At 70.0% G+C, this 56,260-nt stretch carries 53 protein-coding genes, 1 tRNA gene and 3 pseudogenes; 35 read left to right on the top strand and 22 right to left on the bottom strand.

Going from position 1 to position 56,260, the window contains the following annotated elements; translation table 11 throughout:
- Positions 1–119 precede the first annotated feature (119 nt).
- The 3 genes from LY13_RS15340 to LY13_RS15330 are packed head-to-tail and all read left to right on the top strand — an operon-like array spanning position 120 to position 3,235.
- Positions 120–1,151, top strand: a complete 1,032-nt coding sequence (locus LY13_RS15340) for a Bug family tripartite tricarboxylate transporter substrate binding protein (protein WP_253829120.1) — start codon at positions 120–122, stop codon at positions 1,149–1,151.
- Complete coding sequence (locus LY13_RS15335) at positions 1,148–1,741, top strand: tripartite tricarboxylate transporter TctB family protein (RefSeq protein ID WP_253829119.1); 594 nt, start codon at positions 1,148–1,150, stop codon at positions 1,739–1,741. Before LY13_RS15340 ends, LY13_RS15335 begins: the two co-directional genes overlap by 4 nt.
- On the top strand, positions 1,742–3,235 hold the full coding sequence (locus LY13_RS15330) for a tripartite tricarboxylate transporter permease (protein WP_253829118.1): 1,494 nt from the start codon (positions 1,742–1,744) through the stop codon (positions 3,233–3,235).
- Positions 3,236–3,284: 49 nt separating this feature from the next.
- On the opposite strand, the gene LY13_RS15325 is transcribed toward LY13_RS15330, so the two are convergent.
- From LY13_RS15325 to LY13_RS15305, 5 genes are read right to left on the bottom strand one after another with little or no spacing between them, the layout of a single operon-like run.
- The gene (locus LY13_RS15325; RefSeq protein ID WP_253829117.1) at positions 3,285–4,670 is read right to left on the bottom strand and encodes an MFS transporter; all 1,386 of its coding nucleotides are present in this window, start codon (positions 4,668–4,670) and stop codon (positions 3,285–3,287) included.
- A gap of 20 nt (positions 4,671–4,690) precedes the next feature.
- On the bottom strand, positions 4,691–5,722 hold the full coding sequence (locus LY13_RS15320; protein ID WP_253829116.1) for a 2Fe-2S iron-sulfur cluster-binding protein: 1,032 nt from the start codon (positions 5,720–5,722) through the stop codon (positions 4,691–4,693).
- Positions 5,719–6,699 carry a PdxA family dehydrogenase gene (locus tag LY13_RS15315; RefSeq protein WP_253829115.1) on the bottom strand — a complete coding sequence of 327 codons (981 nt, stop codon included), beginning with the start codon at positions 6,697–6,699 and terminating at the stop codon, positions 5,719–5,721. The genes LY13_RS15320 and LY13_RS15315 overlap by 4 nt, the downstream gene beginning before the upstream one ends.
- Positions 6,696–7,166 (bottom strand): aromatic-ring-hydroxylating dioxygenase subunit beta, encoded by a 471-nt coding sequence (locus LY13_RS15310; RefSeq protein WP_253829114.1) that lies wholly within the window; start codon positions 7,164–7,166, stop codon positions 6,696–6,698. The genes LY13_RS15315 and LY13_RS15310 overlap by 4 nt, the downstream gene beginning before the upstream one ends.
- Entirely contained in the window at positions 7,163–8,446 is a 1,284-nt protein-coding gene (locus tag LY13_RS15305) for an aromatic ring-hydroxylating dioxygenase subunit alpha (RefSeq protein WP_253829113.1), read from the bottom strand. Before LY13_RS15305 ends, LY13_RS15310 begins: the two co-directional genes overlap by 4 nt.
- Before the next feature lie 243 nt (positions 8,447–8,689).
- On the opposite strand from LY13_RS15305, the gene LY13_RS15300 reads away from it, so the two are divergent.
- Complete coding sequence (locus LY13_RS15300; RefSeq protein WP_253829112.1) at positions 8,690–9,439, top strand: IclR family transcriptional regulator domain-containing protein; 750 nt, start codon at positions 8,690–8,692, stop codon at positions 9,437–9,439.
- A gap of 167 nt (positions 9,440–9,606) precedes the next feature.
- Here the strand turns inward: LY13_RS15300 and LY13_RS15295 are convergent, their stop codons facing one another.
- Positions 9,607–10,146: a P-loop nucleotide/nucleoside kinase family protein gene (locus LY13_RS15295; RefSeq protein ID WP_253829111.1), complete on the bottom strand. Its 540-nt coding sequence runs from the start codon at positions 10,144–10,146 to the stop codon at positions 9,607–9,609.
- Positions 10,147–10,341: 195 nt separating this feature from the next.
- Positions 10,342–11,043, bottom strand: coding sequence for a hypothetical protein (locus LY13_RS15290; protein WP_253829109.1), 702 nt, complete (start codon positions 11,041–11,043; stop codon positions 10,342–10,344).
- Positions 11,044–11,250: 207 nt separating this feature from the next.
- On the opposite strand from LY13_RS15290, the gene LY13_RS15285 reads away from it, so the two are divergent.
- The gene (locus LY13_RS15285; RefSeq protein WP_253829108.1) at positions 11,251–11,826 is read left to right on the top strand and encodes a dihydrofolate reductase family protein; all 576 of its coding nucleotides are present in this window, start codon (positions 11,251–11,253) and stop codon (positions 11,824–11,826) included.
- A gap of 38 nt (positions 11,827–11,864) precedes the next feature.
- Here the strand turns inward: LY13_RS15285 and LY13_RS15280 are convergent, their stop codons facing one another.
- Positions 11,865–12,974 carry a MarR family winged helix-turn-helix transcriptional regulator gene (locus LY13_RS15280; protein ID WP_253829106.1) on the bottom strand — a complete coding sequence of 370 codons (1,110 nt, stop codon included), beginning with the start codon at positions 12,972–12,974 and terminating at the stop codon, positions 11,865–11,867.
- Between the two features lie 34 nt (positions 12,975–13,008).
- Between LY13_RS15280 and LY13_RS15275 the strand changes: the two genes are divergently transcribed.
- Both LY13_RS15275 and LY13_RS15270 read left to right on the top strand, forming a co-directional pair.
- A complete protein-coding gene (locus LY13_RS15275) occupies positions 13,009–13,398 on the top strand; it encodes a hypothetical protein (protein WP_253829104.1) in 390 nt (129 codons plus the stop codon).
- A gap of 61 nt (positions 13,399–13,459) precedes the next feature.
- Entirely contained in the window at positions 13,460–14,230 is a 771-nt protein-coding gene (locus LY13_RS15270; RefSeq protein WP_253829103.1) for a PIN domain-containing protein, read from the top strand.
- 157 nt (positions 14,231–14,387) lie between these two features.
- On the opposite strand, the gene LY13_RS26200 is transcribed toward LY13_RS15270, so the two are convergent.
- Positions 14,388–14,609 carry a Txe/YoeB family addiction module toxin gene (locus tag LY13_RS26200; RefSeq protein WP_301299022.1) on the bottom strand — a complete coding sequence of 74 codons (222 nt, stop codon included), beginning with the start codon at positions 14,607–14,609 and terminating at the stop codon, positions 14,388–14,390.
- On the opposite strand from LY13_RS26200, the gene LY13_RS15260 reads away from it, so the two are divergent.
- Positions 14,608–15,162, top strand: coding sequence for an HD domain-containing protein (locus LY13_RS15260; protein WP_253829101.1), 555 nt, complete (start codon positions 14,608–14,610; stop codon positions 15,160–15,162). The two genes, LY13_RS26200 and LY13_RS15260, sit on opposite strands and share 2 nt — an antisense overlap.
- Before the next feature lie 398 nt (positions 15,163–15,560).
- Here the strand turns inward: LY13_RS15260 and LY13_RS15255 are convergent.
- Positions 15,561–15,633: transfer RNA gene (locus tag LY13_RS15255), tRNA-Gly, on the bottom strand.
- A gap of 222 nt (positions 15,634–15,855) precedes the next feature.
- Here LY13_RS15255 and LY13_RS26270 point away from each other — a divergent pair.
- From LY13_RS26270 to LY13_RS15200, 11 genes and pseudogenes are all read left to right on the top strand, one after another.
- Positions 15,856–17,070: pseudogene (locus LY13_RS26270) on the top strand (sigma-70 family RNA polymerase sigma factor); the annotation flags it as partial.
- Between the two features lie 851 nt (positions 17,071–17,921).
- Positions 17,922–18,362 (top strand): DUF983 domain-containing protein, encoded by a 441-nt coding sequence (locus tag LY13_RS15245; RefSeq protein WP_253829098.1) that lies wholly within the window; start codon positions 17,922–17,924, stop codon positions 18,360–18,362.
- A 5-nt stretch (positions 18,363–18,367) separates the two neighbouring features.
- On the top strand, positions 18,368–19,261 hold the full coding sequence (locus LY13_RS15240; protein ID WP_253829096.1) for an Fpg/Nei family DNA glycosylase: 894 nt from the start codon (positions 18,368–18,370) through the stop codon (positions 19,259–19,261).
- A gap of 140 nt (positions 19,262–19,401) precedes the next feature.
- The gene (locus LY13_RS15235; protein ID WP_253829095.1) at positions 19,402–19,935 is read left to right on the top strand and encodes a DUF3558 domain-containing protein; all 534 of its coding nucleotides are present in this window, start codon (positions 19,402–19,404) and stop codon (positions 19,933–19,935) included.
- Positions 19,936–20,110: 175 nt separating this feature from the next.
- Positions 20,111–21,361: pseudogene (locus LY13_RS15230) on the top strand (sensor histidine kinase); the annotation flags it as partial.
- 761 nt (positions 21,362–22,122) lie between these two features.
- A complete protein-coding gene (locus LY13_RS15225; RefSeq protein WP_253829093.1) occupies positions 22,123–22,965 on the top strand; it encodes a S49 family peptidase in 843 nt (280 codons plus the stop codon).
- Between the two features lie 52 nt (positions 22,966–23,017).
- The gene (locus LY13_RS15220) at positions 23,018–23,869 is read left to right on the top strand and encodes a LytR/AlgR family response regulator transcription factor (protein ID WP_253829190.1); all 852 of its coding nucleotides are present in this window, start codon (positions 23,018–23,020) and stop codon (positions 23,867–23,869) included.
- 6 nt (positions 23,870–23,875) lie between these two features.
- Complete coding sequence (locus tag LY13_RS25990) at positions 23,876–24,496, top strand: hypothetical protein (RefSeq protein ID WP_253829092.1); 621 nt, start codon at positions 23,876–23,878, stop codon at positions 24,494–24,496.
- Positions 24,497–24,533: 37 nt separating this feature from the next.
- On the top strand, positions 24,534–26,315 hold the full coding sequence (locus LY13_RS15210) for a sodium/solute symporter (RefSeq protein WP_253829091.1): 1,782 nt from the start codon (positions 24,534–24,536) through the stop codon (positions 26,313–26,315).
- A 121-nt stretch (positions 26,316–26,436) separates the two neighbouring features.
- A complete protein-coding gene (locus tag LY13_RS15205; RefSeq protein WP_253829090.1) occupies positions 26,437–26,790 on the top strand; it encodes a rhodanese-like domain-containing protein in 354 nt (117 codons plus the stop codon).
- Positions 26,791–27,017: 227 nt separating this feature from the next.
- A complete protein-coding gene (locus tag LY13_RS15200) occupies positions 27,018–27,731 on the top strand; it encodes a DUF4328 domain-containing protein (RefSeq protein ID WP_253829089.1) in 714 nt (237 codons plus the stop codon).
- 19 nt (positions 27,732–27,750) lie between these two features.
- Here the strand turns inward: LY13_RS15200 and LY13_RS15195 are convergent, their stop codons facing one another.
- Genes LY13_RS15195 through LY13_RS15185 form a run of 3 tightly spaced genes read right to left on the bottom strand, consistent with a single transcriptional unit; the run spans position 27,751 to position 29,344 of the window.
- Positions 27,751–28,590, bottom strand: coding sequence for a helix-turn-helix domain-containing protein (locus LY13_RS15195; RefSeq protein WP_253829088.1), 840 nt, complete (start codon positions 28,588–28,590; stop codon positions 27,751–27,753).
- Complete coding sequence (locus tag LY13_RS15190) at positions 28,587–29,090, bottom strand: DUF6879 family protein (RefSeq protein ID WP_253829087.1); 504 nt, start codon at positions 29,088–29,090, stop codon at positions 28,587–28,589. Before LY13_RS15190 ends, LY13_RS15195 begins: the two co-directional genes overlap by 4 nt.
- Before the next feature lie 5 nt (positions 29,091–29,095).
- On the bottom strand, positions 29,096–29,344 hold the full coding sequence (locus LY13_RS15185; protein WP_253829086.1) for a hypothetical protein: 249 nt from the start codon (positions 29,342–29,344) through the stop codon (positions 29,096–29,098).
- Positions 29,345–29,545: 201 nt separating this feature from the next.
- Here LY13_RS15185 and LY13_RS25685 point away from each other — a divergent pair, with 201 nt between their 5' ends.
- From LY13_RS25685 to LY13_RS15175, 3 genes are read left to right on the top strand one after another with little or no spacing between them, the layout of a single operon-like run.
- Positions 29,546–29,677 carry a hypothetical protein gene (locus LY13_RS25685; RefSeq protein WP_301299017.1) on the top strand — a complete coding sequence of 44 codons (132 nt, stop codon included), beginning with the start codon at positions 29,546–29,548 and terminating at the stop codon, positions 29,675–29,677.
- Entirely contained in the window at positions 29,674–29,922 is a 249-nt protein-coding gene (locus tag LY13_RS15180) for a hypothetical protein (RefSeq protein WP_253829085.1), read from the top strand. Before LY13_RS25685 ends, LY13_RS15180 begins: the two co-directional genes overlap by 4 nt.
- Positions 29,919–30,176 carry a hypothetical protein gene (locus tag LY13_RS15175; protein ID WP_253829084.1) on the top strand — a complete coding sequence of 86 codons (258 nt, stop codon included), beginning with the start codon at positions 29,919–29,921 and terminating at the stop codon, positions 30,174–30,176. Before LY13_RS15180 ends, LY13_RS15175 begins: the two co-directional genes overlap by 4 nt.
- Positions 30,177–30,291: 115 nt before the next feature.
- Here LY13_RS15175 and LY13_RS15170 read toward each other — a convergent pair whose 3' ends face one another.
- Positions 30,292–31,461 (bottom strand): cytochrome P450, encoded by a 1,170-nt coding sequence (locus LY13_RS15170; protein ID WP_253829083.1) that lies wholly within the window; start codon positions 31,459–31,461, stop codon positions 30,292–30,294.
- 73 nt (positions 31,462–31,534) lie between these two features.
- Here LY13_RS15170 and LY13_RS15165 point away from each other — a divergent pair, with 73 nt between their 5' ends.
- The 4 genes from LY13_RS15165 (at position 31,535) to LY13_RS15150 (ending at position 34,267) form a co-directional block, all read left to right on the top strand.
- A complete protein-coding gene (locus tag LY13_RS15165) occupies positions 31,535–32,401 on the top strand; it encodes a DUF5926 family protein (RefSeq protein WP_253829081.1) in 867 nt (288 codons plus the stop codon).
- A 12-nt stretch (positions 32,402–32,413) separates the two neighbouring features.
- Complete coding sequence (locus LY13_RS15160; RefSeq protein ID WP_253829080.1) at positions 32,414–32,773, top strand: DUF952 domain-containing protein; 360 nt, start codon at positions 32,414–32,416, stop codon at positions 32,771–32,773.
- A 97-nt stretch (positions 32,774–32,870) separates the two neighbouring features.
- Positions 32,871–33,383 carry a SigE family RNA polymerase sigma factor gene (locus tag LY13_RS15155; protein ID WP_253829079.1) on the top strand — a complete coding sequence of 171 codons (513 nt, stop codon included), beginning with the start codon at positions 32,871–32,873 and terminating at the stop codon, positions 33,381–33,383.
- The gene (locus tag LY13_RS15150; RefSeq protein WP_253829077.1) at positions 33,380–34,267 is read left to right on the top strand and encodes a hypothetical protein; all 888 of its coding nucleotides are present in this window, start codon (positions 33,380–33,382) and stop codon (positions 34,265–34,267) included. Before LY13_RS15155 ends, LY13_RS15150 begins: the two co-directional genes overlap by 4 nt.
- Positions 34,268–34,328: 61 nt before the next feature.
- Here the strand turns inward: LY13_RS15150 and LY13_RS15145 are convergent, their stop codons facing one another.
- The 4 genes from LY13_RS15145 to LY13_RS15130 all read right to left on the bottom strand — a co-directional run bounded on the left by LY13_RS15145 (position 34,329) and on the right by LY13_RS15130 (position 39,714).
- Positions 34,329–36,350: a BCCT family transporter gene (locus tag LY13_RS15145; protein ID WP_301299015.1), complete on the bottom strand. Its 2,022-nt coding sequence runs from the start codon at positions 36,348–36,350 to the stop codon at positions 34,329–34,331.
- Positions 36,351–36,730: 380 nt separating this feature from the next.
- The gene (locus LY13_RS15140; RefSeq protein WP_253829076.1) at positions 36,731–37,288 is read right to left on the bottom strand and encodes a ferritin; all 558 of its coding nucleotides are present in this window, start codon (positions 37,286–37,288) and stop codon (positions 36,731–36,733) included.
- 269 nt (positions 37,289–37,557) lie between these two features.
- A complete protein-coding gene (locus tag LY13_RS15135) occupies positions 37,558–38,814 on the bottom strand; it encodes an arginine deiminase (protein WP_372493837.1) in 1,257 nt (418 codons plus the stop codon).
- A gap of 48 nt (positions 38,815–38,862) precedes the next feature.
- Positions 38,863–39,714 carry a helix-turn-helix transcriptional regulator gene (locus LY13_RS15130; protein WP_253829075.1) on the bottom strand — a complete coding sequence of 284 codons (852 nt, stop codon included), beginning with the start codon at positions 39,712–39,714 and terminating at the stop codon, positions 38,863–38,865.
- Between the two features lie 74 nt (positions 39,715–39,788).
- Here LY13_RS15130 and LY13_RS15125 point away from each other — a divergent pair, with 74 nt between their 5' ends.
- Complete coding sequence (locus tag LY13_RS15125) at positions 39,789–40,505, top strand: SDR family NAD(P)-dependent oxidoreductase (RefSeq protein ID WP_253829074.1); 717 nt, start codon at positions 39,789–39,791, stop codon at positions 40,503–40,505.
- Positions 40,506–40,528: 23 nt separating this feature from the next.
- Here the strand turns inward: LY13_RS15125 and LY13_RS15120 are convergent, their stop codons facing one another.
- Both LY13_RS15120 and LY13_RS15115 read right to left on the bottom strand, forming a co-directional pair.
- Positions 40,529–40,735, bottom strand: coding sequence for a hypothetical protein (locus LY13_RS15120; protein ID WP_253829073.1), 207 nt, complete (start codon positions 40,733–40,735; stop codon positions 40,529–40,531).
- Between the two features lie 271 nt (positions 40,736–41,006).
- A complete protein-coding gene (locus tag LY13_RS15115) occupies positions 41,007–41,738 on the bottom strand; it encodes a CPBP family intramembrane glutamic endopeptidase (RefSeq protein WP_253829072.1) in 732 nt (243 codons plus the stop codon).
- A gap of 251 nt (positions 41,739–41,989) precedes the next feature.
- Here LY13_RS15115 and LY13_RS15110 point away from each other — a divergent pair, with 251 nt between their 5' ends.
- A complete protein-coding gene (locus LY13_RS15110; RefSeq protein WP_372493836.1) occupies positions 41,990–43,720 on the top strand; it encodes a BCCT family transporter in 1,731 nt (576 codons plus the stop codon).
- Positions 43,721–43,886: 166 nt separating this feature from the next.
- Here LY13_RS15110 and LY13_RS15105 read toward each other — a convergent pair whose 3' ends face one another.
- A complete protein-coding gene (locus LY13_RS15105; RefSeq protein ID WP_253829070.1) occupies positions 43,887–44,720 on the bottom strand; it encodes a DUF2470 domain-containing protein in 834 nt (277 codons plus the stop codon).
- Positions 44,721–44,883: 163 nt separating this feature from the next.
- On the opposite strand from LY13_RS15105, the gene LY13_RS15100 reads away from it, so the two are divergent.
- A complete protein-coding gene (locus LY13_RS15100) occupies positions 44,884–45,744 on the top strand; it encodes a hypothetical protein (protein WP_308216345.1) in 861 nt (286 codons plus the stop codon).
- 145 nt (positions 45,745–45,889) lie between these two features.
- Here LY13_RS15100 and LY13_RS15095 read toward each other — a convergent pair whose 3' ends face one another.
- The gene (locus LY13_RS15095) at positions 45,890–46,492 is read right to left on the bottom strand and encodes a TMEM165/GDT1 family protein (RefSeq protein ID WP_253829069.1); all 603 of its coding nucleotides are present in this window, start codon (positions 46,490–46,492) and stop codon (positions 45,890–45,892) included.
- A gap of 271 nt (positions 46,493–46,763) precedes the next feature.
- Here LY13_RS15095 and LY13_RS15090 point away from each other — a divergent pair, with 271 nt between their 5' ends.
- The 6 genes and pseudogenes from LY13_RS15090 to LY13_RS15065 form a co-directional block, all read left to right on the top strand.
- Positions 46,764–48,371, top strand: a complete 1,608-nt coding sequence (locus tag LY13_RS15090; RefSeq protein ID WP_253829068.1) for a cytochrome ubiquinol oxidase subunit I — start codon at positions 46,764–46,766, stop codon at positions 48,369–48,371.
- 268 nt (positions 48,372–48,639) lie between these two features.
- Complete coding sequence (gene cydB, locus LY13_RS15085) at positions 48,640–49,662, top strand: cytochrome d ubiquinol oxidase subunit II (protein ID WP_253829067.1); 1,023 nt, start codon at positions 48,640–48,642, stop codon at positions 49,660–49,662.
- Positions 49,659–53,099 carry a thiol reductant ABC exporter subunit CydD gene (cydD, locus tag LY13_RS15080; RefSeq protein WP_253829065.1) on the top strand — a complete coding sequence of 1,147 codons (3,441 nt, stop codon included), beginning with the start codon at positions 49,659–49,661 and terminating at the stop codon, positions 53,097–53,099. Before cydB ends, cydD begins: the two co-directional genes overlap by 4 nt.
- Positions 53,100–53,122: 23 nt before the next feature.
- On the top strand, positions 53,123–54,256 hold the full coding sequence (locus LY13_RS15075; protein WP_253829187.1) for a GAF domain-containing sensor histidine kinase: 1,134 nt from the start codon (positions 53,123–53,125) through the stop codon (positions 54,254–54,256).
- Positions 54,257–54,329: 73 nt separating this feature from the next.
- A complete protein-coding gene (locus LY13_RS15070; protein WP_253829064.1) occupies positions 54,330–55,340 on the top strand; it encodes an NAD-dependent epimerase/dehydratase family protein in 1,011 nt (336 codons plus the stop codon).
- A gap of 518 nt (positions 55,341–55,858) precedes the next feature.
- Positions 55,859–56,260, top strand: a pseudogene (locus LY13_RS15065) (hypothetical protein); the annotation flags it as partial.

The raw sequence follows: 56,260 nt of genomic DNA, 5'->3' as shown, positions 1-56,260 counted from the left end.
GGCGGCCTTGTCGTGGACGTGGTCGGTCTCTATCGTAGCGCACCATCCGCTGTGCGGTCCTATTCGACCGTCTGGTGGACTGCAGGTAGCGCGCCCGACGACGTACGCGAAGGAGCACCATGACCGCGAGTCCCTCGCCGAGCAGTACGAGCTCCGGGCGACGAGCGATGAGACCGCTGGTGCGGGCGGGGGCGATCGCCGCCACGGTCGCGCTCGTCGGTGTCGCCGTGGTCGACGTCGTGACCGGCGCGGAGGGCGGCGCCGGCCCGCGGGACCGACTGAACATCACGGTTCCCGCCGCGCCGGGAGGCGGCTGGGACAGCGTCGGCAGGGAGATCCAGTCCGTTGTGGACGACAAGGGATACGTCAACACGACCGAGGTGCTGAACGTGCCCGGTGCGGGCGGTTCCATCGGGCTCGCGAGGGTCGTCAACCAGGTCGGGCGGGGTGACACGCTCATGATGACCGGCACGGTCATGATGGGCTCGATCGTCGCCACCGGAGCTCCGAACGACCTCACCGACGTGACCCCGATCGCGAGGCTGGCCAACGACTACGGGGTCGTCGTCGTGCCCGCCGACTCGCCGATCAAGAACCTGGCCGATCTGCTCGACCGGTGGCGGGCCGATCCTCGTTCCGTCGCGGTCGGTGGTGGCTCGGTCGGCGGGACCGACCACCTGCTCGCGGGCATGCTCATGGACGAGGCGGGCGCCGACCCGGGCGGGCTGAACTACATCCCGTACGCGGGCGGCGGTGAGGCGGTGGCCGGACTGCTCAACGGCAGCCTCGACGTCGGCGTCTCCGGATACGACGAGTTCTCGGCACAGATCGAGAGCGGCGAGGTGCGGGCGCTCGGCCTGTCGGCCGCCGAACCGGTCGACGGCATCGACGTCCCGACGTTCCGGCAGCAGAACGTCGACGTCGAACTGGCCAACTGGCGCGGCGTCGTCGCACCGCCCGGACTGTCCGAGAAGCAACGCACCGAGTTGGAGAACCTGCTCGAGCAGGTCCACGGGACCGAGCAGTGGCAGAACACGCTCGAGACCCAGGAGTGGGAGGACACGTTCCTCACGGGCGAGCCGTTCGAGCGGTTCGTCGAACGGGAGACCGCCCGCATCACCGAGATCAGCGAGGAGCTGGGGTTGGCATGACGACCACAACGACTCCACGGAGCGCCGCGAGCCGCCGTAAAGCGCGGGGCGAGCTGCTCGTCGCAGGCACGGTCGCCGCAATCGGCCTCGTCGTGCTCGTCCGCACCGCGACGATGGACGTGCCCGACAACGGCGCCTTCCTTGGCCCGCAGTTCTTCCCGTACCTCGTCTCCGCACTGCTGCTCGCGCTGAGCGCACTGCTCGTCGTGCAGCACCTGCGCGCAGCTCCCGCCGATGCGACCGGCAGCGACACGACCGACGTCGATGCCGCCGGCAGCGACGGCGCCGACGCCGAGGGCGACGCCGGCCCGGGCGGTACCGGGTCCGGATCGGACGGTCCGCCCGCGATCGACTGGAAGCCGTTCGGCCTGGTGGCCGCGACGTTGGTGCTGCACGTGGTGTTGCTCGAACCGCTGGGCTGGCTGATCGCCGGTGCAGGGCTGTTCTTCGGCGTGTCCTACGCGCTCGGCGGCCGCAACGTGTTGCGCGATCTCGGAGTGGCGTTCGTGATGTCGTCGGTGGCGCAGTTGGCGTTCTCCGCGGGGCTGGGCATGTCGCTGCCCGCCGGGATTCTCGGGGCGGTGGTCTGAGTGGAAGCCCTGTCGCTGCTCGGCAGCGGGTTCGCCGAGGCGCTCACGCCGGAGAACCTGCTGTGGTGCCTGATCGGCGTCGTGCTTGGCACCGCCGTCGGCGTGCTGCCCGGTCTCGGCACGGCCATGGCGGTCGCACTGCTGGTGCCGCTGACGTTCACGTTGGAACCCACCGGCGCGTTCATCATGTTCGCCGGTGTCTACTTCGGCGGCCAGTTCGGCGGCGCGACGACCGCGATCCTGCTGAACACGCCCGGCCAGAGCTCGTCGATGGTCACCGCCTTCGAAGGCTTCCCGATGGCCAAGAACGGCCGCGCGCCGCAGGGACTCGCGGCCGCGGTGATCGGCTCGTTCGTCGCCAGCATCATCGCCGTGACGCTCGTGGTGTTCTTCTCGCCGGTGATGGTGGACCTCGCCGTCAGCTTCGGCCCCGCCGACTTCTTCGCGCTGGCGATCTTCGCCTTCGTCGCGACGGCGGCGATCGTGTCCGGCAACAAACTGCGCGGTCTCACGTCGCTGGGGCTGGGATTGACGATCGCGCTGGTCGGGATCGACGAACAGTCCGGCGCGGTGCGGTTCACGTTCGGTTCGCCGCAGCTGCTCGACGGCATCAGCATCGTCGTCGTCACCGTCGGCCTGCTCGCCATCGGCGAGGTGCTGTACGTCGCGTCGACCGCGAACAAGCAGCCTGCCACGCAGACGGTCACGCCGGGACGGCCGTGGATGTCGCGTCGTGACTGGGGACGCTCGTGGCGGCCGTGGCTGCGCGGGACCGCACTCGGCGTCCCGTTCGGGATCATCCCCGCGGGCGGTTCCGAGATCCCGACGTTCCTGTCCTACGGCGCGGAGCGCAACCTGGCGCAACGCCGGGGTGGCAGCGAGTTCGGCAAGGGTGCGATCGAGGGTGTCGCGGGGCCGGAGGCGGCCAACAACGCCACCACGGCCACGTCGCTGGTGCCGCTGCTCGGCTTGGGACTGCCGACGTCGGCGACCGCCGCGATCATGCTCGGCGCGTTCCAGCAGTACGGCATGCAGCCCGGCCCGCTGCTGTTCACCGAGGAGTCGGAGCTGATCTGGGCGCTGCTCGCGAGCCTGTTCATCGGCAGCGTGATCCTGTTGCTCATCAATCTGCCGTTCGCGCCGATCTGGGCGAAACTGCTCCGGATTCCGCGTAGCTACCTCTACGCTGGCATCGTCGTGTTCGCCACGCTCGGCGTGTACACGGCGAAGAGCTCGGTCGTCGACATCGTGCTGCTGTACGCCGTCGGCGCGCTCGGTTTCCTGTTGCGGCGGCACGGCTTCCCGATCGCACCAGTGCTGATCGGCGTCATCCTCGGACCGCTGGCGGAGACGGAACTGCGCCGTGCCATGGCGATCAGCCAGGGCGACGTCGGGGTGTTGTTCGCCAGCCCGATCGCGTTGGTGCTGTACGGACTGCTCGTCGTCGCGCTGATCGCGCGGCCGACGGTCAAGGTCGTGCGCCGGCGACGGTGATCTTCGGGTACTTCCCCGAAGATCACCGTCTTTGCGACCGCCGTCACGCTTATGCGTTTACACGCTCCTCGGTCTCGACGTGGGCGTCCCTCCTTGCGAGCACGCGCGCGCGGGCACCGAGATACAGCACGATCAGGCCGCACAGGATCGACGGAACGGCGAGAGCGATGAACACCTGACTGTGCCCCCACCCAGCCGCGAGCATCGCACCGACGATGATGGGGCCGAGGATCCCGCCGAAGCGGCCGATGCCAAGAGCCCAGCTGACGCCGGCTGCACGCACCTCCTCGCGGTAGAAGACAGAGGCGAGGGCGATCACACTCTTCTGGCCTCCCGAGACCGAGCATCCGATCAGGAAGATCACCGTCAGCAGAATGCCGATAGGAGCCCCGATCGCGAAGCTCATCACCGCGAGGAAGACACCGCCGAGCAGGTACAGAACGCAGAGGGAGCCGAACGCGCCGAGACGGTCCATCGCCGGCCCCATGACGGCCACGATGACGATACCGCCGATCGTGGTCATCGATGCCGCCGTCGCGAGGGTTCCGGCTTCGTAGCCCTGTTCGCTCAGGATCGTGGGCATCCAGCTCTGGATCCCGTAGAACATCGCGAGGTTGGTGGCGAAGACGAGCCACAGAAGGACCGTTCCGCGTAGTTGACCACCCGTGAACAGCGCCCGCAGCTTGACCTTCTTGACCGACTCGGGCCGTTCGACCTCGATCTTCGGCCCGCCAGATGCCGGCAGTGTGCTGTCGATCTTGCGGAGGATTGCGTACATCTTATCTTCCCGCCCGCGCTGCAGCAGGTAGAACGGAGACTCCGGCAGCCAACGCAACAGGATGACCAACAGGATCAGCGGTGCCACACCGCCCGCGACGAACACGGAGCGCCAGCCGAACTCCGGGATCAACCAGCTCGCGGTGTAGTTCGCCACGATGAAGCCCAGTGAGAAGCCGCAGTAGATCGCCAGCACGAACGACGCGCGCCAGCGCTTCGGGCTGTACTCAGCGGTGATCGCGATGGCACTAGCAGTCTCCATACCGAGGCCGAGGCCCGTGATGAAACGCATGATGAGGAGCTGGGTTTCGTTCTGCACCCCCACCGAAAGCAGTGTGGATATCGCGAACACGGCCACGCCGATCAGGATCACGTTGCGATGACCGAGTTTCACGGAAAGCGGTGAGAGCACGAGATAGCCGACCATCAGGCCGACGAGCGCCGCCGAGAAGATCCCGCCGAGAGCGCCCTTGTCGATGCCCCAGTCGTCGGCGATCGCGGGGGCCATGTAGTTGATCGCCTGCGTGTCGAAGCCGTCGAGCAGCATCATGAAGAAGCACATGACGACGGTGAGGAACTGGAAACGTCCCAGCTTTCTGCCGTCGAGGAAGGCGGGCAGCCGGATGGCTGCCGGCGAATCAGTGGGTGAGTACGACATTGGACTCCATCGTTGGATGACTAACCGGCCTTCGTCTCCGCCGGTACGGCGGAGACGAAGGCGTCGGAGTGGAACCGTTCGAGGTCGAGCCCGCATTCACGCGCGAGATCATCGACGGCGGTATGGACCATCGCCTCACTGCCACACGCGTACACGCTGTGGCCTGAGAGGTCGGGGTAGTCGGCCATGGCGACCTGCTGGACCCATCCCGTCGCACCGCTCCAACCCCGTCCGGGCCGAGAGACGACGGGCGTGAACGAGAACCAGTCGAACCGCCTGGCGACGGTACGGGTGAGGTTCATCTGGTAGAGGTCCTCGACGTCCCGCGTGCCCCAGTACAGGTGGATGGGGCGGGACTTTCGGCGCGCAATGTGGTCGAGGATGATCGACCGCATTGGCGCGAAGCCGGTACCTGTGGCGAGAAGCAGGATCGGCTCGTCGCATTGTGGTTCTTCGCCGGACGCATGCGCGTCGTTGACGGAGAACTCGCCGAACGGCGCCTCGATCTCCACGGTGTCGTGGAACTCGAGCTGCTGCAGGATGCGGGCCGAGAACGCGCCGTTCTCCTTGTGGCGCACGTGAAGCTGCGCGAGGTCGTTGCTCTGCGGCGGGTTCGCCAGCGAATATGAGCGCGTGTCGCCGTCGTCGAGGATCACGTTGAGGAACTGGCCAGCCTGGAACGGCGTTCGACGGCCGATCGGGTAGCGCAGATCGAGAATCGTCACCGTGGGCGCGACCTGACGGCGGCGGTACACCGTCGTGGTGAGGCGCTTTCGCTTTGGCGGCGTACGCGCCTCGATCCGCTTTGGTGCGATCTCCACATCACCCAGCGGTTGCGCGCGGCACATGCGCACTTCGGCAGGGCCGCACACGTTGCCGACGCCGGGAACGGTGAGCTCCCCCGACGTCAGCTTTCCGACGCACGTGTCGCAGACGTTTTTGCGGCACGAGTACGGGATGCCCCACCCGGCACTCTCCGCGGCTTCAAGGATGCTCTGCTCAGGCCCGCAGTCGAAGGCGATATCGGAACCCGTGATGTTGATCGTGGTCATGTCACTCCTTCCGCCCCTCGGGGGGTGAGCAAGCGCAGGGCGGCCAATACTGCGCTCGGGTCGGCGGTGCCGCGCCCGGCTTTGCCGTACGCCGGTCCGTGCCCGACGCTCGAGAACGAGACACCGGCGCCGATCGTGACGGCGGCCGAGCCCCGGCCGGCAAGCGTCTTGATCGGGATGTGCCCCTGGTCGTGGTACATCGCGAGGTAGCCGTCGGCATCGCGGCTTCCGCCGAGCACGACGTCGGCTCCTGTCGGCCCCTGCACGTCGACGCCCCGCCCCTGCAACGCCGCGACCGCGGGCAGCGTGACCCTCGCGTCGTCGTCACCGAACAGGCCGCCTTCACTTGCGTGCGGGTTGATGCCGAAGGCGCGCAGGCGCGGCGAGGCGATTCCCATTCGGCGAAGGGCTGCGTCCATTGCCGTGCCCGCCGCCACCACGAGCTCGGGCGTGAGGTTCGTGATCGCTTCCGACAGCTGCTGGTGCAGGGTTACGTGCCCGATGTGCAGGCCCGCCCCCACGAGCATGAGGAAGACCTCGTTCTCTGGCGTACCCGTGAGCTTCGCGATGAGTGGCGGATACCCGGAGAACTCGATGCCGGCCATCTGCACCGCGGTCTCGGAGTGCGGACAGGCCACGACCCCGACGTAGCCGTCGGTCTGCGCGAGCCGTACGGCCTCGGTGACGTAGGCGATCGTCGCAGATCCGGCCGCTGCCGTTACTTCACCGGGCTTCAGGTCGGCGGGGTCCAGGGCGCCGACATCGACGAAGTCGCAGGCCCCCGGTTCCGCGGTCGCCCCCGGCACGGCATTGCGGACCGCCAGCCCGAGCCGCTCGGCCGAGGGTGCGAAGACGTGCCGGTCGCCCACGACGATCGGGGCTGCCGCGCCGAGCTCTTTGACCGCCGCGGCGCAGATGTCGGCACCGCTGCCGTTGGGATCTCCAGTCGTCAGGAGTAGCCGGTCGGTGTTCGTCATAGCGGGAGTACGAGGAGGGTGTCAGTTCGCGAGCTGTCGCACACGACGACGCGTTGTTTCAACAGTGCCGTGCCGTGGCCTAGCACGTACTCGTCCAGGTAGCGCCCGCTCGCGAAGATGTCGGTCGGGCCGTTTCCAGTGATCCGGATAACGAGGAAGGATGTCTCGCATGCGACCGTGTCGCCCTCCTCGCTGAGGATTGCAGGCTGCCCGAGCAGGTGCCGGTAGGCGTGCGGCTCGTAGATGTTGGCTTCCTTGAGTGCCGAGATCCGGTCGCGCAGCATCGCCTTGTTGTTGGCCCAGATCACGCCGGCGGGCAGACCTCTGCGGTGGTTGTCGGCCGTGGTGACCGTGTAGAACGCGTCATCGGTGAAGTGCTCGGGCCAGTCCTCGATCGGGCCGTCGTCGATCGCGCGAACATAGCTGCCCTGCGCACGGCTGATCAGTGTGAAGGCGTCCACGCTCATTTGTCCTCCTCGATGGCGAAACCCATCGCGTCGCGATAGAACTTCCAGAACCCGCGGATGGACGCCTCGGTGACGCGGCTCTCGCTTGAGACCGCGTCCTTGCCTCCCATCTGGACGGTGGCGAACTCGCTGCTCGCGCCGGCGATGCCGCGCTGTACGAAGCCGCCGATCGCGCCGTCTTCCATCGAGACGTAGCCTGCGGAGCCCACGAGATTGGACTGCTTCAGCCGGATGAGCTGCTGGTCCTCGGTGTCGTCCTCGAAGCCGAGCAGGGTCCAGTGCAGATCCGTGGAGTCGACTCCGGTCGGCAGCACCTGGCGGACGGCGATCGAGTTCTGAATCTGCTGCAGCACGAAGCCTGGGGCGACGGAGAGGATCTGCAGGGTGACGTCGTCGCCGACCTCGCTGAAACTGTCGACGAGCGAGGGGTCTTCCAGTTGATACTCCGCGTCGGAGCGAATGCCCTGGTCCTTGTAGTACTCGCGGTTCTCGGCATCGCGGTTGATCGCCGACCAGCTCACGTGGTGGGCGCCGTTGGGCGAGACGATGATGCCGCCCTTCTGATTCAGCTTGTTGAGGCCGAAGGTCGTGAAGAACAGGTGCAGGATGCTCGCGTGGTAGGAGTCCTTGACGTTCTCCACGTAGAGCTTCCAGTTGTTCGGAAGGCCCTGCGTGTACCGGCCGAGCACGACGGGCTTGCGGCCGCCGAGGAGACGCTCGATGCAGTCGAGGATCTCCTGGCCGAGGTACTCCTCAATCTCTGGGACGTCGTTGTTCAGGCTGCCGAAGATCAATCCGTGCACGTTCGCGAGGCGAAGGCGGCGCGGGCTGTGCGCGGCTTTGCAGAAGTCCGTTCCCATTCCGCCCTTGCCGCCGATGCCGTCTTCGAAGGCGACTCCGGTCAGATCGCCCTGAAGGTTGTACGTCCACGCGTGGTAGACGCAGGTGAAGTTCTGGGCGTGCCCGTAGTGCTCCATGGCGAGGAGCGAACCGCGATGGGCGCAACGGTTCTCGAACGCGTAGATCTCGCCGTCGTGGTCGCGGGTGACGAGCACGGGCTGCTCGCCGATGAACGTGGCGCAGAAGTCTCCCGGCTCCGCCAGTTCCGCCTCGAGGCAGAGGTAGTTCCACATCTGGCCGTGGAAGACGTTCTTCTGCTCGGCACGGTAGACGTCCTCATCCTGGAACACCCAGTAGGGCACCTCGCTGAGGTCGGCGGGCCAGCGGCGCGCCGCCATGTCTGCATTCCGAGCCTTCGCGCCGACGTTCAACGCGCTCATGCGCCTCTCCTTTGATCGTGGTGTGTTCGTTAATCGAACAAAAGCAATCTTTACGAACACCTGCGTCAGTCAAGGGGGTCCATCGATCCTGTGTCAAGGAAGGTGCCCCTAACCCGTGCTCCCGCCGTGACGCCGTTTTCCCGCGAGCGCCGCAGTTCTCCCCCGGCTGCGCTGGAGTTCCTCCGCTACTAGCGTGTCGTGCGCCGCTCGGGACGTGGTGAGCGACGAAGTACGCTTGCGCGTATGGCTGGGGAGACCATGACCGGGCTCGCGAAAGGGCTCGCCGTGCTGGAGGCGTTCAACGGTGAGGCGCGGAAGCTCACCGTGAGCGAGGCCGCGCGCGCGGCCGGGTTGAGCCGCGCCACCGCCCTGCGCTGCCTGAACACGCTCACCGAAGTGGGTTACACGACGTTCGACGGCAAGTTCTATGCCCCCACGCCGCGTGTGCTCCGAATCGGCGCGACGTATATCGACACCGCCGATCTGCCCCGGTTGGCTCAGCCGCACCTAGAGGCCGTCCGGGACATCGTCGACGAGTCCACGTCGCTTGCGGTGCGCGACGGCGACAGTTCGCTCTTCGTCGCGCGCAGCGAGGGCCGACATCTCCTGCACACAGGAGTTCGGATCGGTGCGCGCTTGCCGCTGTATGCGTCGTCGACGGGTCAGGTCTTCCTCGGCTCCCTCGACGAGGACGAGCTGAACGCCTACCTGAACGCAGCCCCGTACCCGAAGCGCGCACCGCGTACCCCAGTCACCGCAGACGAAATCCGGCAGCGCATGGAGACTGCGAAGGACGACGGCTATGCGCTGGGAGACGAGGAACTGGAGCCTGGGCTGCTGTCGGTCGCCGTTCCGGTGCGCGACGCGTCTGGACTGATTGTCGCGACCATGTCGGTGAGTGCGTCGAGGTCACGAACCACAGCGAACGACCTCCGCGACCGAGTCCGTCCCGTCGTCCAGCAGCACGCGAGGGATCTGGGTCGAATCCTGTAGCCCCTGCTGAATGGGCGGAAGTCGATCCTCATGCGGATCAGCGGCTGTCGCGCTGCGGGGGAGCGCGACAGACCGGTCGGCTGGTCTCGGGAGTGGGTCGGTGGTGTAGCCCAGTCGGGGTCGCACCCGACGGCTTCGAGAACGCGACGGGAGCGGGCGGGCGTGAGCTAGGACGTTCCGCGGTGTGAACGCAGCTGCAGGCCCTCGGCCACGGCGTCGCGGTCGACGACGGTGGTGGTGTGCCAGCCGCGCGGGCCGGTGCGCAGTGCGGCGTGGACCCTCGGCAGGCGCCGCAGGTGCCGGGCGAACGAGCCCTTCCGCAGCACGCGGCCCCGCGCACGCTGGCCCTCGGCCGCTACGTCGGGCGGGCATTCGACCCACAGGAAGTGCCGCGGCCGCCTGCTCAGCACGCCGAGCAGGACCAGCCACGCGCGCGTCGGCACGCCCGTCGCCGGGTCGTGCACCACGACCGTGCCCCGGTCACGCAGGACGACGATGCTGACGAGCAGTCGATGCACCAGGTGCACCACGGGCCGGTAGCAGACGTAGGGCAGGGCCGCGGGCAGCCCGGCCGCGAACCGGTCGCGAGTCGTGTCCGAATCGAGCACGACGAACGGTGTGTCCGATTCGACGCTGCGCAACAACGTGCTCTTGCCCGACCCCGGCAGTCCCGCGATCACCACCAGGGCCGTCGGCTCGACCGTCATCCGCAGCATGTGCGGTCAACGACCCGCGCGGTCGAATGTTCCGCGGTACCCGGCATTCACGGGTTCCGCACAGTACAGGCCCTCACGCCGGAGTCGACCGCCGGAACGGTCGGCCGCGGAGGTTGTGACGCCCGGTGCCGGCAGGGTGACGGAGTGCGCGCGGACGGGGACGTGCCGGGAGCGCGAATCGGTTGCTCAGCGGAGCGGGTGCTGCGGTCCGCCGGGCTGCTGCATGCCGTTCGTGGTGCGGCCGTCGTCCGGCGGGTACCGGCCCGCGAACCCCTGAGGTGACTGCGAAGGTCCGGACCGGTGCGGCGGAGTCTGCTGCGGTGCCTGCGGGTGCGGTGCGTTCGGGTGCACTGCGTTCGGGTGCGCTGCGTGCCGGGGTGCGTGCGGTCCCGGCCCCTGCATCGGTGGCCCTTGCGGCGGTGGCAGGTGGGGTGGTGGCAGGTGGGGTGGTGCCGGCGCGGGTGTGGATTGCGCCAGGGCGGTGTGCGGTCCGGCCGAGCGGCGAGCCGCCACCACGGTCGCAGGTGTGAGACCGGCGGCGGCCTCGTCGGCGGTGATGCGCTTCTTCCTGGTGAACGCTGCCGCCGTCCAGAATCCGCCGCCGACGACCATCGCCGCGCCGCCGCCGGCGAGCAGCCAGCCGGTGAGGGTGTTCTCCTCGGCCTGGGCCCCGTAGCCGCGTTCGGCGGTCGTCTCGCCGTTCCTGGTCGACTCGCAGACCTCGCCCTGCTCCATGGTCTGCCCGCCGCACGTGACGTCGTCGTCGCCCAGTGCGATGATCCCGAGGACGATCATGCCGACCCCGACGACCGACACCCCCACGGCCTGCGCACGTTCCTTGATGAGCCGTGCGTTGACGAATCGCGTGTAGCGCGCGTGAGCGTTCAACGGGCATCCTTCCTCGCCGGACACGACAGGCGGCGGGACCAGGATGAGACCGGCCGGTGGTTCCGTGGTGGTCGTCCGGTGGTGCGCTCGCGTGTCGCAGTCCGGACTGCGGGTGCACCCGGATTGTCGGGGAGCGGTGCTAGCTTCCGAGATCGTGTGAACCACTGTCATGGGCTTCGGGAGCTGATGTGGGCTTCGGGAGCTGATGTGGGCAAGGTCGCCTGGGGATTCACGTGTTCGATCGACGGGTTCATCGCGGGCCCCGGACACGACATGAGCTGGATGTCGGCCGCGGAACCGCTCGCCGACGGCACGATCGAACGCATGGCCGGCGAGGTCGGTGTGATCATCTCCGGCCGCGACGGCTACGACGCCGCACAGGCCCAGCGCGGCGAACGGGACGAGCTCACATCCGAGCCCTACGGCGGCGCGTGGTCCGGCACCGAGTTCGTCCTGACGCACCGTCCGGAGGAACTCGCCGACGACCCGAACGTCACCGCCATGAACTGCGACGTGGTCGAAGCGGTCCGCCGGGCGCGGGAGATCGCGGGGGAGGACGACATCCAGATCATCAGCGCCGACATCGCCAGGCAGGCGCTGGAGCACGACCTCATCGACGAGATGCAGGTCTTCGTGGCACCCGTGTTCCTCGGTGACGGTGTGCGGATCTTCGACGTCGCCGGTGGTCGCAGGGTCGACTGGGAACTCGTCGACAGCTACGACGACAGCCCGCGCAGCTTCGGCCGCGTCTACCGCCCGAAACGACCGTCGACCGGAACGTGACGCGGGTCAGCCGTGCCGCGGGTCGGACGTGCCGCGGGTCAGGCGTCGTTTCCGAGGAACGGCACCAGGTCCGGGTGTGTCTCGCGGGCTTCCGGAAGCACGTTGCGGTGCAGGTGGTTCATCTGCCCGACCAGGATCGGCGCCGTGAAGTCAACGCCGTAGCGCTCGCCGCGGGTGGTCGTGAACCGCAGCCCGTCCGGATTGGCGCCCGTGCCCACCACGGCGAGATACGCGTCCGGGAGCTCGTCGGTGATCGCCAGCCACGCTCCGCCGAAGTGCAGCACCGCCGCGGTGACCGGCGTGTCCGACACCGTCCACGACAGGCGTGGCCAGTTCGCGCGGTCGGCGAACCGTTCCGTCAGGTGGGCGGCGACCCGGCGGCCCGCAACGTCACGGTCGTCGGCCAGCTCCGGCGATTCGATCAGGTCCATCAGCGGGGCGACGACCTCCCAGTCCAACGACCGGTCGGTCGTGGTCAGCAGTGTCCGCGGCAGGGTGCTGACCTGCAGTCCGCCGTCGTGCGTGAGGTGGCCGAACCGGACCTCCCCGGTGGGGCCTTCGACCCCGGCCACCCAGCGGTCCCGCTCGTCGGGCAGCACCACGTCGTAGGGGTCGAAGGTGAGCGCAGGCGCTGCCTCATCGGTGAGCTGGGCTTTGCGGGCCTTCACGTGGCCGCCCGTCGTGTCGTCGGGTGTCACGTCGAGGAGCCGTTCCGTGTGGCGGAGGTTGACGTCCGTCAACGCCGTCGCGATGCGGACCACCGCTGCGGCTTCGTCGGGGGAGAGCTCGGCGAGTACCGCCGTCGACTCCTCGCGCACAGCGTCCCAGGTGGAGGTGCGCAGCCGTGCGTGGCCGGGCGAGGCGCCCAGTACGTAGCCGCGACGGTCCGCCTCGTCGGTTCGCCGGGCCGCGAACCCCGAGCGGACGAGCCGGTCGGCGACCTTGGTGATGGCCGCCGGACTGAGCCTGCTCCGCTCGGCCAGCTGCTGCGGACGCATCGGCCCTTCGCGTTCGAGGATCTCCAGGCAGCGCAGATCGTTGCGGCCGATTCCGTACCGCTCGGCGACCCGTTCGAGCAGCGCGTCGTGTGAGGCGTGGAGGACGCGAAGCGCATCCAGGATCGCCGACGTGGCGGTGTCGTGGAACATGGGAAAATACTACACGCCGTGTAATATTCATGGCGTGAAGGAAGTTCGCTGGTCGCTCGTCGCCGCAGGGCTCTATGTGCTGTGGGGTGTGCTCCACGTCGGCCTCGGGGTGGCGATGCTGGCGGGTGCCGATCTCCTCGCTCCTGCCGATGAGGCCGTCGCCGAGAGCGCGATGTTCTTCGCGTGTGCCGTCGTGCTCGGCTGTCAGGCCGTCGCGGTCGCGGTCACGATGAACCGGACGAACAGCAGGCGCGGTTACTGGCTGAACCTGCTGGTGCTCGGGGTCGTCGACGCGATCTTCATCCCGGTCATGGTCGTCCCGGGACACGTCGACCCGATGGGAGGTCTGTCGGGGCCGCTCGTGTGGCTGGCCGCTGCCGCCGCGTCGACCGTCGCGTTGCTGCGCGAACCGGTCACCCGCTGAGTGATCGTCCCGCGGGGCCTGTGTCGGGTGATGTGTCGGGCGTGGTCGTTAAGGTTCCACGATGAGCGATTCGGCTGGCGAGTCGATGCGGATCGGTGTCTATGTGGACGCGTTCAACGTCTATTACGGAGCCCGCTCGCGGTGTGGCCGCGGTGCGGTGGGGTGGCGGTGGCTTGACCTGGCCGCGATGCCGATGTCACTGATCAAGCCGCATGCGTGGCCGGGGGCTTGTTTGGAGCGGCTCGTGTACTGCACGGCGTTGCGGGATCGGGAAGGCGATTCCACTTCCCAGGCTGATCAGCAGGCGTATATCGCCGCGCTCGCCGGCCACACTCCGCAGTTGGAGGTGCTGTACGGCAAGTACGCTCCGCGGACGAAGACCGGTGTCGTGACAGAAAGGCCCAGTCGTGGACGCCCACCACGGCGTTTGCCCTCGCCGGGGGCGGATCGAATTCCGGAGTGGTTGCCGGTCGAGCAGGTAGCAGGTCCCCAGGGCGGTGACGAACTGCTGGTCACGGTGAGTACTTTCGAGGAGAAGGGCTCGGATGTGAATGTTGCCAGTGCGTTGTTGGTTGATGTCCTGACTGCGCGGGTGGATGCCGCGATGGTGATTTCCAACGACTCCGACCTGCACTACCCGCTCCAGCTCGCTCGGCAGCACGTTCCCGTGGCCACCGTGAATTCGAGCGCGAACCCGACAGTGAGGGACCTGATGGGCGAGCCGGATATCGGAGCAGGCAGGCATTGGTGGCGACGTCTGCGAGCAGAGGAGTTCTTCGCGCATCAACTGCCTGATCCCGTGGCCGGCGTGTCCAAGCCAGTGGGGTGGTGACAAGTGGTCCGGTGACTGTACGATGGGCGCATACCACCCGGTTCTCTCGGTTTCGAGGGGCCGGGTCTTTTTCTGCCCGAGCTGGGGCTACGGGCTTCTGGAGGGTCGCACGCACCTCCGCCGCAGCTGGACGGCTGCAGGAATCGCGCCAGGCCGGTCATCTGCCGTAGTGGTAGCGGCAGGCCGCGATGCGGATCTCGTCGTCGACGATCTTGTACACGAGGCGGTGTTCGTCGGTGATGCGCCGCGACCAGTACCCCTGAAAGCCGTGTTTCAAGGCTTCCGGTTTGCCGATCCCCTCGTGGGCGCGTCGACCGCGAGGGCGCCCGGCTTTCGCTAGTCTCGGCGCGGACGACGGCAGGGAGGTTCCGCGGACCATGACCGGTGATCGGATCGCGGCGTTCGGGTACGAACTCGGCGTGCTCAAGCGCATCCGGCGGGCCGGCTGGTGGCAGGCGGGAGTCCGCGACCCGGAGTCCGTCGCCGAGCACACCATGCGGGTCGCCCAGCTCGCGGGCCTGCTCGCCGCGGAGGAGGGTGCGAACCCGGACCGTGCCGCCTACCTCGCGTTGTGGCACGACACCCAGGAGACCCGCACCGGGGACCTGCCCCACTCGGCGAAACCGTACGTCGACAAGCCCGACCCGCGCCGGATCACCGCCGGCCAGACGTCCGCCCTGCCGGAGGCGTCCCGCGACAGCGTGCGCCACGCCGTCGACGAGTACGAGACCGCGGCGAGCCCCGAAGCACGCTGCGCCCGCGACGCCGACAAGCTCGAGATGCTGCTCCAAGCCGTCGAGTACCGCGACGTCGGTGTCGCGGGCGTGGCCGAGTGGATCGACAGCGCCCTGCGGAGCCTGACCACGACCACCGCGCGCCGGGTCGCCGACGCCGCACTCACGCTGCCGCCGCTCGCCTGGCGCGAACAGTGACGCGTCCGTTCTCGCCTCGTCTCGGAGCCGGCCGCGCGAAACCTGAGTAGTTTCACTCGCCCCGATCGCGGGGTTTCCCTGAAGCCCGGACGCCCGCCGCCGCGGCATGGTGGACACATGGTCACAGCGGCACCCGCGGCGCAATCCCGACGCAGAGTGCGGCGCCGGTCGGTCCGCTGACCCGTGGCCCGGTTTCGAGGGGGAATCGGGCCACGGGAAACCAGGGCGAGGGGGAGCAGAGGGGGAACCAGGGGGAACAACAGAAGAGGCCCCGTGCGATGCACGGGGCCTCTTCTCATGCCGTGGGCGCCGCTCGTCGCATGGTCGTTGCGGGCGGACACGAGAAAACCGCGGACACAGAAAGAGCCCCCGTGCGATGCACGGGGGCTCTTCTTCGGAGCGGACGACGGGACTCGAACCCGCGACCCTCACCTTGGCAAGGTGATGCGCTACCAGCTGCGCTACGTCCGCATGTGTGGGTCCGCATGTACGGATCCGCATATATGGATCCACATTTGCAGTTGTCCGGTCCGGCGTGCCTTCCCGGTTACGGCTCAGAAGTTTACACGTTGGCGTCAGGGGTCTGGCAGAGGGGTGACGTAACCGCTCCACTCTCCGTATCGTGTTCAACATTCAACTGGTGCCTGCACGTGACGAGGGGGTCCCGGCAGGCCTTAGGGGGTGGCTGGCTGAATGGACCGCACGGTGTCCGCGACCGACGAGGCGATGTTGCTCGAACGGCTGCGTTCGGGGGAGGACGACGCGTTCGGCGAGCTCTTCGAGCTCCACGTGGCCTCCGTTCGACGGCTCGCCCGCGGGATCGCGCGGGACGGGTCCGAGGCGGAGGACATCACCGCGGAGACGTTCTTCCGCGTGTTGCAGGCGGTCCGCCGTGGCAACGGGCCGAGGGACAACGTCCGCGCGTACCTGTTGACCGTCGCGCGCCGCGTCACGTGGGAGTGGCAGGCCGCGCGCCGCGACGTCCCGGTCAGCGACGACGAACTGACGACCCGGGTCGGCGCAGGCGCCGATACGCAGAGTTCGACCGCCGAGGCGTCACTGATCACGCGCGCGTTCTCGAGCCTGCCCGAGCGGTGGCGCACCGTGCTGTGGCAGACCGAGGTCGAAGGGGTGCAGCCCGCGAACGTGGCGCCCGAGTTCGGCCTCAGCCCCAACGCGACGGCGGCGCTCGCCCGGCGCGCCCGGATCGGCCTGCGCGCCGCGTACCTGCAGGCACATCTCGCGACCGGGCGCAGCTCCAACGGCTGCCGCACGATCGTCGAGAAGCTCGGTGGCTACACCGCGGGCAGCGTCACGGGCGCGGAGGCGCGCAAGGTCAAGGCGCACCTGTCGGCGTGCTCGTCGTGCCGGGCGACCCACGACGAGCTGCGTGACGTCTGCTCCTCGCTGCGGTCGCACGCCGGCGTGCTGGTGCTGCTCGTGCCCGCGGCCGGCGTGGTCGCGAACTGGGGCGGTGCCGCCTCGGGCGCCGCCGCCGTGTCGGAGGTCGCCGGGTCCACGGCCGGTGCCGCCGGGTCGGCGGCCGGTTCCGTGTCCGGCACGGCGGGTGGTCTGGCTGCCCTGGGCGGGCACGTGAAGGTCGGGCTCGCGGTCGCGTCGACGGTCGCGGTCGGTGCCGCGGGCGTGGCGGGCGTCGCGGGCCTGTCCGACGACGAGGGCCGGCAGGCGATCGGTCTGCACGGCGGGCCGCGCGGCGACCTGCGACTCGTCGAGCCGCCACCGGTCGGCCCCGAGGTCGACCGCAAGGCCGAACGTGACGTCCGCGTGCGCGACGAGCCGGGCGGCCCCGCCGACGGCGCTGTGGCCGACGACGGCACGCCGAACGACGGCGTGCAGAACAGCGGCGGCCCGAACAGCGCGGTCTCGGACGACGAAGCGCGGGACGGCGCGTCCGGTGACCGTGCCGAACGCGGCCCGATGGCCGACACCGATTACTCCGTGCCCGGGTCCGAGCGCGGCAAGTCCGCCCGGGCGGAACAGTCTCGGAACGCTCCCCGTGCCGAGAACCCACCCCAGCCCCGAGCAGCCCAGCCCCGCGTAGACCAGCCCCGTGCGGGACAGCCTCGTGCAGCGCAGCCCCGGTCGGGAGCCGACGGGGGAGCCGCGGACTCGCCCGGGGGTGCCGGGGTGAACGTCCGGTCCGACCGGGCGGGAGGCACGGCGCGCTCCGGCGTCGGCGCGGGCGGCGACGGTGGCACCGGCGGCGACGGGCGGCACAGCGGCGCCCCGGTCCCGGAGAAGGCCGCGGGACCGGCTCCGGGACTGAACAGGGCGCCGGGACTGAACAGGGCGCCCGCGAAGGACAGGGCGGAGGTGGCGAACCGCCTCGCGCAGGCCTGGGCCGACAAAGCCGCGGACACCCGACGTGACGGCGAGCACGACGTCGAACCGCCGGTCGAACGCCCCGGGGTCCGCAGTGCCCCGGAGCCGGACCGCGGTGCCTCCGAGCCGGGTGACGAAGCCGGGAAACCGGCCCCTGAGCCCGCGCCACGTCTCGACGGTGACGAGCGTGCCGACGGTGACGAGCGTGCCGACGGTGGCGAGCGTGCCGACGGCCGCGACCACCCGTTTCCGAAGGCCGGACCGGACCACCAAGGCCGGAAACCGGCCGGCGCCTACTTCCGCGGAGAGTGACACTCCCGGTAACGTCTGGTACAGACAGGAACGGTGAGGTACGTGCTTCTGTCACCGACAGGGACACCACCGACAGGGACACCGGCGGGCTGCGGAGGAACGTGATGAACCGGCTGGTCCGGGGAAACGACGGCCGGGAATGGGTCATCCGGGCGCACATGGAGTGGCGGCAGCCCGCGACCGCCGACGACTTCGAGCACGACGCCGCAGCGAACTACACGCCGGGGATCATGATGGCCGGCGTGGCGTTGGCGTTGGCGGGTGCGCTGGTGCTGTCGATGCCGGACCGGCTCGTCATCCCCGAGTTCGTGCCGTACGGGCTGTTGCTGGTCGCGCTGTTCTTCCCGCTGCGGTGGGTGCTGCGCAGGCCGTGGACGGTCGTGGCCGAGACCGACGGCGACCCGGCCGGTGACCACCCGTCCGAACGCTGGGTCGGCACGGTCAGCGGCGTGTTCAACATCAACGGCGAGGTGAAGCGGATCGCCAAGTCGATCGCCCAGCACGATCTGCCGGACTTCGAGGGTCCGCTGCATCCCGTGGAGTAGCCGCCGTGCCCGAGTTACCCGAGGTCGAAGCGCTCGCGCACCATCTGCGCGAGCACGCGGTCGGCCGCGCGGTGACCCGGATCGACGTCGTGTCGCTGAGCGTGCTCAAGACCGTCACGCCCGCGTACACGGAGTTGCGCGGCCGCGAGATCACCGGCGTCGGGCGGCACGGCAAGCACCTCGACGTCGAGTGCGGTGACCTCCACCTGATCGTCCACCTGGCCCGCGCGGGCTGGCTGCGCTGGTCCGACGACCTGCCCGCGAAGCCGCCCGCCCCGGGCAGGAAGAACCCGCTCGCACTGCGGACCCACCTGTCCGCCGACGACGCGGCCGCCGACTCCGGCGCCGCGCCCCGCCACGTGGGGTTCGACCTCACCGAGGCGGGCACGAAGAAGGGACTCGCCGTCTGGATCGTCACCGATCCCGCCGAGGTGCCCAGCATCGCCGCGCTCGGTCCCGACGCGCTCGACCTGGACCGCGACCGGCTCGAAACGCTGCTCACCGGTGAGACCCGCCGGATCAAGACCGTCCTCACCGACCAGAAGACCGTCGCGGGCATCGGCAACGCCTACTCCGACGAGATCCTGCACACCGCGCGGCTGTCGCCGTACGCGACACCGGCCAGGTTGACGTCCGAGGAGCTGGACGCGCTGTTCGACGCCCTCCACGGCGTGCTGACGGCCGCCGTGGAGCGATCGGTCGGCCAGGACGCCGCACGGCTGAAGGGCGAGAAGCGGTCGGGGCTGCGCGTACACGGGCGCACGGGCCTGCCGTGCCCGGTGTGCGGCGACACGGTGCGTGAGGTGTCCTTCGCCGACAAGGCGTTCCAGTACTGCGCGACGTGCCAGACCGGAGGGAAACCACTCGCCGACCGGCGGTTGTCACGGCTCGTCAAGTGAGAAGTTGTTGTGCGTCGACGACAAGGGGTGGAGCGAGAGTGCTCGGACGGCAGCGACGTCGTGTGGGGTTCCTGGTGGTGTGTTCCGCCGCTGCGGTTGTGCTGCTCGCGGGCTGTGGGGACCAGGTGGTGGGAACGGCGATGCCGCAGCACACTGGCGGCGCCCCACCCGCGACCAGCGACAGCGGGGCCGAGGAAGACAGCGCCGAGGAAGACAGCGCCGAGGCAGACACGGCGCCCGGCGAGGCGAGTTCGCCCCCGACCACGGATGTCACGAGTTCCGGGGATCTGCGGGACGTCGATGATTCCACCGACGTCGACCCTTGTTCGTTGATGCCGATGGAGGTGTTGGAACGCGGGGGCGAATTCTCGGATCCCGAGACGAAGAACGGCGCCTGCTGGAGCTCGGAGAGTTCCACCGGTGCGCAGGTCGCCATCGAATTCTCCCGCGACACCGTTCGGAACGTGGCCCGGAGTTACGGTCTGCAGCTCGGCAACATCCACGGTCGTGCGGCCGTGGAACTCGACATGAGCAGTCAGGACCTCGGGTGCCAAGTGGTCATGGAGATGAACCCCGAGGAAGTGGTCAGGGTGCTCTTCGACGGCGGTTCGCAGGAATGCCAGTACGCGGCAGCTGTCGCGACCGGGGTGGAGACCAGGATTTCGCAGGGCTGACAGGGCGGTCCAGTACTGCGCGACGTGCCGGACCGGAGGGAAACCACGCGCCGATCGGCGGTTGTCACGGCTCGTCGAGTGAGGGAGTCGCCCACGTGGCCCATGACGCGGAGTGTCGAATCGGATACGCGAAGTACTCCTGCGGGCCTTGCCACCGCGACGGTGACCCTCCAGCATTGACGCCGTGTCCGAGCAGCTGACCGTGCCGATCGCCCTGGGGGCGATCATTGCGCTGCTCGTGATCACGCTCGTGATCGTGCTGCTGAAGCGGCGCAAACCGACGAGCGCGATCGACGACGCCGTGCTCGAGGCCGTGTACGTCATGGCGAAGGCGCCGCTCGAACTCCGTGAAGGTCTCGACCAGGCCGCGGCGGAGAAGATGACGAGCAGACTGCTGAAACTGCTGAAGAGCGTCGCCGTGGGCATCACCGACGGCGAGGGCACGCTGCTGGCCTGGGACGGTGAGGCCAACGACCACTACGTCGACCTGGTCGACACCATCGGCACCTGCATCCGCAAGCACCGCCGCGAGGTCGTCTCGCACGACAAGATGCCCTGCAACCACCGTGGCACCTGCAAGATGCGCACCGCCGTGCTCGTGCCGCTCATCGTCGAGGGCGAGACCGACGCGGTACTGATCGTCGTCGGCAAGACCAAAGGCAAACGCATCGTGCAGATGGCCGACGCCGTCGCACGGTTCGTCGGCACCCAGCTCGAGGCGGCGCGGCTGGAGGACACCAAGCACCAGCTGCACCAGGCCGAGATCAAGGCGCTGCGGGCGCAGATCTCGCCGCATTTCGTCTACAACGCGTTGAACACGATCTCCTCGCTCATCCGCACCGACCCGGAAGAGGCGCGCGAACTGCTGCAGGACTTCGCCGACTTCACGCGCTACTGCTTCCGCGCGGAGGGCACGTTCACGACGCTGTCGGACGAGCTGCGCAACATCGACCGCTACCTGACCATCGAGAGCGCACGCTACGGCGGCAGACTCGGCGTGCGGCTGAAGATCGCGCCCGAGGTGCAGTCCGTCGTCGTGCCGTTCCTGCTCATCCAGCCGCTCGTGGAGAACGCCGTCAAACACGGCATCGCGAACAAACCGGGCGGCGGCACGGTCACGGTGACCGCGCAGGACTACGGAACCGAGGCCGAGATCAGCGTCGAGGACGACGGCGTCGGCATGGACCCGAAGCAGCTCGACGGCATGCGCGACTCGCGTTCCAGTGCGCACATCGGCCTGACCGGCATCAACCGCCGGATGAGTCAGGTGTTCGGCAACCGCTACTCGTTGATCGTCGAGACCGCTCCCGGTGCGGGCATGAAGGTGACGATGCGGGTGCCGAAGTTCGTCCGCGGCGTGCGGCCGGACATGCTGACGTTCGCGGCCGAGGACACGTCGGAGGACGACCAGGCGGCCCTTCCGGCCGAGACGGCCGACGGTTCGCTCGCGGCGTCGAGCGCGGGGTCGGGCTCGGGCTCGGGTGCGGGCTCGGGTGCCGAGCCCGCCGGTGCGGTTCCCGCCGCAGCGCCGGCCGGTTCGCCGTCGACCGGGTCGACGGCCGGCACCGCGCCGGCCGGTTCCGACGGAACCTCCGGTGCCCCGACACCTCCTCCGGTCGCGACACCTCCTCCGGCCCCGCCACAGTCTCCTGTCCCGGCGCCGTCGCCTTCGACGCCGCCCACGCAGCGGCCCGCCCCGCAGCACGGTCCGGGACAGCACGGTCCCGGACAGCCCGGCCCGGGACGAGGGGGCCCCGCATCCGGACCGGCAGGACCGGCACCGGGGCAGCCGGGGTCGGCACCGGCACAGCCCGGCTCAGCACCGGGCAGGCGCGGTTCGACCCACCCCGGGATGACACCGGCGCACGGGGCGAGCTCTCCGGGGTCGCAGCAACGTCCGTCGACGCAGCAGCCACCCGCCGCACCTCCCCAGGAGGATCCCGCCCCGGGACAGGGCACACGGCAGACGTCGTCGCAGCCCTCGCGCAGGCCGGTCGCGCGTCAGGCGTCGGAGGCGAAGCAGGCCGCGCGCGCAGCCCAGGTAGCCGCGCGCAACGGCAAGTCCGCGGATCGGGAACGCCGGGACGACGAGGAGCCCGACCCGACGTCCACACCCCGGTCCACCTGAGAACCGGAACGGGCGATTTCGACGCCGCCCGACGCGGTGATCGTCGCTACGGTGGGGGCATGGCGAAGAGCGGGCTGGCGGGCCGGATTCCCGTCGTAGGGGACCGGATCGAGCGCAGGGACAAAGACGTCGTCGCCGTGGTGAAACTCCACGGCATCATCACGCAGCACGCCTCACCGGTCGGCAGGGGCGTGCTGAACCTCTCGACCGTCGAATCGGCCCTGACCAGGGCGTTCGGTCACGAGAACCTCAAGGCGGTCGCGCTGCAGATCAACTCGCCCGGTGGCGCGCCCACCCAGTCGGGGCTGATCGCCGAGCGCATCCGGCAGCTGGCCGACGAGAAGAACGTGCCGGTCATCGCGTTCTGCGAGGACATCGCCGCGTCCGGCGGCTACTGGCTCGCGTGCGCGGGGGACGAGATCGTCGCGCACCGCACGTCCCAGGTCGGTTCGATCGGTGTGATCAGCGGCGGGTTCGGGTTCACGGGGCTCATCGACCGGCTCGGCATCGAACGCCGCCTGCACACCGCGGGGCAGAACAAGGCGAGGCTCGACCCGTTCAGCCCGGAGAAGGACGAGGACGTCGAGTGGCTCAAGGGCGTGCACGAGGACCTGCACGGGCTGTTCGCCGACTGGGTCAGGGAGCGCCGCGGAAGCAAGCTCTCGGCGGAGAAGGACCTGTTCACCGGCGACGTGTGGCTCGGCCGGCGTGCCGCGGAGCTCGGCCTCGTCGACCGGGTCGGCAACCTGCGCGATGTGGTGTCGGAGCGTTACCCCGACGCCGAGCTCGTGGTGGCCGAGCCGAAGAAGTCGCTGGCCGCACGGCTCGGGCTGGGCGCCCCCGCCGCCGCGGTCCTGACCGCACTGGAGCACCGCGCCGCATGGTCACGTTTCGGCCTATGACACAGAGTTTCGCCCGGAGCGGTGTAGACAGTCGCACTGTACTCACGGCAGGATAACGCTCACTGTGAGTGCTCGTGATGACAACCGAAAGCTCCTCGTCCTGGCGGTTGACGATGAGCTACCCGGCCTTGACCAGCTCCGGCACTGTCTCGAGTCGAACGACGTGGTCGGCCGGGTGATACCGGCCGTCGACGCGTCCGAGGCGCTGCGGCTGCTCGGATCCGAGGACGAGGACATCAACCGGCGCAAGGACGCCGGCCTCCCGCCCGTCGACGCGGTGTTCGCCGACATCAACATGCCCGGGTTGTCCGGTATGGAGATGTCGCGGGTGTTCGCATCGCTGAACCCGGCGCCGGTGCTGGTGTTCGTCACCGGCTACGCGAGCGAGGCCGTCGACGCGTTCGACCTGGGCGCGGTCGACTACGTGCTGAAACCGGCCAGACAGGAACGCATCGACAAGGCCATCGGCCGCGTGCTCGACAAGCTCGACACGCAGCCGGTGCGCAGTGCCGTCGCCGGTGCGGCCGCGGAACCGGTCGCCGACGACGGCACCGTGGGAGACGAGGAGGTCATCCCCGTCGAACTGGGCGGCACGACCAAGCTCATCCCCCGCTCGTCGGTGCGGTGGGTCGAGGCGCAGGGCGACTACGCGCGGCTGTACACCACCGAGGGCAGCCACCTGGTGCGCATCCCGCTGGCCCAGCTCGAGGAACGCTGGGGAGGTGCCGGATTCGTGCGGATCCACCGGTCGTACCTCGTCGCGCTGCCGCTGATCACGGAACTGCGCATGGCCCAGGGCGGCTACCAGGTCGTGCTGGGCGACGAGGAGAAGGTGCTGCCCGTCTCCCGCAGACACACCCGCGCGCTCAAGGACAAACTGGTCGGCTCCTCGCGAGCAGGGTGACGGGTCGTGGGGGACCCGACCGACCCACCGGACCCGGAAGGCAGGCCGGGCGGCATCCGCGAGCCGGATCCGACGCTCGGCAAGCCCGCGAAGCCGCTCACACCCGAACCGTTCGTGCAGCAGCCGCGCGAACCGCGTCCTCCGAGGTCAGGACCCTCGCACGCGGCGCCTTCCCACGCTGCGCCGTCGCACTCGGTGACGTCGCACTCGACCTCCCGCACCTCGGACCAGCGTTCCCCCGAACCCCGCGCCTCGGAACCCCGGCAGCCGCGAATCCGCAGGCAGCGCGTCGTGCTGGCCGAGCCGAGCCGGTCGTCGACGAGCCTGCGCGCCCGCGTCGAACTCGAGCAGCAGACCAGCTGGGGCGAACTGCTCATCAAGGACCTGGTCAAGGTGCAACTGCGGACCGCCGTGCTGCTCGGCCTGCTGGTGCTGGTGGTGCTGTGTGCCCTCCCGGCGGTGTTCTACGCCGTCCCCGCCGCCGTCGAACTGCGTCTGGCGGGCATTCCGCTGCCGTGGCTGCTGCTCGCGGTGGCGCCGTTCCCGCTCATGTTCGGCGTCGGACTGTGGTACAACCGGCTGGCCGAGCGGCGCGAGCGGGACTTCGTGAACATGATCGAGAACTGAGAGCGAGCCGCCGGGAAACTCCGCGAGGAAGGCGTGCGTGCAGGTGAACCCGTGGGCCCTGGTCAGCGTCGCGCTGGTCGTGGTGGTGACCTTCTACCTCGGTCACCGCACGTCGCGGTTCGCGCGCAGCACCCACGACTTCCTCGTCGCCCGCCGCACCGTGCGCTCACGGCGCAACGCCGCCGCCATCGCGGGCGAGTACATCTCCGCGGCCTCGTTCCTCGGCATCGCCGGGCTGGTGCTCAAGGAGGGCGCCGACGCGCTGTGGTTCCCGATCGGGTTCACGGGCGGCTTCCTCGCCCTGATGCTGTTCGTCGCCGGGCCGCTGCGCCGGTCGGGCGCCTACACGCTGCCCGACTTCATGGAGGCGCGGCTGTCCTCGCCTGCGCTGCGCACCGCGTCGACGTGGTTCGTGGTGTTCATCGGCGTGCTCTACCTGCTGCCGCAGCTGCAGGGCGCGGGGCTCTCGCTGACGATGATCATGCCGACGCCGGCGTGGGTCGGGTCGATCCTGGTCACGGTGGTGATCGCCTACAACGTCATGGGCGGCGGCATGCGCGCCATCACGCTGCTGCAGGCGTTCCAGTACTGGTTCAAGCTCTTCGCGATCGCCGCACCGACGTTCGTGTTGTGCGCGGTGTTCGTCACCGGCGGGGCGGGCGCCCCGGGATCGGCGGGCAGCCTCGGTGAACCCGCGCCGCCCGAGTTCACCGCGCGCACCACCGTCACGGTCGACACGGACGTGACCCTCGGTGTCGACACCGCGACCCGGGTGCGCGTCGACGACGGCTCCGGCGGTGCGGGGTGGACCACGTGGCGGTCCGGCGCCGAACACGCCGTCGACGCGGGTTCCACGCTGACGTTCCCCGAGGGAGCCGCCGTGCCGACGGTCGACAGGGCGACGGCGGCCAACCTCGACTGGCTCCTGCCGAGCACCGACCTGACCGGGCTGCTGTCGACGTACTCGCTGCTGCTGGCGCTGCTACTCGGCACGATGGGTCTGCCCCACGTGCTGTCCCGCTTCTACACCAACCCGGACGGCAAGGCCGCGCGGCGCACCACCGTGCAGGTGCTGTTGCTGCTCGGGCTGTTCTACCTGTTCCCCGTGATACTCGGGATGCTGTCGCGGATGTTCGTGCCCGAGCTGCTGATCACCGGCGAAACGGACGCCGCCGTGATCGCGCTGCCGACGGCGATGCTGACGGGCGTGGCGGGGCAGATGCTTGCGGCGTTGCTCGCGGCAGGGGCGTTCGCGGCGTTCCTCTCGACCGCGTCCGGCCTCGTGTCCAGCATGTCCGGTGTCATCGCCACCGACCTGCTCGCCGGCAAGGTACGGGACTACCGGGTGGCGAGTGTCGGGGTCGCCGGTATCGCCGTGCTGCTGGCCGTGACCCTGCCGATCGACGACCTGGCCCTGAGCGTCGGCATGTCGTTCGCGTTGGGCGCGTCGACGTTCGCGCCGCTGCTCGTGCTCGGTGTCTGGTGGCGGCGGCTCACGTGGCTCGGTGCGTTGGTCGGCATGTGCACCGGAGGCGGGCTCGTCCTGCTGGCCGTGGTGCTCAACGCCGTGTCCGCCCACACCGGCGGGTGGGCGCCGTGGCTGGTGGAACGCCCCGCGCTCGTCACCGTCCCGGTGGCGTTCGGGCTGACCGTCCTCGTCAGCATCGCCACCGCGAGCCGGGTTCCCGAGGACGTCGGCGCCGTCATGCTGCGGCTCCACGCACCCGACCCGCTGGGTTTCATGCGGGACCGCGCCGTGCAGCGGTTCGGCCGCGCCGAGGAACACACCCGCACCTCCCAGGGCCGCCACCGCAAGTAGGTACCCGCCCCCAAGGGCACTCTGGTTGCGTTGAGTGCGACCAGGGTCCCCCCCGGGGGGCACGCGTGGCCCGGATCTCGCTCCTACGCGGTGGTCACGCTGTTCGTGCGACGATGGGCCCGTGGTGAACCCAGCCGAGATCCCGACGACACGTGTGTCCGACCTGCCCGCCGACGGTGCGGTGCTGCTCGACGTCCGTGAGGCCGACGAATGGGCCGCGGGACACGCGCCCGGCGCGGTGCACATCCCGTTGGGCGACCTGCCCGCCAGCACCGACAGGCTGGCCGAACTGCCCGACGACCGGCCGGTGTACGTCATCTGCCGCACCGGCGGCCGGTCCGCGCAGGCGACGGCGTGGCTCAACGCGGCGGGACTGGTCGACGCCGTCAACGTGGCGGGTGGCATGAAGTCCTGGCAGACCGAGGGCCGCGCGCTGGAGACCGATCACGACGCGGCGGAACCCGAGGTGCTGTAGCCGCGATGCATCCGGGGAGGTACCCGCACCGGCAGCCGGGCGGGCAGCAGCCGAGGCCGAGCGTGCGGTGGGTCGCGACCGTCCCACCGGGCGAGGCCCGGCCACGCCCGCGGCCCCGACGCAGGCCGTACGCGGGGCCGCCGCGATATCCGTCCCCGCCCAGGTGGGGCTTCCCGAACCTCGTGTGGCGCCACTCGACGGCCGTTCCCGGAACGTCGTCCGGCGGCATGGAACCGCGGCAGCGGCTCCGGTCGACGAGCAGGAACGCCGTCACACTGCTGATCGCGCTCGCCGTGCTGGCGGGGCTCGCGGCGCTCGCCGAGGGCTGGCGGTACGTGCTCCTGTTGCAGAGCCGCACGTCGGCGTTGACGCCGGAGGTCGTCGGCGCATCGGACGCGTTCGTGCTCGCGTTCGCGCTGATGACGCCGATCATCGCGCTGCTGGCCGTCGGGGTGGCGCTGTGGTGGCTGCTGGTCGCTCGGTCCGTGGCCGCGGCCGATGCGGGCCAGGACGTGCCGCGTCCTGCGTGGCAGGTGCTGGTCGGCGTGCTCGTCCCGGGAGCGAACGTGCTGCTCGCCGGGCCGATCGTGGCCGAGCTGGAACACGCCGCGCTGCGCAGGCCCGCCGACGAGCGGCCGCGGCCGTCCGGGCTGGTGCTCGGCTGGTGGGCGACGTGGTGCGCCAACGTCGTGCTCGCCGTGCTCACTGTCGTGTGGCGGCTGCGGGACGGGGTGCAGGCCGACGCCGACGGCGTCGTGCTCAGCGCGCTGACCCACGCCTGTGCCGCAGGACTGGCGCTCGTGAGCGTCGTGCTCGTCCGGCGGATCACGCGGCTGCTGTCCCCGGTCGACGCCGACGTGCTCGCGCTGCGTCAGGTCGTCAAGGTCGCCGGTGCCCCTGAACCGGACCGACGGCGTCGCCCCGAGACCGCCACCCGCTGACGACTCCGGGAGTGCGCGGTCACCCGGACGGGAGCTCGGACGCGACCCGGGTGAGGATCGCGCGGGCCGCCTCGCCTTCGGCAGCGACACCCCACAGCTGGTCGAAGTAGCGGCGGTACAGTGCCACATCGTCGGCGTCCTGGGTGGTGAACTCGGTGTTGATCAGCTCGACCGTAACGGTGTCGTCCTTCATGACGAAGTTGTGCGCGACGGCCGCTGGAAGCGGGCTGTCAAACGGGATGATGCCGAACCGCAGTGACGGCAGTCCCTGCACGGTGATCAAGCGGTCGATCTGGCCGAGCATCACAGTTGTGGGGGCGGCTGGGTGGCGCAAGACCGACTCGGCCATGAGTAGTTCGATCTGCTTCGAGTCGTCGTAGAGAACTTGCTGCCTGTCCATGCGGGCGCGCACGGCCGCGTCGGTGTCCCGTGGCGAGTCGTGCAGCTCGGCGAGTGACGCGAATACGTGACGCGCATACTCCGCGGTTTGCAGGAGACCTGGCACCAGAGCCAGCGAGAAGACGCTGATGTGGCTGGCGGCGTGGTCGGCCTGGGCGACGTTCTGCTGCAGCTGGCGATGTCCGACCCGTAGTTGTTGGGACCATCGAGCCTCTTCGATGCGGATGGCGCGCAGCTCGTTGCGTAGCTCCTCGACCTGTGCGTCATCCAGATCGAGCGCGAGCCCGAGGTCGACGAGGTCGGTGTCGGTCACCGACTGGCGCGCGTTCTCGATCTTGCTGATCTTCGACGCCTGCCACCCGAGCTGTTCGGCCAGCTGTTTTCCGGACAGACCTGCCGACCCGCGCAGGAGGCGCAACGTGTCGCCGAGCGCGAGTCGGCGCGGACTGGTGTCGGTCAACGGGTCCCTGTGAATTCGGCGGAGTGCGGGCGTGCGTGCGGCCAGACCTTATCGCGGTAGGCACGGTGCTCGGCGACGACATCCTCGTCGTCGCTGGTCTCGACCCGTGTCAACAGCTTGTTGTCGTCGAAGTGCATGATCGCGACGAGGCGGTCGTCGAACAGGTAGAAGTCGTAGCCGGGCATGGCGAGCTGCTGGGCGGTGGATTGTTGGACCCAGCGGATATCTTCGCCTGCGTCGACGTTCGGCTGCGTGTTCTCCAGCATCCACCGCAGATACTCGGTCAGCGGCTCGGTGAGCATCCGCACCCGCTGCCAAGTCTTGCCCTCGGACACGACCCCACGGATGAAGTCCAGCCAGGGTTCCTTGGCATCGAGGTCGGGTGGGAGGCCGTCACGCCACCGTTGCAGTCTGGCCTCGTCGACTGCGTACTTTCCTTGACATTCCCATCGCCACGAGCTGTGGCGGAAGGTGCGGAACAGCTCGTTCAACTCGTCCATCGGGTTCATACCTGGCGGGCCTCCTGTGGGAAGTGGCGCACGAGTTCCTTCGGGATCTCGACGACGGTCTCCCAATCCGGGATGCCGTTGTTGTGCCGACGCAGTTCGTCGAGGGCCTCCGGGTCGGTGACGATGTTGCCCTGTACGAGGAACGTGTCCCGGTTGGTCTCGTAGACGGTCGGACAGTTGCCCTCGTCCGAGCTGGTGCCGAGGAACCGGACCTTCATGTGGGTCTCGCTGTGGTCAGTGAGCATGTCATTGACATCGTCTTCGAAACTCGAGCACAGAGTAACCCTCTGGCGCATGAAATCGCCACCTCGAGATGGTCACAGTACGTGTCTATGTCCGCCCATGCGGGTATCGAGGTGCTGAAATTTCTAAAATTTCTTGAATTGCTCACCAGGTAGCCGTCACTATGGCGAGACAACACAGGAGGCCACGACAGGGAGGGCGTCATGGGGTGGATCAGCGGGGCATGTCAGCTGCCCTACGCCGCAGTCCGAACGGATGGCACACCGGCGGACGGCCGGCGCGACGAGCACGAACGTCTCGACGAGCACGACCACGAGCATGAGGACGACGAGTGATCGCCCGCGACCGCGACCTGCTCAGCCGGCTCGGACAGGTCAATGCGGGCCTCGGCGAGGCCGTGGTCGAGTTGATGACACGTCAGGACGGTGGCGAGCTGGCCGCGGGCGACGTGCGCGAGCTGGCCGAGCGGCTCGGCGGGATGGCTGCGGAGCTGTACCGGCGCGCCGCCGAACTCGAAGGCGGTGCTACCCCGGCGCGCGTGGTGATCGACGCGCAGCAGGCCGCAGGGGTGCCGACGTGAGCCGCGAAGTCGACGAGCCGACACCGGCCGCGGCCGACCCGGACGTCCCCGATCTCGACACCGTGCCCGGCTGGCGCCCGGTCGTGGCAGGCGTGCGCCATATCGGCGGCGCCGCCGGCGAGCCGTCCCTCGGCGTCCTTGTCGAGATGCTGTGCGGTCGACAGGTCACCGTGCCGCGGCGTCGCTGGCGCCGCCCGCACCCGGCGTTGTTCGACTGCAGTGCGTGCTGGCACGTGTGGCTCGGCATCGACTGATCTCGCCTGCCCGGCCGGTGACCCCCCGCCCTCCCGGCCGGGCAGGCGCACCAGTCTCAGCAGCCGGTGTCGTCGCCGGTCGTGGCCGACGATCGACGAAACTTGCCGGCGTTCCTCACTCGGTCGTGACGGGGAAGTCGCGCAGGCCGCGGATGACGAACTCCTCCCTGCGTTGCGGCTCCCCGGCGAACCGCAGGCCGGGCAGCCGCGTCACGAGCGCCTCCAGCGCCGCGGCGATCTCGATCCGCGCCAGCGGGGCGCCGAGGCAGTAGTGGATACCGCCGCCGAAACCCAGGTGCGGGTTCTTCTCCCGCGTGATGTCGAGCGTGTCCGGTGCGTCGAACACCTCCGGATCCCGCGCGGCGGCCCCGAGCAGCGCGGCGATCTTCGCGCCCTCGGGGACGGCGACACCCGCGATCTCCACGTCGGCGGTCGCCGTGCGCTCGAACAGCTGCAACGGGGAGTCGAACCGGATCAGCTCCTCGGTCGCCGTCGGCGCCAGGTCCGGGTCGGCGACCAGCAGGTCCCACTGGTCGCGGTGGGTGAGCAGCGCGCGCACCCCGTTGCCGATGACGTTGACCGTGGCCTCGTGGCCCGCCATCAACAGCAGCACCGCGGTCGCAACCGCCTCGTCACCGGTCAGCTCGCCGACCGCGAGGTGACTCAGCAGGTCGTCGCCCGGTTCGTCGGCCCGCTCGTCGACCAGGCCGCGCAGATAGCCCGCGAACGCCTCGGCGCCGCGTTCGGCCTCGGCACGCCTGTCGGCGGGCAGGCCGTACTCGTACATCTTGACGATCGCGTTGCTCCACTCGACCAGCTGCGGTCCCGCATCCTCGGGCACGCCCAGCAGCTCGGCGATCACCGCGACCGGCAGCGGCTGCGCCAGATGTTCCAGCAGGTCGGCCTCGCCGTCGGCCTCGATCGCCGTGGCCAGCGTGTCGACCATGCGCCCGGCCAGCGCCTGCACGGTCGGCCGCAGCCGCTCCACGTGCCCCCGCGCGAACGCGCGCGACACCAGCTTGCGCAACCGGGTGTGCGCGGGCGGTTCGTTCTCCAACAGCGAGTTGCGGTGGAGCATGTTGAACGAGGCGAACTGCTCCAGTGGCGTGGCGTCGGACCAGATGCGGCCGAGCGACCGGTGCCGCAGCACCGCGGAGGCGGCCTCGTGGGACACCGCGACCGCCAGCCCGAGGCCGTCGTGGTGGTGCACGCCTCCTGAGCTGCGCAACCGGGCGAACTCGGGGTACGGATCGGCGAGGAAAGCGGGATCTGCGGGATCGAACACCCGCCGACAGTAACCGAATCGCCGGTCGAGTAGCGTTTTCCGCCAGGCGAACCACGACCGGGAGGCGAGCGCAGTGGGCAAGGCCGCGCGGAAGAAGGAGCGCAAGGAGAAGGTCCGCGACGTATTCGTCGGGCGGCCGTTCGAGGGCCTGACGGCCGAGCCGGAGCTCATCGCGATGCGCGAGTTCGTGCCGTCCGCGACCGCGACCCTGCCGCTGGCGGGCGAGCACGGCGACCGCACGGTGACGATCGCGTCGGTGCTGCCCATGGCCGCGGCGGCGTTCGTGCGCGCCGACGGCGAGGTCTTCGTCGGACTGCAGGTGCAGACCCGTTCCGGGGACATCAGCCGTGACCTGGGCCGGGCGTTGTCGTGGGCGCTGTCCGCGCAGCCCGGCGAGGTGCTGTCGGTCGCCGACACACGCAGCCCGTCCCGGCCCGGTGAGCGATTGCAGGACCTGCTCGACCCGTCCGCCGACCTCGACGTCCAGGTCCACCAGGACTTCTCGTGGTGGCTGCCCGAGGGCGAGGAGCCGACGGGCGAGGTCGCGATGTCGCTGCAGCGCGCCAACGAGGCCATCATGCCGACCGAACGGCTCGCGTCGGGCGCCTACTGGGTGCTGGCAGGGGAGAAGGCGCACCTGCGGTGGGTGTGGCCCGCCGAGGAGAACCGCCTGATGCAAGCGCTTGCGCGACTGTCCGCGGCGGGCACGCTCACGCTCGGCGACGACACGAAGTTCGCGGGCTCGTTCCGCGCCCACGGGCTGCTGGTTCCGGTGTGGGACCTGGACCCGGAGGCGCACGCGCGCGAGTGGGCCGACGCGGCGCAGGCGCTCGGTGCTCGCCTGACGGAGGCGTCCGCCTCGTTCGACGACACCCCGCTGGACGCCGCCGAGCGCCGGGCCCGCGACGGGCTGATCGGCCGGCAGTTCACGCTGCGCTGAGGCGGTGCGCCGATGATTCTCCACATCTGCCCCGAAGCCGATTGGGCCGCGGTCCCCGCAGGTGGGGAGTACCGTCCCGCCTCGCTCGACGACGTCGGCTTCGTCCACTGCAGCGACTTCGGCACCGTGCAGTTCCCCGCCGAGCGCGTGTTCGCAGGCCGCACCGACCTGGTGCTGCTCGTGATCGACCCGGCCCGCCTCGACGCACCGCTGCGCTGGGAGCCTGCCGACCCGCCCGAACCGGGTGCGCCGTGGTTCCCACACGTCTACGGTCCGATACCGGCTGCGGCCGTCGTGGCCACGTGCGCGTTCCCTCCCGAGGCGGACGGCACCTTCCGGCTGCCGAAGGCGCTGCACGAGTACCCGGGCTGACGGGCGGCGATCTCCGGCGCCGATGCAGGCGTGACCACCTGGCGGCGCGCCGCCGGGCAGCAACGAGGCGAGCGGGTCGTAACGAGGGAGGACGTTCGTGACGAACGACCTCGCGGGCTTCGCCGAGTTCGTCGAGGCGAACCTCGCCGGGCTGATGCGCTACGGGCACGCCCTGACCGGCAACCCGCACGACGCCGCCGACCTGGTGCAGACGGTGCTGGAGAAGATCGGTTCGCGCTGGTCGAGCGTGCAGCGCAAGACCACGGACCCGGTCGCCTACGTCCGCCGTTCCATGGCCAACGCCCACATCAGCCGCTGGCGCAAGCACCGGCGGGAGAACCTGGTCGCGGACCTGCCGGAGACCCGCGGTACGCCGCCCGTCGACCCGCTCGAACACGAACCGCTGTGGCGGGCGCTGAAAGATCTGCCGCCGAGGCAACGCGCCGTCATCGTGCTGCGTTATTACGAAGGACTGTCCGAAGCCGAGATCGCCGACTCGCTCGGCGTGTCGGCCGGGACCGTCAAGAGCCAGGCCAGCAAGGCGCTCGCCACGCTGCGCACCCGGCTCGGTGACGACGACCCGGACTCGGAGGGGAGGGCGACGATATGACAGGCGCGGACGACGCCGACCGGGACGCCGAGCGCGGCGATGCCGAGGTCGGCGACCGGTTGCGGCGGCTGTTCGACGACACGGCGCTCGGCGCCGTCCGGGCCCCGGACCCCGACGCGGTCGTCGCAGGCGCGCGACGTCGCAGGCGCAGGCGCGCGACGGCAGGCGCGTGCGCGGGCGTGGTCGTGACGCTCGGTGTCGTGGCCGGCGGGTTGGTGCTGTCGGGCGCAGGTGGCCGTCCGGGCCCCGACGACATCACCGCCGCCGACAGTTCCGGTCCCATCGCGCGGTCGACCGACGTGTCGGTTCCGCGGGACCCGAGCCGCCCCGTCGACGAGGTGCCGCCGCCCGGTCTCACGACGGTCGAGTCCCCACCCGGTACGGCCCCGACGTCGCTGCCGCGGACGGCTCCGCCGAACCGGTCGGCACTCCCGCCGAGCATGCGGCCGTCGTCGGCGGGCAGCACCGTCGCCGAACGCCCCGAGCGGCTGCCGTTGGGCGTCTCGGGCCAGGAACCCCTGACGCTGCTGATGACCTACGACGAGGCGGTGGCCACCGGCGCGATGGACCCCGGCGACGGTCCGCCCGCGCAGGGCCGGTGCCGCGCCTACGACGTGTCGGGGCCCGGAATCTCACAGGTCGCGATCCGCGGCGGGCACGGCATCGTGCGATTCCAGGCCGGCGACTCGCCGACGCCGGAGGGGATCGGCGTCGGCTCACCGGTGTCGGAGCTGAACCGGGCGTATCCGGAGTCGGAGCGCCGGGGTGAGCAGCAGCGGGTGCGTTCGAATCCCGACGCCGATTCGCAGTACGTCTTCGGTGTCGGCGGCGACCGCGTCACCACGCTGCGGCTGACCGTGCCCGATCCCGAGGTCAGCTGCTGAGAACGCGCCGACGCCGGCGGCGAGGCCGGACGTCGTGCGGGGCCGCTCGTACCGGCATGAGCTAGTCCGGAGCCGGGCCGCCCGGCGGTCCGCCCCCGGGCCGGTCGCTTCCACCCGACGGGCCACCTGCCGAGCCTTCGTCTCCCGGCGGAGCGTCTCCCGACGGGTTGCCTCCGGGTTGGCCGCCTCCGCCTCCCGGTCGGCCGCCTGTGCCGCCGCCCGGACCGGAGCCGGACGGACGCTGCCGTCCACGACGCCGGGCGCGGGAGAGCGTGCTGATCGGGGTCCGCTTGTCCGTCCGGCTCCAGATCCCGGTCGTGGTCGACAGCGCGTAGTCGATGCGCTGGTCGACCTGCTCCCCGAAGTGCCGGTCGAAGTCCTGCGACAGTTCTCCGGCGAGCTCGCGGCGGTAGAGCCGTCGTTCGACTCTGACGATCTCGCGGTGTTCGGCGTTGAGCGCCTTGTACAACGCCACAGCCATCGCGACGAGTACGACGGCGAACGGTAGCCCTGTGGACACGGCGCCGGCCTGCAACGCCGACAGCCCCTCGTCACCGCCTGCGAGCAGCAGCCCGATGGCCACGAGTCCTTCGAGCGACGCGAACAGCACCCGACTCCAGACGGGCGGGTCGGGATGTCCACCCGAGGCGAGCATGTCGACCACGAGCGAACCCGAGTCCGAGGACGTGACGAAGAAGATGACCACCAGGATGATCGCGATGACGGACAGGATCGTCCCCAACGGCAGGCCCCGCAGCGTGTCGAACAGGGCTTCCTCCGCGACCACGCCGCCTTCGGGTACGAGGTCACCCTGCCGCTCCTGCCGGTCGATGGCCGTGCCGCCCATCACCGTGAACCACAGGAAGCCCACGATGGTGGGAACGAGCAGCGCGCCTGCGACGAACTCACGGACCGTGCGGCCGCGCGAGATCCGGGCGATGAACACGCCGACGAACGGGGCCCAGGCGATCCACCAGCCCCAGTAGAAGATCGTCCAGCTGGCGCCCCAGTCGATGCCCTCGTCGCCGGTGTAGGCGAAGGCGTCGAACGTCATCGGCAGCACGTTGGCGAGGTAGGACCCGAGGGACTGCACGAAGTCCCTGGCGAGGAACAGCGTCGGACCCAGCATCAGCACGGCGATCAGGAACACGCCTGCCAGCGACAGGTTGAAGTTCGACAGCCACCGGATGCCGCGGCCGACGCCGCTGACCACCGACACGATCGCCACGAGGGTGATGCCCACGATCAGTGCGACGAGCAGGACGTTGTCGGCCTGGTCGACCACGCCGATCTCGCTCAGCCCGGTGGCGACCTGCGTCACGCCGAGCCCGAGCGACGTCGCCACACCGAACAACGTTCCGACGACCGCCAGTACGTCGATCACGTCGCCGGCCCAGCCCTTGACCCTGTCCCCGAGCAGCGGCTCCAGTGCCCAGCGGATGGACACCGGGCGGCCTTTGCGATGAATCGCGTAGGCGAGGGACAGGCCGACGATGACGTAGACGGCCCAAGGGTGGAATCCCCAGTGCAGGAAGGTCTGCGCCATGGCCTGCGACGCGCGTTCGGCGGAACCGCCGTCGACGCCGGGCTTCGGGTCGGAGAAAAACGTCAGCGGCTCGCCGACCCCGTAGAAGACGAGCCCGATCCCCATACCGGCGGCGAACAGCATGGTGAACCAGGAGAACAGGCCGAACTCGGGTTCTTCGCCGTCCTTGCCGAGGGTGATGTCGCCGAACCGGCTGGCGCCGAGGAAGATCGCGAAAAGGACGAACCCCGCGATCGCCAGCGTGTAGAACCAGCCGAACCCGCTGACGATCCCGCCCTGGACCGAGTTCCAGAGCTCGCCTGCCGTGTCGGGCGCGATGACGGAGAACAGCGCGATGGCCGCGACGATGATCAGGCTCGGCCAGAAGACGGAGGGCGCGATCCCGCCGCGGCCCAGCCGCACGCCCTGGCTGCGCAGCTGCCGCTCGATCTCGGCGTCAGTCGTGTCGCTGTGGGTGATGCTCTGTTGTGCGGCGTGGCCCGCCGGGGCGGCCTCGTCACCGGAAGGTGCACTGCCGCCGCTGTACGACTCGCTCATGGTGCCCTGCCTCCCATCGACCGTGTTCCCCGGCCGAGCGCAGATGCTCTCGAACTCAAATCTACGGTGGGGGTGAACTCACGACGGGGCAAGTCGGAGGGCCGAGACTCGACGGACCCGTTCGGTGAAAACGGCCGGGAGGAGAGTGTCACCGGCCGCTTGCATGATCGCCCGCGACCCGGCGTCGGCGTACGGGTGCCCAACATTGTGGCCCCCCACCGTGGTGACCGGAGAATCGGACGAACCGCGTGCGAACAATGCGAAAAAGGGGCGGCGCTCCTCGGGGTCGATCCGTGATCCGAATCGACCGCGAGGGGCGCCGCCCCTTCGGTTCTCGAACGCTGCTGCGGAAGTGCTGCGCGCGTGCCCGACGCGAAGCGTCAGAGCTTGCCGCCCGCGACCTCCGGCATGTCGTCGTCATCGGCGTCGCCGCGCAGGTGCTTGTGCACGAAGCGCTCGACCTCGAACAGGTTGCCGTCGGCGCGCTCGAACACGTTCACGAGCGTGCTCATCGTCGCGACCTCCTCGACCTGCTCCTTGAGGAACCACTGCATGAACTGCTCGCCGAGGAAGTCGTCCTCGGAGCGGGCGGCCTTCGTCAGCGTTTTGATGTCGCTGGTGACCTCCTTCTCCTGCTCCAGGGCCAGCTCGGCCAGCTCCTTGGCGCTCGAGAACTCGTTGCGCACCTCGCCCGTGCCGGGGATGGTCACGTGGTGGTCGGTGTCCATCATGTACTGGACCAGCGCCATGGCGTGGTTGCGCTCCTCGATGGCCTGCGCATAGAAGAACTTCGCGAGCTCGGGCAGGTCCTCGTTGTCGAACCACACGCCCAGCGCGGTGTACTGCTGCGAGGCGTGGAACTCGTTGTGGACCTGACCCTGCAGCAATTCGTAGAACTTGGAACGCGGCTGCTTGGAATCCTGCTTCGTCGTGGGCATGCATTCAATGTACGCCCATCGATCCATATTTTTCCAGCGGGGGTCTGGTGATCCGGGACGCATTTGCCTACAATTCCTTAGCCAAGGGTGATCTAAATAAATTAAGGCTCACCTAAGATTAAATGAGCCTCACCTAAGTGGCCCGGAATCACTTAGGTGAGGCTCAACTGTGTCCGGTCCGATCGAATGTCCCCCGTTCGGGGAATGAATCACGGTGGGCGACGGAAATGTCGCGAAGTGATCACCGATCCGGGTCGTCGGGTGCCGGGTCAGGGCGTGCCCGGGAGCGGACCTCGCGCGATGGGGCAGGACATGCAGCGCGGTCCTCCGCGACCCGACCCGAGTTCGGATCCGGCGATGGCCAGCACCTCGATGCCGGCCTCCTCGAGGCGGGCGTTCGTCTGGGTGTTGCGCTCGTATCCGACGACGACGCCGGGTGCGAGCGCGAGCGTGTTGTTGCCGTCGTCCCACTGCTCCCGTTCGGCGGTCACCGGGTCGAGGCCGGTGTCGATCACCCGCAGGTGATCGATGCCCATCGCGGAGGCCGCCGCGTCGAGGAACGGCTCGGGACCGTCCACCCGGAGTCCGAGGGTGCCGTCGACGGCGACGTCGCCCGGCCGCATCGTGTACGCGACGAGCGAATCGCGGGCGAGCGGGTACATGACGACGGCGTCGGGGCCGACCATGGTGCACACGGTGTCCAGGTGCATCGTCGCGCGGTTCTGTGCGATCGGGACGGCCAGCACCGTGTGTGCGATGCCGTCGGCGAACACCGACCGTGCGAGCGACTCGGCCCCCGCGGCCGTCGTGCGTTCGCCGACGCCCACGGCCAGGACGCCCGGTGCCAGCAGCAGCACGTCGCCGCCTTCGACCGGGGCCGAATGCGCTCCGTACGCACGCGCCGCCCCGCGGAACCGCGGGTGATACGCGTAGGCGAGGTCGAGCAGTGCCGTCTCCCTGCCCCGCGCGGGCATCGCGAGCGACGAGATCGCCACGCGGTCGGCGATCCACGCCGACGAGTCACGCGTGAACAGCAGGTTCGGCAGCGGGTCGACCACGAAGTCGTGCGCGTGGTGCATCTTCCGCACCAACGAGGCGCCCTCGGATGCGGGTAGCTCCTCGAACGTCATCCCGCATATGAGTGCCTCTCGCAGCGCTCCCGCGTCCAGGCCGGACAGGTGGGACCGCAGCGTGTCCGCCAGTTCGGTGCCGAGGCGTCGTTCGTCGACCGCGGTGTGCACCCCCGCCGCGTGCGCCCGTGGGTCGGCCAGCGACTCCTCGAGGACGTCGGCGAGCAGCAGCACCTCCACCCCGCGTGAGGTGAGTACCTCGGCGAAGGCGTCGTGCTCCTGCTGTGCGCGTTCGACCCACGGGATCGAGTCGAAGAGCAGTTGGTCGTTGTTGCGCGGCGTGAGCCTCGTGAGCTCGCCGCCGGGCCGGTGCAGCAGGACCGACCGCAGTGGGCCGACCTCGCTGTCGACGCCCGGCGCGATCGCGGTCGTGTCGTCGTGGCCCGGGCCGGTGATCGTGTTGGCTGTGTTCGTCACCCGCGTGAGCGTAGTGATGTCGTGTGGTCACGGCTGCGTCTCCGGCCGAGGCGGCCACCGGCCGGAGAGAGTGTCCGGCGAGGGGCGCCTTTCCAGGTGCGCGAGCGCATCGGCGGTTGCCGAGCCCGGATCGGCCGTCACGAGGACGATCTCCTGGTCTTCCTCGTGGACGGGCAGCACGTCGCAGTTCAACTGCAGCGCGCCGACGTCAGGGTGCAGCAGCGTTTTGCGGCGATGCCCTGGTGCCGGAGCCGGATGCCGATGCCAGAGCTCACGGAACTCACGGCTTTCGGACCGCAGCTCCGCGACCAGCCGCGCCAGCCGTTCGTCCTGCGGATAGCGCGCGTGTGAGGCACGGAGGCGAGCGGCAGCGATCGGCCCGAACGGCTGTGTTTCCGGGTGCATCGCGGGCGCGAGGCCGAGGAAGTGCCGGCGGGCGAGGTTGGGTTCACCGTGCAGCTCGCCGAGCAGCGCTTCGGCGAGGGGATTCCAGGCGAGGACGTCGTAGGACGCATCTGTGACCACGGTCGCCGTGCCCGGGATGCGGTTCAGCATCGTGGCCACGTGCGGTCGGACGACGCGTGCAGGATGCTGCGGCGGCATCGCGTGCGTGCCGGCGAGGCGGAACAAGTGCATTCGTTCGGCCGAGGTGAGGCCGAGTGCCTCGGCGAGTGCGTCCAGTATCCGCGGCGACGGTCGTGGTCCGCGAGCCTGCTCGAGCCGGGTGTAGTAGTCGACCGACATGTGCGCGAGCTCGGCCACCTCGTCGCGGCGCAGTCCTGGCGTGCGCCGGTGCGTGACCGACGGAAGGCTCGCGTCGGCCGGTGTGCGCCGCGTGCGACGAGTGCGCAGGAAGTCCGCGAGTTCCGCGCGCGACATGCCGCCTCCGATCGCGGGTGGGAGGGATCGTTGATACCTGGTTGGCGGGCCGGGGCGATGCCACCGTCCACGGTATGAACACTACGACAGCCCTGGTCACGGGTGCGAACAAGGGAATCGGCAAGGAGATTGCCCGCCAGCTGGTCGCCGACGGGTGGACCGTCCACGTCGGGTCCCGCGACGTCGAACGCGGCAGGACGGCCGTCGACGAGCTCGGCGGCGGCGCCGTGCCGTTGCAGCTCGACGTCACCGACTCCGGCAGTGTCGCGGACGCGGCCAGGGTCGTCACCACGCTCGACGTCCTGATCAACAACGCCGGGGTCTCGGACACGTTCGCCGAGGCGCCGGACATGGACGTGGACGACCTGCGGCGTGTCTACGAGACCAACGTGTTCGGCGTTGCAGCCGTCACCAACGCGTTCCTGCCTGCGTTGCGACGCTCGCCGCATCCGCGCATCGTCAACGTCTCCAGTGGGACCGGGTCGCTGACCTGGAGTGTGGAGATCAATCCCCAGTTCACCCCGGACGGTGGAGCGGCAGCTGCCTACCGCTCGTCCAAGACGGCCCTCAACGCCCTCACTGTCTTCTACGCCAGGAGCTTGTCCGGCGACGGGTTCAAGGTCAACGCGCTCGCTCCGGGAATCCGGGCCACCGAGCTCAACGCGCGGGCGGCCGAGGCAGGCGGCGACCCGGCCGAGGCGGCTCTCGCGGCCGTGCGGCTGGCCCGGCTGTCCGACGACGGGCCGACCGGCGCGTTCTTCTCCTGGGACGGAACAGCCGTGCCGTGGTGACCGCAGCGGCCGGGTCTCGGGCCTTACCCGACCTGTTCGAGCGTGCGCCGGCGTGGCGCGCGCTCCGGGTACGGGCCCCAGCCGTACTCGGCGACCACCGACGGCACGGTCGTGAACACCCAGTTCTCGACGCCGCCGCCCATGATCTCGGCGTACCGCTCCGCAGCCTCCCGGTTCGCGAACCGGATCTGCTGATCTCGCAGGGCGCGGTGCGTGATCTTGCAGGCCATCTCCATCCCCTCCGACAGTCCTTTCCGTCTTCTCGCCGGCACTTCCCCGTAGGCCGGTGTCTCCCGCTCGGCCGCCGCTCGCGGGCGGCGGCGGGTCGCGTCACGACGGAACTGTCGTGCCCGCGACGTACCTTCCTTCGTGTCCGCGGTCCGGGGTCCCCTGCAGTCCCGGCCCGTCATCGATCATCAGTAGAACACACGTTCGATGTGGTCGCAAACCTCCTGGTCATGGTCTTGTCGGTGATCAGCGCCACGGGCGGAGCGGGATCGGCTACGGCAGCCAGGAGACGTGGTCGCGCAGCAGCGCGTAGCCCACGAACGCGAAGACGTCGAGCAGGGTGTGCGCGGCGACCAGCGGCCACAGTCGGTTCGTGCGCTGCCACACGCGGCCGAAGATCAATCCCATGGCGACGTTGCCGAGGAATCCGCCGAAGCCCTGGTAGAGGTGGTACGAACCGCGCAGGACCGCGGAGATGATCAAGCTCGTATTCTCGCCCATGCCGAGCTGTCTCAATCGGGTGATCAGGTACCCGACGACGAGGACCTCCTCGGCGAACCCGTTGCCGAACGCCGACAGGGTCAGCGTGATCGGCCGCCACCACGTCTGGTCCAGCGTCGACGGCTGTACGGCCAGGTTCAGCCCGAACTGCCACATGGCGAGGTAGAACAGTAGTCCGGGGATGCCGATCAGTGCGGCGAGGCCGATGCTCCATCGCAGGTCGGCGGCCTGTGGGCGGCGGGGAAGGCCGATGTCGGCCAGCTTCGTGCCCCCGCGCCACAGCAGGTACACGCCCAGTGCGCCCCAGGCGACGAGCTGAGTGGCACTGAGTAGCTGACGAAGGAGGTCGATTAACTCGTTGGTGGCTTGTGGCGCGTTGATCGCGACACTCTGATCACTCAACGAAGTGGTTCGTAACAGTGAGTCGATCAACGAGAGCAGGGATCGAAGCCCCGCGAAACCAAGTGTGATCGTAAACACAATGACGACTTCGACGGTCAGCATCCGCCGTCGTCGCGCCTCGTCCGCCGTGGGAACCGGCTGTGGAAGCAGTGTGCTGTCAGGTGCAAACCACCTGCGCAGCCAGCGATTCAGACGCTCGCGTGAGCCCGATGACACCGGGGAACGTTAACGCCCCGTCACGGTTTCGGCACCGACCGGGGGAACCGTGAATCATCACGATCCCGCTAACAATGCGGCCGGTTATCGATAAATCGCCCGAACGGCCTACTAGGGTGCAGCGGTTGAAAGAAACGATGAAGGAGGAGAGCCTCGTGGCGGAAACGTCAGCAGCTGAGGCCGCGCCATCCACATCGCCGGACGACCAACCTGCTGGTCACAAGGGGATCGCGCCGAGGGTCTTCTGGCCCTCCGTGATCATCGTGCTGGCCTTCGTCCTGATTTCGGTGATCTTCCCCGACTCCGTCGCGGAGATCGTCGGCAACATTCAGGACGCCGTGATCGGTACGTTCAGCTGGTACTACCTGCTGCTCGTGTCCGTGTTCGTGGTCTTCGCGATCTGGATCGGTGTCAGCCACTTCGGTGACATCAAGCTCGGTCCCGACGACGAGGGCCCGGAGTTCGGTCTCGGTTCGTGGTTCGCGATGCTGTTCGCGGCCGGTATGGGTATCGGCCTGGTGTTCTGGGGGGTGGCGGAGCCGCTCAACCACTTCGCCGGTATTCCGAACCGGGCGACGGGGATCGAGGAGGGCACCGAAGCGGGTGCCCACGACTCGATCCTGCAGACGATCTTGCACTGGGGTCTGCACCCGTGGGCGATCTACGTGGTGGTCGGTGTGGCCATCGCGTACGCCATCCACCGGAAGAAGCGCCCGGTGTCGATCCGGTGGGCCCTCGAGGGCGTGCTGGGTCGGAAGGTCAACGGCTGGATCGGCGACGTCATCGACGTCGCGGCGATCTGTGGCACCCTCTTCGGTGTCGCGACGTCGCTGGGTCTCGGCGTCATGCAGGTCGCGGCCGGCCTGAGCTTCATCGATGTCATCGAGGAGCCGAACAACCTGACCTACGTGGTCCTGATCGGTGCGATCACGACGGCCGCGGTGATCTCCGTGGTCACGGGTCTGAAGAAGGGCATCAAGTACATCTCGAACATCAACCTCGGCCTCGCGGCCGCGTTGTTGCTGTTCGTGCTGATCGCGGGCCCGACCCTGTTCATCTTCCGTGACGCGGTCCAGTCGCTCGGTGACTACCTGCAGAACATCCTGCAGATGAGCGTCAACACCACTGCGTACTCGGGTGAGGACGGCACCGCGTGGCAGGGCTGGTGGACCACGTACTACTGGGCCTGGTGGATCTCGTGGGCGCCCTTCGTGGGTGTGTTCATCGCGCGGATCTCGCGTGGTCGCACGGTGCGTCAGTTCGTCGCCGGTGTGCTGCTCGTTCCGACCGTGGTCGCGATCCTCTGGTTCTGCGCCATGGGCGGCACCGCGCTCTACCGTGAGCTGTGGGGCCAGGGTGGCCTGATCGGTGTCGGCGAGGACGGTGCCGCGACGGTCGACACGAACACGTCGCTGTTCGCCATGCTCGAAGGCCTGCCCGGCGGTTCGGTGGTCATCGTCGGCGCGATCATCCTGATCGTGCTGTTCTTCGTGACCTCGTCCGACTCCGGCTCGCTCGTGGTCGACATGCTGTCCTCGGGCGGCGACCCGAACCCGCCGGTCTGGAGCCGGGTGTTCTGGGGTGTCGCCGAGGGTGCGGTCGCCATCGCGCTGCTGTTGCCTGGTGATGGCGGAGCGCTCGACACATTGAAGCTGGTCGCGATCCTCATCGCGTTGCCGTTCAGTGTCGTGATGATCGGTATGTGTGTATCGATCTGGCGCGAGTTCAGTGCCGAACGCAGGGCGGCGCTACGTGCGCAACGGCGCATGCAGCGCGAGGAGCTCACCGAGCACGTGACGAGCAACCTCGTGGATGCCGGCGTCGTCGAGGACCCGGAGGACGGGACCGACGACAAGGTCAAGGCGTAACGCCTGCCTGTAGCGCTCACGCGCGAGACGAACGGCGCCCCTGGGAGCACTGCTCCCGGGGGCGCCGTTCTCGTGTGCGTGGGCTGTGCGGGCTGCGGGTGCGGTGGCCGCGGGCGCGGTACTGCGCCGCCGGGACTGCGCTGTTGGGCTGCTGGGTGCGGTGCCGTCAGGGTTGCGGGCGCATCGGGCAGCCGACGAGCTTGCGCAGGGCCACTCCGAGCCGCTGCTTGCAGTCGACGGGTTCGTCGAAGGCGAGGCGCACGTCGTGGTCGACGGCGCCGGTGTCGCCGGCGGTGAACGGGTCGGCGCCGCCGAGGTCGCCGGGGTGCTCGACGCGCAGCCGCAGGCCGTAGCGGTCGATGCCGAGCGGGCGGATCCGGCCGCCGCGGAGTTCGTCGGGGACGTGCCGGGCCAGCGCGGTCACGACCTCGGGATGGGCGTGTTCGAGGTGCCGCAGCCAGGTCGACTCCTGGTGGCAGAACGGGTCGGGGCTGGCGGAGCCGAACGTCTGGGCGGTCAGCGAGTGCGTGCCCTCCGAGTCGGCGAGCACGAGCGAGGCGGGCACGAGGTCGAGCATCGTCAGGCCGTGGCCGAGGTCGAGGAGGTCGGGTTCGGCGCGCTGCTCGGCGATCGTCGTGGCGCGGGTGCGGGCGGCGCGTTCGTCGAGACCGCGGAGCCAGCCGGTGAGCCACAGCAGGCCGCGGACGGGGCTGCGCAGCTCGACGGGTGCCTCGTCGGTGATCTCGAGCGTGATGGCGAGTTCTCCCGGCGGGGTGGCGGTGCCGCCGACGGCGAGCACCAGCGGGTCGTCGTCGGGCAGCAGGATGCTGGCTCGGCCGCCCGCGTGCACGTGGTGCAGCACGGGTTCGGTGTGCGGGCCCGACGCGGGGTCGCGGTCGACGGCGGGCATCAGGACGGCGGGTCCGCCACGGGTGGCGATGCTCTTGGCGCGCTCCGCGGGAAACGGGGTGCGGGGCGTCTGCGGACGGGTACGGGTCACCGGTCACCTCCAACTAAGGCGAGGCTAACCTATCTCTCGCGTGAGGGGAATACCGGCGCGACCCTGGTGAGGCGGACGCGGTCGTGGCGTTTGCCGGTCTGTCGTCATCCCGATATACAGGCCGGAAGCGGGCGCTATTAGCGTGTGAGGGGTGTCAAGCGCTGTGGAACTCACGCCCCCCGGCCCTCGCGGAGTCCCTCCGCTGTTCGCTCGGCTCGTCGACGACTCGGCGCTCTTTCCGCCCAGCGACGCGGCGATGCCGGAGGCGCTGAAGGGGCACTTCGCTTCTCGTGGCGGGGACCGGTCGGGCATGCTGGGCGTCTTCCTGTGCCAGGCGTCGCGACTGCCCGAGTTGATCACGGAGCTCATCAAGATCAAGCCGGCCGAACCGCTGCCGCTGTCGCTGATCATCGACACGGGCCTCGGTGGGGTGCCGAAGGCGATCTCGATCGTCGAGTCCCGGAGCGAGCTGCTGGCGCTGAAGATGGTCGAGATGCCCGCGCCGTCGGACGTCGACGAGACCTGGCTGGAGCGGGTCTCCGAGTTCGTCCCCGAGGATGTCGTGCGCGTGGTGGAGCCGCGGCGTGGCGTCGGCTGGCTCGACGGTGTGCAGAAGGTCATCGAGCACGGCAGCAGGCCGAAGATCCGCTGCGGTGGCCAGTCGCCGGAGAACTTCCCCGCTGTCGACGAGGTGGCCGACTTCCTGGCGGTGGTCGCGAGCTCGACGGGTGCGACGTTCAAGGCCACGAACAGCCTGCACCGCGCGGTGCGGCACACCGCCGACGACGGCATCGAGCACCACGGGTTCCTGAACCTGCTGGTGGCGTCGGCGCGGTGCCTGTCGGGAGGTGACGTCCGCGGAGCACTGGCGAGCACGGACGGTGCCGCGCTCGCGGAGGAGGCCCGTGGCCTGTCCGACGAGGCGGCGACGGCGGTGCGCGCCATGTTCGCCTCGTACGCGTGTGCGGAGTTCGACCGCCCGGTGGGCGACCTGGTGGACCTGGGGTTGCTCGAGGCGCTGTGAGCACGTCTCCGGCCGGGCGCGGAGCGGGGAGCGGCCACGGCCGGCGTCGGCGTGAGCCGTTCCGCCGTCTCGGTCGCTCCGTGGTCTCGGTCGAGTCGGCCGTCCCGGGCCGAGTGGCGGCCTCACTCGAGCCCGCGCCGCGGCCTCAGCCGAGTAGTGCCGTGCCGAGTGCGTAGGCGGCGAGTCCCGCGAACACCACGCCGGCGGCCCGCTGCAGCAGGTGCGGGCGGATGCGGTGGCGGAGTTTGGTGCCGACGCCGATCGCGAGCGCGGTGACGCACGCGACCGCCGCGAACGCGCCGAGGCCGACGGCGAGCGGCTCGGCGTAGCGGGCGGCGAGACCGGCCGTGGCGAGCTGGGAGGCGTCGCCCCATTCGGCGGCGAACAGGACGCCGAACGACGCGGTGGCGGCGCGGAGGAACGGAACGCGTGGCGGTCCCGCGCGCATGGCGTCTTCGTCACCGTCGTCGCGGGTGCGGAATCCCGAGCGCAGCAGGATCGCGGCGCCGATACCGAACATGACGCCCGCGGCGACGGAAACGAGCCGTCCCGGAAGTAATGTCAGTGCACTGCCGAAAACGACGGCGACGAGCGTTTGAACGGCGAACGCCGCGGTGACGCCCGTCCACACTGCGCCCGCGCGGTAACGCGTGGTCAGCACCAGCGTCGCGACGGTGGTCTTGTCCGGCAGTTCAGCGACGAAGACCAGCGCAAACGCCGTCAGGAAGGCCGGCAGAGCAGTGGACATCAGTGATTTCACCCCTTGGTCACTTCAACGATAAAGGGGAATCGTCGAAAATCAAGCGGATCGATCCCGCGAATCGGCATTTTCGGCGTCTACGGAAATTGCTCGAACCTGTGGCTCACAATTTTTTTCGCCGTGCCGAAATCGCTTCCTGTGGAGGGCGAACGGTCCCGTTCGACGGTGGTCGCGGCGGGGTCGCCGGGACTTACGTCCCGGCGTGGTCGGGACCGCCGTACCTGCCGCCGGTACGCGCCCGCGGAGCAGAGTCGTGGTCGTGGAAGTACTGGAGCTCGCGCGGTGGCAGTTCGGGATCACGACCGTCTACCACTTCCTGATGGTGCCGTTGACGATCGGCCTCGCCGTGCTGGTCGCGGGCATGCAGACCGCGTGGGTGCGCACCGGCAACGAGCGCTATCTGAAGATGACCAAGTTCTGGGGCAAGCTGCTGCTGGTCAACTTCGCGATGGGCGTGGTCACCGGCATCGTGCAGGAGTTCCAGTTCGGGATGAACTGGAGCGAGTACTCCCGGTTCGTGGGGGACGTCTTCGGTGCGCCGCTCGCGATGGAGGGTCTCGTCGCGTTCTTCGTCGAGTCCGTGTTCCTCGGACTGTGGATCTTCGGGTGGGACCGGCTGCCGAAGCGGGTCCACCTGGCGTGTGCGTGGGCGTTCTCGCTGGCCACGGTGGCGTCGGCGTACTTCATCCTGGCGGCGAACTCGTGGATGCAGCACCCGGTGGGCGCCGAGTTCGTCGACGGGAAGCCGACGATGAACTCGATCTGGGCGGTGCTGACCAACAACACGGCGCTGGCCGCGATCCCACACACCGTGGCGGGGTGCTTCGCGGTGGCCGCGGCGTTCGTCGTGGGGATCGCGGCGTGGCGGCTGTGGCGCAAGCGCGGTGAGCATGACGAGCACCGCGCGGTGTGGCGCTCGTCGGTGAAGCTGGGGGCGTGGACGGGCGTCGTGGCGTTCGTCGTGCTCGTGGTCAGTGGCGACTTCCAGGGCAAGCTGATGTTCCAGCAGCAGCCGATGAAGATGGCCGCCGCGGAGGCGCTGTGCGAGACCGAGCAGCCCGCGAGTTTCTCGATCATCGCGGTGGGAGACGTGGCGGACGCCGACTGCGAGAGCGTGAAGACCTTCACCGTGCCCGCGTTGCTGTCCTTCCTCGCGGAGGGCGACTTCTCGTCCGAGGTCAAGGGCGTGCAGGACCTGGTCGGTGAGTATCAGGACAAGTACGGCTCGCACTACCCGGACGACCCCGCGCTCGGCGAACTGGCGGGCAAGCCGGTGGACTACGTGCCGAACCTGCCGGTGACCTACTGGGGTTTCCGGATCATGATCGGCTTCGGCGCGCTGTCGATGTCGATCGGCGTGGCGACGCTGTGGTTGACGCGCGGCGGGCGGATCCCGGGCGGCCGCTGGTTCCCGTGGATGGCGCTGGGCAGCATCGCGCTGCCGTACATCGCGAATAGCGCGGGCTGGATCTTCACCGAGATGGGCAGGCAGCCGTTCGTGGTCGTGCCGAACCCGGATCCGAGCGGCGTCGACGGGGTGTGGATGTACACCGCGATGGCCGTGTCCAGGGTGTCCGAGGGCGAGGTGTGGCTGTCCCTGGTGTCGCTGACGCTGCTCTACGTGGTGCTCGGCGTGGTCGAGGTGTTCCTGATGGCCAAGTACGTGCGGGGCGGCGTCGAGAGCGTGATGCCCGCGAAGGTCGCGTCCCGCCTCGGGACGGGTGGTGACGGTTCGGGCCGTGGCGGCTCGGGCGACGGCCCCGGTGGCGGCGGTTCTGGTGGCAGCGGTCCCGGCGGCGGTTCGGGTGGCCGGGGCTCCGCGCCCCACGACACCGAGGACGACGAGCCGTTGTCGTTCGCCTACTAGAGGAGCCCGCACACCGCACGTGTCGACCGAACCTGCCGTCCGAGGAGATGCCGTGATCGTGATGTCCGGTGGGTACGCCCCCGCCCTCTCCGGGGGACGACCCCGACTCCACCCTACCGCCACGAGGGGTTTTCCCAAGGCGTGGCCAGCAAGTTGTGGACAACTCCGATTGTTGTGCACAGCCGGCTGGGGAAAACAGGTTTCACCTGAAACATGTCGGACCGCCGTGGTAGCGCGCCTGCGGCACGTTCCGGGGCGGGTGGGCTGAATGGAACTCGAACTCGTCTGGTTCGTCGTCATCGCGTTCCTGTGGCTGGGCTACCTGTTCCTCGAAGGCTTCGACTTCGGGGTCGGGATGCTGCTGCCGGTCCTCGGCCGTGACGACACCGAACGCCGCGTCATGATCAACACCATCGGGCCGGTCTGGGACGGCAACGAGGTCTGGATCATCGTCGCGGGCGGCGCGACGTTCGCCGCGTTCCCCGACTGGTACGCGGGCCTGTTCTCCGCCGCCTATCTGCCGCTGTTGTTCGTCCTGCTCGCGCTCATCGGACGCGGGGTCGCGTTCGAGTACCGCGGCAAGGTCGACTCCGACCGCTGGCGCCGCGCCTGGGACAAGGTCATCGTCGTCGGCTCGACCGTGCCGCCCATCGGCATCGGCTTCATCATCGCCTCCACCGTCCTCGGCCTCCCGCTCGACGCCGACGGCAACCGGGTCGGCTCGGCGTTCGAAGCCTTCCGCTGGGACACGCTCCTCGGTGCGCTCGCCGTCACCGGCTTCTCCCTGCTGCACGGCGCCGTGTTCATCGCGCTCAAGACCGACGGCGACATCCGCCGCCGCGCACGCCGCCTCGCCACCGCCATCCTGCCCGTCGCGATCCTGCCCGTCGCCGCGTTCGCGGTCCTCGTGCAGGTCCGCCACGGCTCCGACTGGACGTACCTCTCGCTCGCGGTGACCGTCGCCGCAGCGCTCGTCGCCTGGTGGCGCATCGCCGCTGGACGCGAGGGGCAGGCGTTCGCCGCACTCGGCGTCGCCATCACCGGCACCGTCGTCACCCTGTTCGGCGCCCTGTTCCCCGACGTCCTTCCCTCCACACTGGACGCCGCGAACTCGCTGACCGTCCACAACGCCTCCTCCGGCGACTACACCCTCACCGTCATGACCTGGGTCGCCGCATTCGGCACACCTGCGGTGCTCGTCTACCAGGGCTGGACCTACTGGGTGTTCCGCAAACGCATCAAGACCTCGCACATCCCCGCCCCGCACACCACGCAGCAGGTGTCCTCATGAGCAGTCCCACCCGCGACACCCTTTCCGCTACCGGCACCGGCGCCGAACCGTCCACACCGGACACGCCGGTCCGGTCGCGGGTGGGACACGGCCCGCTCGGCGCGCTACCGGCACTGTCCCCGGCGGCGCGCCGAGCGTTGGCCACCTCCGGCGTCCTCGCTCTCCTCGACGCCGCATGTCTGGTCGCGCAGGCGTTCCTGCTCGCCTCCGTGCTCGCCGACGTCGTCACCGCGGGAGGAGCCGGACACACCGGCGACCTCGCGCCCCGCCTCGGCCTGCTCCTGGCCGCCGTCGCCGGACGCGCCGTGCTGGCGTGGGCGATCCGCGTCGTCGCCGCCCGCGCAGCCGCGGGCGCCAAGGAACAGCTCCGCGCCCACGTCCTCGACCACGCGCTGCGCCTCGGCCCCGAATGGATCGACCGCCGCGGTCCCGGCGAACTCACCGCACTCACCACCACCGGCCTCGACGCGCTCGACGCCTACTTCACCCGCTACCTGCCCGCACTCGTCACCGCCGCCGTCGTACCCCTCGCCGCGGGCGCGGCCGTGCTGCTGGCCGATTGGCCGTCCGCGCTGCTCATCGCCGTCACGCTGCCGCTGCTGCCACTGTTCGGCGCACTCATCGGCTCCTACACGCGCGACCGCGTCGCCGCCGCGAGCGACTCCGTGGCGCGCCTGTCGGCCCACGTGCTCGAACTCGTGCGCGCCCTGCCCGTACTCGCCGCGTTCCGCCGTGCCGACGCGCAGGCCGACACCGTCCGCCGCGTCTCCGACCGCCACCGCCGCGCCACCCTCGGCACCCTGCGTGTCGCGTTCAGCTCGGCGCTGGCCCTCGAACTCGCCGCCACCCTGTCGGTCGCCCTCGTCGCCGTCGTCATCGGCGTCCGCCTCGTCCACGGCGACCTGCCCCTCGCCGTCGGACTCGGCGTGCTCCTGCTCGCCCCCGAGTGCTTCGCGCCGCTCCGGGCCGTCGGCACCGCGTTCCACGCCAGCACCGACGGCGTCGAGGCCGTCCGCCGCGTCACCGACGTGCTCGCCGAACCCGCACCGTCCGGCGGCACGCTGCGCCCGCGGCGCGGCGACATCCACGTCCGCGACCTGCGTGTCCACCGCCGCGGCGGCGACGCCCCGGACGGCGAGACGTTCACCGCGAGACCGGGACGGATCGTCCGGCTGCGTGCGCCCAGCGGCGCAGGCAAGAGCACGACCCTCGCCGTCCTCCTCGGCTTCGTCCGCCCCGACGCCGGCGACGTGGAGGTGGCCGGGACGGCCCTCGCCGACCTCGACCCCGACGCCTGGCGCGAGTGCATCGGCTGGGTCCCCCAGTCGCCCGCGTTCACCGGCGGCACCGCGGCCGCCGAGCTCGCCCTCGCCGCCCCCACGCTCGACCCGGCCGACACCCGCGACCTGCTGCACCGCCTCGCACTCGACGGCCTCGCCGACCGGCCCGTCGCCACGCTCTCGGTCGGCCAGCGTCAACGACTCGCCGTCGCCAGGGCCCTGGCACGGGTACGCGCAGGGGCGTGGCTGCTCCTGCTCGACGAACCCACCGCGCACCTGGACGCCGACAACGCCCGGCGGGTCCACGAACTCGTCGACGAGGCGGCCCGCGCAGGCTGCACCGTCGTCGTCGCCGCCCACGACCGCGCCGCGCTCGACACCGGAGACGCCGACACCGCCGCCCACGCCGCCGAGACGCCCGGCCACGAGCACGACCACACGTCCGGCCCGCCCGCGGACCCGACCCGCACCGTCGCTCTGCGCAGGCTCGTCGACCGGCGATTCCTCGGCGGCGTCGCGCTCGGCGCCGGGTCGCTGATCGCCGGGGTCGCGCTGACGGCCACGTCCGGCTGGCTGATCGCCCGCGCGTCGCAGCAACCACCGATCCTCATGCTCAGCGTCGCCGTCGTCGGTGTGCGCACGTTCGGCCTGGCCAGGGCCGCGCTGAACTACGCCGAACGCCTCGTCACCCACGACGCCGCGTTCCGCATCGCCGCGACCCTGCGCGTCCGCCTGTGGCGCGCGCTCGTCGCGAGGGGACCCGCGGCGGCGCTGCGCCGTGGCGCCGAGCACCGGCGCCTCGTCGGCGACACCGACACCGTCCGCGACCTGCTGCCGCGTGTGCTCACCCCGCCGCTCGTCGTGGCCACCGTGCTCGTGGCCGCCTGCACGGCCGTGACCCTCGTCCTGCCCGCCGCGGGCCTGGTGCTCGCGGTCGCGGTCGCCGTCGCCGCGGTCGCGGCTCCGTGGGCGGCTCTGGTCGTGGAGCGCCGCGCCACCGCCACGCTCGCGTCCGGTCGCCGCACGCTCGACGAACGGGTCCTGGCCCTGTTCGACACCGCGGCGGAACTGGTCGCCGTCGGAGCCCACCGCGGCAGGCGCCGTGAACTCGCGCGACTCGACACGCGGCTCGCCGCCGCGGCACGCAAGCAGGCCTGGGGAGACGGCGCCGCCGACGCCGTGATCGTCGCCGCCACCGGGGCAGCCTCCGTCGCGGGCGCCTGGCTGGCCGCGGGCGCCGTCGCCGCCGGGACCCTCCCATCCGTCGCCGCACCCGTGGTCGCCCTCGTGCCACTGGCACTCGCCGAGGTACTCGCGCTGCTGCCACCCGTCGCCCAGCACTGGGACACCCTCCGCGACGCCCGCGCTCGCCTGGCCGCCGCCGCGGACGACACCACCGACCACGCCGGCAGCGGTGACTCCGCCGACCACGCCGACCCGGACCACGCCGCCCCGACCGCTGCCGCCCCGAACGTCGCCGAGGCACGCGAACACGCGGACGGCGGTTCGACGTGGAACCCGGGCCGGGTGCGGTTGCGTGGCGCCGACCTCGCCTGGCCGTCGAGTGCGGCCCCGGTGTTGCGGGACGTCGACCTCGACGTGCCGCCGGGCGCGCACGTCGCGGTCGTCGGCCCGTCCGGCGCGGGCAAGTCCACGTTGCTCGCCGCGCTGCTGGGGTTCCTGCGGCCGGTGCGCGGCGAGGCCGACGTACCTGCGCGCGTCGCGTGGGCCCCGCAGGATCCGCAGCTGGTCTCGACGACCGTCGCCGAGAACCTGCGCCTCGCCGACCCGCACGCCACCGACGCCGAGCTCACCGATGCCCTGCGCACCGCGCACGTGAACCTCGACCCGCGCACGCTGCTCGACTCCGCGGGCGCCGGCCTGTCGGGCGGGCAGGCGCAGCGGGTGGCGCTCGCCAGGGCACTGCTCGCCGCGCCGGACGCCGACCTCGTGCTGCTCGACGAGCCCACCGCCCACCTCGACGCGCCGACGGCCGACCATGTCCTCGGCGACCTGCGTGAGGCGCTGGCAGGAAAAACGGTCGTGCACGTCACCCACCGGCCCGAGGAGGTCGACGGCGCCGACCTGGTGCTCGAAGTCGCAGGCGGGCGGGTGCGCACGCGAGCCGCGACACGTCAGCGAGCACCCGCGACATGAGCGGTCGTACCGTCGGAAGTCTGATGGAACCGAACGTCGCCGCGCGCGCCCTGTCCGCAGCCACCGAGATCACGACGACCGTGCTGTCCGGGGACGATCCCGACGCCGTGCTTCCCATGGTCGTGCGGTCCGCCGTGCAGCTCGCCGACGCCGACCTCGGCCTGCTCATGGTCCGTGACGAGGACGGCGGTGTCACCGTCGAGGCCGCCTACGGCGCCGACACCACGGGGCTCGTCGGCCTCGTGCTGCCACCCGAGTCGGCGGCGGGCCGGGTCGCGGGCGGGGCCGAGCCGGTGTTCGCCGACGACGTCACCAGCGACCCGCGCACCTCCCAGTTCGTGCCCGCCGAGCTCGCCGGGTACGGACCGTTCGCCGCGGCCCCGTTCGGCACCGGCGGCAAACGGCTCGGTGTGCTGACCGTGTATCGGTCGCCGCACCGCGCGCCGTTCGACACCGGTACCGGGGAACTGCTCACGGCCTTCGCGGGGCAGGCGGGCGTCGTGCTCGCGCTCGCCGATGGCGCCGACGCGCGCCACCGGCTGACGCTGTACCAGGAGCGCGAACGCATCGCCCGCGAACTGCACGACGTCGTCGCCCAGCGGCTGTACGCGGCGGGCATGCAGCTCGACCGCGTGCACCGCAGGCTGCACCGGCGGTTCGCGCGCGCCGAACGCGACCGGCTCGGCGAGGCCATCGAGCAGCTCGACCAGACGATCGAGGAGATCCGCGGCACCGTGCGTGAGCTGCGCTCGCCCGAACCCGTGCCCGAGACGCCCGACGCCGGCGACCTCGCCGAGTCGGCGCGCTCCGAGGTGCGCATCGCCGGTGAGCTGCTCGGCTATCCGCCCACGCTCGAACTGTCGGGCGAACTGGCCGGCATCCCCGGCGAACGGGGTGACCACATCCGCGCCGCACTGCGCGAGGCACTGTCCAATGTGGTGCGACACTCCGGTGCGAGCGAGGTGCGGGTGACGCTCGAACGCGACGAGAGCGAGGTCCGGCTGCGCGTGCGCGACAACGGGTGCGGCGTTCCCGCCGACGTCGCCCGGCGCGGACTCCGGCATCTCGCCGAACGCGCCGATGCCGCGGGTGGCCGGTTCGACGTCAACTCCTCACCCAGCATGGGCACGATGGTCGCCCTCGAGATCCCGCTGTAGGGAGCCGCGCCGGGTGTGTTCGCCCGTCGCGATACGCCTGGCGGCACGGTCACCGGCAGGGGAACGTGTGGGTATGCGCCTTCTCGTTCTCGGCGGCACGACGGGGTTGTCCGGGCAGGTGGCGGCCGAGGCCGTCACGCGCGGGCACGACGTGGTGTGCGCCGCTCGTGGACGGTCAGGGTCCGTGCCGGACGGTGCCCGCCTCGTCCCGGTCGACCGCGACGAGCCCGGGGACGTCGAGGCGCTGGCCGGTGAGCGGTTCGACGCCGCCGTCGACGTCGCGACGGGTGCACTCGGCTGGGTTCGCGACACGCTCGACGTGCTCGGCGACGACACTCCACACTGGACGTTCGTCTCGAGCATCAACGTCTACGCCGACGTCGCGACGCAGGGACAGACCGTCGACGCGCCGCTCGTGCCCGCGGTGCACGACCCGCGCCACTTCGGACTCGACGAACTGACCGTCGCCACCTACGGCGGTACGAAGGTCGCCAGTGAGCAGGCCGTGCGTGACCGCCTCGGGGGCGACCGTGCGCTCGTGGTGCGACCGGGGATCATCAGCGGCCCCGGCGACATCATGGACCGGTTCGGATACTGGGCGGCACGGTTCGCGGGCGGAGGCCGGGTGGTCGTGCCCGACACCCCGCGGCAGCCGATCCAGCACGTCGACGTTCGCGACCTGGCCGCGTGGCTGGTCACCGCGGCGGAGAGTGGACTCGCGGGCGTGTACGACGCCGTCGGCCCCGTGCTGGAACTGGGCGAGGTCCTGGCCGGGCTGGCCGAGGCCGTCGGAGCCGACGACCTCGAGCTCGTCCCGACCCCGTCGGACGAGCTCACCGCGGCCGGCGTGCAGCCGTGGGGCGGTCCCCGTTCGTTGCCGCTGTGGCTGCCGCCGGACTACTACGGCCTCGCGGCACACGACCCGGTGCCCGCCGCGGAGGCCGGGTTGCCGAACCGCCCGCTCGCGGACACCGCACGCACCGCCCTCGCCGACGAACGCAGCCGGGGTCCGGACCGCACCCGCGCGGCGGGCCTGACCCTCGACGAGGAACGGGCCCTCCTCGACGGCCGCCCCCTCGACTGAGGCGAGGACTCCTTCCTCAGCCTGATGGTCCCGGGCTCGTGACGGAAACCGCGGGTGTGACCGTTCGACCGACCGGGTCGGCGGGGTTTGTTCCGGTCGTCGTTGCCTGCCCCGGCAGGAGAAGCCGGCCTGGCCAGGAGTGGCCGGCCCCTGAACCGTGGTCGTGCGGGTAATCCGCCCCAACACACGCACGGCTGGCGAGCACCGGGGTCTCCCGCAACTGTCGGATGGGACGAGTAGCCACGCCCTGCCCAGAAAGCCCACGAATATATCTGGATGGTTGACGGCAACCACTCAGAAGCCTCGAGCGGTCATTTCATGCAGTCCATAACCGGCACAGTTCTGCAGCGTAATTCCGGGTTTATGTGCTGGTCGAGACCGTCGCGCGAAGTAATCGGCGGCTCCATCCGGGTCTGCCCAGTGGTGTTTTTGATCGACTTGTCGGCGTGTGGACCCGGAGCCGTGCCACTCTATTGGGCAATGGTGTGTTCGACCATGGGTTCGATAGTGTGGCGGTTGTGGATGACATGGGGGACGGCGTTGGGGCCATGATCGAGCGGGTGCGGGAGCTGCGTGCTCGGCGGGCGCGGCTCGATGCCGAGGAGTTGGCGCTGTTGGCCGAGATTGCGGCGGTGGTGGGTGATGACCGTGGTGTGGCGGAGGAGTTGACGCCGGTGTTGCGGGTCTCGACCCGTGAGGTCGAGCGGCGTGTCGACGCTGGCAGGTTGGTGGCGGGGCGGATGCCGCGGTTGCTGGCTGCGATGCGGGCCGGTGAGGTCGAGTCGTATGGGGCCAGGCGGGTGTTGGCGGTGACCGGCCCGCTCGAGGACGACGCCGCCCGGACCGTGGACGCGTTGCTGGCGGAACGGTTGGTGGAGACGTCGGAGACGGCGTGGCAGCCGGGGAATCTGGCCCAGCGG

The organism is Prauserella aidingensis, from assembly GCF_024171865.1.
GTDB classification, from domain to species: Bacteria; Actinomycetota; Actinomycetes; order Mycobacteriales; family Pseudonocardiaceae; genus Prauserella; species Prauserella aidingensis.
The sequence above is the reverse complement of the archived record's forward strand: the minus strand, read 5'-3'. Positions and strand labels throughout refer to the sequence as shown.

What these genes read in the sequence shown, in the direction of transcription:
- LY13_RS15115 (WP_253829072.1), bottom strand. Translation starts at nt 41,738, where the DNA reads ATGCTGACCGTCGAAGTCGTCATTGTGTTTACGATCACACTTGGTTTC.
- LY13_RS26200 (WP_301299022.1), bottom strand. Translation starts at nt 14,609, where the DNA reads ATGGTCCGCGGAACCTCCCTGCCGTCGTCCGCGCCGAGACTAGCGAAA.
- LY13_RS15300 (WP_253829112.1), top strand. Translation starts at nt 8,690, where the DNA reads ATGGCTGGGGAGACCATGACCGGGCTCGCGAAAGGGCTCGCCGTGCTG.
- LY13_RS15325 (WP_253829117.1), bottom strand. Translation starts at nt 4,670, where the DNA reads ATGTCGTACTCACCCACTGATTCGCCGGCAGCCATCCGGCTGCCCGCC.
- LY13_RS15190 (WP_253829087.1), bottom strand. Translation starts at nt 29,090, where the DNA reads ATGGACGAGTTGAACGAGCTGTTCCGCACCTTCCGCCACAGCTCGTGG.
- LY13_RS15140 (WP_253829076.1), bottom strand. Translation starts at nt 37,288, where the DNA reads ATGCCCACGACGAAGCAGGATTCCAAGCAGCCGCGTTCCAAGTTCTAC.
- LY13_RS15305 (WP_253829113.1), bottom strand. Translation starts at nt 8,446, where the DNA reads ATGAGCGCGTTGAACGTCGGCGCGAAGGCTCGGAATGCAGACATGGCG.
- LY13_RS15225 (WP_253829093.1), top strand. Translation starts at nt 22,123, where the DNA reads ATGGCGAAGAGCGGGCTGGCGGGCCGGATTCCCGTCGTAGGGGACCGG.
- LY13_RS25685 (WP_301299017.1), top strand. Translation starts at nt 29,546, where the DNA reads ATGGGGTGGATCAGCGGGGCATGTCAGCTGCCCTACGCCGCAGTCCGA.
- LY13_RS15125 (WP_253829074.1), top strand. Translation starts at nt 39,789, where the DNA reads ATGAACACTACGACAGCCCTGGTCACGGGTGCGAACAAGGGAATCGGC.
- LY13_RS15315 (WP_253829115.1), bottom strand. Translation starts at nt 6,699, where the DNA reads ATGACGAACACCGACCGGCTACTCCTGACGACTGGAGATCCCAACGGC.
- LY13_RS15310 (WP_253829114.1), bottom strand. Translation starts at nt 7,166, where the DNA reads ATGAGCGTGGACGCCTTCACACTGATCAGCCGTGCGCAGGGCAGCTAT.
- LY13_RS15200 (WP_253829089.1), top strand. Translation starts at nt 27,018, where the DNA reads ATGGAACCGCGGCAGCGGCTCCGGTCGACGAGCAGGAACGCCGTCACA.
- LY13_RS15130 (WP_253829075.1), bottom strand. Translation starts at nt 39,714, where the DNA reads ATGTCGCGCGCGGAACTCGCGGACTTCCTGCGCACTCGTCGCACGCGG.
- cydB (WP_253829067.1), top strand. Translation starts at nt 48,640, where the DNA reads ATGGAACTCGAACTCGTCTGGTTCGTCGTCATCGCGTTCCTGTGGCTG.
- LY13_RS15320 (WP_253829116.1), bottom strand. Translation starts at nt 5,722, where the DNA reads ATGACCACGATCAACATCACGGGTTCCGATATCGCCTTCGACTGCGGG.
- LY13_RS15160 (WP_253829080.1), top strand. Translation starts at nt 32,414, where the DNA reads ATGATTCTCCACATCTGCCCCGAAGCCGATTGGGCCGCGGTCCCCGCA.
- LY13_RS15245 (WP_253829098.1), top strand. Translation starts at nt 17,922, where the DNA reads ATGAACCGGCTGGTCCGGGGAAACGACGGCCGGGAATGGGTCATCCGG.
- LY13_RS15150 (WP_253829077.1), top strand. Translation starts at nt 33,380, where the DNA reads ATGACAGGCGCGGACGACGCCGACCGGGACGCCGAGCGCGGCGATGCC.
- LY13_RS15340 (WP_253829120.1), top strand. Translation starts at nt 120, where the DNA reads ATGACCGCGAGTCCCTCGCCGAGCAGTACGAGCTCCGGGCGACGAGCG.
- LY13_RS15185 (WP_253829086.1), bottom strand. Translation starts at nt 29,344, where the DNA reads ATGCTCACTGACCACAGCGAGACCCACATGAAGGTCCGGTTCCTCGGC.
- LY13_RS15235 (WP_253829095.1), top strand. Translation starts at nt 19,402, where the DNA reads ATGCCGCAGCACACTGGCGGCGCCCCACCCGCGACCAGCGACAGCGGG.
- LY13_RS15075 (WP_253829187.1), top strand. Translation starts at nt 53,123, where the DNA reads ATGGAACCGAACGTCGCCGCGCGCGCCCTGTCCGCAGCCACCGAGATC.
- LY13_RS15335 (WP_253829119.1), top strand. Translation starts at nt 1,148, where the DNA reads ATGACGACCACAACGACTCCACGGAGCGCCGCGAGCCGCCGTAAAGCG.
- LY13_RS15145 (WP_301299015.1), bottom strand. Translation starts at nt 36,350, where the DNA reads ATGAGCGAGTCGTACAGCGGCGGCAGTGCACCTTCCGGTGACGAGGCC.
- LY13_RS15260 (WP_253829101.1), top strand. Translation starts at nt 14,608, where the DNA reads ATGACCGGTGATCGGATCGCGGCGTTCGGGTACGAACTCGGCGTGCTC.
- LY13_RS15120 (WP_253829073.1), bottom strand. Translation starts at nt 40,735, where the DNA reads ATGGCCTGCAAGATCACGCACCGCGCCCTGCGAGATCAGCAGATCCGG.
- LY13_RS15280 (WP_253829106.1), bottom strand. Translation starts at nt 12,974, where the DNA reads ATGTTCCACGACACCGCCACGTCGGCGATCCTGGATGCGCTTCGCGTC.
- LY13_RS15070 (WP_253829064.1), top strand. Translation starts at nt 54,330, where the DNA reads ATGCGCCTTCTCGTTCTCGGCGGCACGACGGGGTTGTCCGGGCAGGTG.
- LY13_RS15095 (WP_253829069.1), bottom strand. Translation starts at nt 46,492, where the DNA reads ATGTCCACTGCTCTGCCGGCCTTCCTGACGGCGTTTGCGCTGGTCTTC.
- cydD (WP_253829065.1), top strand. Translation starts at nt 49,659, where the DNA reads ATGAGCAGTCCCACCCGCGACACCCTTTCCGCTACCGGCACCGGCGCC.
- LY13_RS15110 (WP_372493836.1), top strand. Translation starts at nt 41,990, where the DNA reads ATGAAGGAGGAGAGCCTCGTGGCGGAAACGTCAGCAGCTGAGGCCGCG.
- LY13_RS15295 (WP_253829111.1), bottom strand. Translation starts at nt 10,146, where the DNA reads ATGACGGTCGAGCCGACGGCCCTGGTGGTGATCGCGGGACTGCCGGGG.
- LY13_RS15270 (WP_253829103.1), top strand. Translation starts at nt 13,460, where the DNA reads ATGAGCGATTCGGCTGGCGAGTCGATGCGGATCGGTGTCTATGTGGAC.